The sequence below is a fragment of the Mastigocoleus testarum BC008 genome, assembly GCF_001456025.1.
GTDB lineage: Bacteria > Cyanobacteriota > Cyanobacteriia > Cyanobacteriales > Nostocaceae > Mastigocoleus > Mastigocoleus testarum.
The window spans coordinates 1-57,671 of the sequence record NZ_LMTZ01000116.1; the positions used below are offsets into that span (position 1 = coordinate 1).

General features: G+C 37.2%; 42 protein-coding genes and 1 pseudogene (1 of these 43 running past the window's edge). 23 read left to right on the forward strand and 20 right to left on the reverse strand.

Going from position 1 to position 57,671, the window contains the following annotated elements:
- A pseudogene (locus tag BC008_RS48720) lies at positions 1-160 on the reverse strand (photosystem II q(b) protein); the annotation flags it as partial.
- A 433-nt stretch (positions 161-593) separates the two neighbouring features.
- Positions 594-1,619: a hypothetical protein gene (locus BC008_RS29080; protein WP_027841029.1), complete on the reverse strand. Its 1,026-nt coding sequence runs from the start codon at positions 1,617-1,619 to the stop codon at positions 594-596.
- Positions 1,620-2,082: 463 nt separating this feature from the next.
- On the opposite strand from BC008_RS29080, the gene BC008_RS29085 reads away from it, so the two are divergent.
- Positions 2,083-2,274: a hypothetical protein gene (locus tag BC008_RS29085; protein WP_058183747.1), complete on the forward strand. Its 192-nt coding sequence runs from the start codon at positions 2,083-2,085 to the stop codon at positions 2,272-2,274.
- Here BC008_RS29085 and BC008_RS52210 read toward each other — a convergent pair.
- Positions 2,260-2,385: a hypothetical protein gene (locus BC008_RS52210; protein ID WP_268768228.1), complete on the reverse strand. Its 126-nt coding sequence runs from the start codon at positions 2,383-2,385 to the stop codon at positions 2,260-2,262. The genes BC008_RS29085 and BC008_RS52210 overlap by 15 nt on opposite strands.
- 23 nt (positions 2,386-2,408) lie before the next feature.
- On the opposite strand from BC008_RS52210, the gene cofG reads away from it, so the two are divergent.
- The 3 genes from cofG to BC008_RS29100 all read left to right on the forward strand — a co-directional run bounded on the left by cofG (position 2,409) and on the right by BC008_RS29100 (position 7,018).
- The gene (gene cofG / locus BC008_RS29090; protein WP_036264574.1) at positions 2,409-3,407 is read left to right on the forward strand and encodes a 7,8-didemethyl-8-hydroxy-5-deazariboflavin synthase subunit CofG; all 999 of its coding nucleotides are present in this window, start codon (positions 2,409-2,411) and stop codon (positions 3,405-3,407) included.
- Positions 3,408-3,500: 93 nt separating this feature from the next.
- Entirely contained in the window at positions 3,501-4,835 is a 1,335-nt protein-coding gene (locus BC008_RS29095; protein WP_027841030.1) for an AAA family ATPase, read from the forward strand.
- Entirely contained in the window at positions 4,832-7,018 is a 2,187-nt protein-coding gene (locus BC008_RS29100) for a tetratricopeptide repeat protein (RefSeq protein WP_027841031.1), read from the forward strand. Before BC008_RS29095 ends, BC008_RS29100 begins: the two co-directional genes overlap by 4 nt.
- A 59-nt stretch (positions 7,019-7,077) precedes the next feature.
- Here BC008_RS29100 and BC008_RS29105 read toward each other — a convergent pair whose 3' ends face one another.
- On the reverse strand, positions 7,078-7,545 hold the full coding sequence (locus BC008_RS29105) for a hypothetical protein (protein WP_027841032.1): 468 nt from the start codon (positions 7,543-7,545) through the stop codon (positions 7,078-7,080).
- A 588-nt stretch (positions 7,546-8,133) separates the two neighbouring features.
- Between BC008_RS29105 and hflX the strand changes: the two genes are divergently transcribed.
- The 3 genes from hflX to gshB all read left to right on the forward strand — a co-directional run bounded on the left by hflX (position 8,134) and on the right by gshB (position 11,666).
- Positions 8,134-9,885: a GTPase HflX gene (hflX, locus tag BC008_RS29110; RefSeq protein WP_058183746.1), complete on the forward strand. Its 1,752-nt coding sequence runs from the start codon at positions 8,134-8,136 to the stop codon at positions 9,883-9,885.
- A gap of 411 nt (positions 9,886-10,296) precedes the next feature.
- Positions 10,297-10,557, forward strand: coding sequence for a glutaredoxin 3 (gene grxC, locus BC008_RS29115; protein ID WP_027841034.1), 261 nt, complete (start codon positions 10,297-10,299; stop codon positions 10,555-10,557).
- A 137-nt stretch (positions 10,558-10,694) separates the two neighbouring features.
- Positions 10,695-11,666, forward strand: coding sequence for a glutathione synthase (gene gshB, locus BC008_RS29120; RefSeq protein WP_027841035.1), 972 nt, complete (start codon positions 10,695-10,697; stop codon positions 11,664-11,666).
- Between the two features lie 616 nt (positions 11,667-12,282).
- Here gshB and ftsZ read toward each other — a convergent pair.
- Positions 12,283-13,563 (reverse strand): cell division protein FtsZ, encoded by a 1,281-nt coding sequence (gene ftsZ / locus BC008_RS29125; RefSeq protein WP_027841036.1) that lies wholly within the window; start codon positions 13,561-13,563, stop codon positions 12,283-12,285.
- Positions 13,564-14,964: 1,401 nt separating this feature from the next.
- Positions 14,965-15,780, reverse strand: coding sequence for a cell division protein FtsQ/DivIB (locus BC008_RS29130; RefSeq protein ID WP_027841037.1), 816 nt, complete (start codon positions 15,778-15,780; stop codon positions 14,965-14,967).
- 1,417 nt (positions 15,781-17,197) lie between these two features.
- On the opposite strand from BC008_RS29130, the gene BC008_RS29135 reads away from it, so the two are divergent.
- A complete protein-coding gene (locus tag BC008_RS29135) occupies positions 17,198-18,547 on the forward strand; it encodes an ATP-binding protein (protein WP_027841038.1) in 1,350 nt (449 codons plus the stop codon).
- 214 nt (positions 18,548-18,761) lie between these two features.
- Complete coding sequence (locus tag BC008_RS29140; protein ID WP_027841039.1) at positions 18,762-23,906, forward strand: WD40 domain-containing protein; 5,145 nt, start codon at positions 18,762-18,764, stop codon at positions 23,904-23,906.
- A gap of 52 nt (positions 23,907-23,958) precedes the next feature.
- Here BC008_RS29140 and BC008_RS29145 read toward each other — a convergent pair whose 3' ends face one another.
- Positions 23,959-24,264 (reverse strand): hypothetical protein, encoded by a 306-nt coding sequence (locus BC008_RS29145; protein WP_027841040.1) that lies wholly within the window; start codon positions 24,262-24,264, stop codon positions 23,959-23,961.
- An 883-nt stretch (positions 24,265-25,147) separates the two neighbouring features.
- On the opposite strand from BC008_RS29145, the gene psbO reads away from it, so the two are divergent.
- Together psbO and pth are read left to right on the forward strand one after the other, a co-directional pair.
- Complete coding sequence (psbO, locus tag BC008_RS29150) at positions 25,148-25,981, forward strand: photosystem II manganese-stabilizing polypeptide (protein ID WP_027841041.1); 834 nt, start codon at positions 25,148-25,150, stop codon at positions 25,979-25,981.
- 449 nt (positions 25,982-26,430) lie between these two features.
- Positions 26,431-27,093, forward strand: coding sequence for an aminoacyl-tRNA hydrolase (gene pth, locus BC008_RS29155; RefSeq protein WP_063800779.1), 663 nt, complete (start codon positions 26,431-26,433; stop codon positions 27,091-27,093).
- Positions 27,094-27,244: 151 nt separating this feature from the next.
- On the opposite strand, the gene rpsU (BC008_RS29165) is transcribed toward pth, so the two are convergent.
- Together rpsU (BC008_RS29165) and rsmI are read right to left on the reverse strand one after the other, a co-directional pair.
- Positions 27,245-27,424, reverse strand: coding sequence for a 30S ribosomal protein S21 (gene rpsU, locus BC008_RS29165; protein WP_027841043.1), 180 nt, complete (start codon positions 27,422-27,424; stop codon positions 27,245-27,247).
- Positions 27,425-27,772: 348 nt separating this feature from the next.
- Positions 27,773-28,627, reverse strand: a complete 855-nt coding sequence (rsmI, locus tag BC008_RS29170) for a 16S rRNA (cytidine(1402)-2'-O)-methyltransferase (protein ID WP_027841044.1) — start codon at positions 28,625-28,627, stop codon at positions 27,773-27,775.
- Between the two features lie 119 nt (positions 28,628-28,746).
- Here rsmI and BC008_RS29175 point away from each other — a divergent pair, with 119 nt between their 5' ends.
- The 4 genes from BC008_RS29175 (at position 28,747) to rpsU (BC008_RS29185) (ending at position 31,843) form a co-directional block, all read left to right on the forward strand.
- Positions 28,747-29,637 carry a sugar kinase gene (locus BC008_RS29175; protein WP_027841045.1) on the forward strand — a complete coding sequence of 297 codons (891 nt, stop codon included), beginning with the start codon at positions 28,747-28,749 and terminating at the stop codon, positions 29,635-29,637.
- A 375-nt stretch (positions 29,638-30,012) separates the two neighbouring features.
- Complete coding sequence (locus BC008_RS29180) at positions 30,013-30,870, forward strand: 3'(2'),5'-bisphosphate nucleotidase CysQ family protein (RefSeq protein WP_027841046.1); 858 nt, start codon at positions 30,013-30,015, stop codon at positions 30,868-30,870.
- A gap of 326 nt (positions 30,871-31,196) precedes the next feature.
- On the forward strand, positions 31,197-31,343 hold the full coding sequence (locus BC008_RS49780; RefSeq protein WP_161938130.1) for an RNA recognition motif domain-containing protein: 147 nt from the start codon (positions 31,197-31,199) through the stop codon (positions 31,341-31,343).
- Between the two features lie 305 nt (positions 31,344-31,648).
- Positions 31,649-31,843 carry a 30S ribosomal protein S21 gene (gene rpsU, locus BC008_RS29185; protein ID WP_058183744.1) on the forward strand — a complete coding sequence of 65 codons (195 nt, stop codon included), beginning with the start codon at positions 31,649-31,651 and terminating at the stop codon, positions 31,841-31,843.
- A 287-nt stretch (positions 31,844-32,130) separates the two neighbouring features.
- On the opposite strand, the gene BC008_RS29190 is transcribed toward rpsU (BC008_RS29185), so the two are convergent.
- The 3 genes from BC008_RS29190 to hetZ form a co-directional block, all read right to left on the reverse strand.
- A complete protein-coding gene (locus BC008_RS29190; protein WP_027841047.1) occupies positions 32,131-34,479 on the reverse strand; it encodes a DUF3488 and transglutaminase-like domain-containing protein in 2,349 nt (782 codons plus the stop codon).
- A 258-nt stretch (positions 34,480-34,737) separates the two neighbouring features.
- Positions 34,738-35,718 carry a hypothetical protein gene (locus BC008_RS29195; RefSeq protein ID WP_027841048.1) on the reverse strand — a complete coding sequence of 327 codons (981 nt, stop codon included), beginning with the start codon at positions 35,716-35,718 and terminating at the stop codon, positions 34,738-34,740.
- Entirely contained in the window at positions 35,711-36,901 is a 1,191-nt protein-coding gene (gene hetZ, locus BC008_RS29200; protein ID WP_027841049.1) for a heterocyst differentiation protein HetZ, read from the reverse strand. The genes BC008_RS29195 and hetZ overlap by 8 nt, the downstream gene beginning before the upstream one ends.
- Before the next feature lie 210 nt (positions 36,902-37,111).
- Between hetZ and BC008_RS29205 the strand changes: the two genes are divergently transcribed.
- On the forward strand, positions 37,112-37,585 hold the full coding sequence (locus tag BC008_RS29205) for a hypothetical protein (RefSeq protein WP_027841050.1): 474 nt from the start codon (positions 37,112-37,114) through the stop codon (positions 37,583-37,585).
- Between the two features lie 649 nt (positions 37,586-38,234).
- On the opposite strand, the gene sds is transcribed toward BC008_RS29205, so the two are convergent.
- Positions 38,235-39,206 carry a solanesyl diphosphate synthase gene (gene sds, locus BC008_RS29210; RefSeq protein WP_027841051.1) on the reverse strand — a complete coding sequence of 324 codons (972 nt, stop codon included), beginning with the start codon at positions 39,204-39,206 and terminating at the stop codon, positions 38,235-38,237.
- A 1,234-nt stretch (positions 39,207-40,440) separates the two neighbouring features.
- Between sds and BC008_RS50780 the strand changes: the two genes are divergently transcribed.
- Entirely contained in the window at positions 40,441-40,602 is a 162-nt protein-coding gene (locus BC008_RS50780) for a hypothetical protein (protein WP_201026141.1), read from the forward strand.
- Positions 40,603-41,178: 576 nt separating this feature from the next.
- Here the strand turns inward: BC008_RS50780 and murI are convergent.
- From murI to BC008_RS29235, 5 genes are all read right to left on the reverse strand, one after another.
- Complete coding sequence (gene murI / locus BC008_RS29215) at positions 41,179-42,060, reverse strand: glutamate racemase (RefSeq protein WP_027841052.1); 882 nt, start codon at positions 42,058-42,060, stop codon at positions 41,179-41,181.
- A 139-nt stretch (positions 42,061-42,199) separates the two neighbouring features.
- Positions 42,200-44,095 (reverse strand): N-acetylmuramoyl-L-alanine amidase, encoded by a 1,896-nt coding sequence (locus BC008_RS29220; protein ID WP_027841053.1) that lies wholly within the window; start codon positions 44,093-44,095, stop codon positions 42,200-42,202.
- Positions 44,096-45,258: 1,163 nt separating this feature from the next.
- Positions 45,259-47,178, reverse strand: coding sequence for an N-acetylmuramoyl-L-alanine amidase (locus BC008_RS29225; protein WP_027841054.1), 1,920 nt, complete (start codon positions 47,176-47,178; stop codon positions 45,259-45,261).
- A 990-nt stretch (positions 47,179-48,168) separates the two neighbouring features.
- Positions 48,169-49,629 carry a cation:proton antiporter gene (locus BC008_RS29230; protein ID WP_027841055.1) on the reverse strand — a complete coding sequence of 487 codons (1,461 nt, stop codon included), beginning with the start codon at positions 49,627-49,629 and terminating at the stop codon, positions 48,169-48,171.
- Positions 49,630-49,755: 126 nt separating this feature from the next.
- Complete coding sequence (locus BC008_RS29235) at positions 49,756-50,169, reverse strand: EVE domain-containing protein (protein ID WP_027841056.1); 414 nt, start codon at positions 50,167-50,169, stop codon at positions 49,756-49,758.
- Between the two features lie 244 nt (positions 50,170-50,413).
- On the opposite strand from BC008_RS29235, the gene BC008_RS29240 reads away from it, so the two are divergent.
- On the forward strand, positions 50,414-51,196 hold the full coding sequence (locus tag BC008_RS29240) for an SIMPL domain-containing protein (RefSeq protein ID WP_027841057.1): 783 nt from the start codon (positions 50,414-50,416) through the stop codon (positions 51,194-51,196).
- A 302-nt stretch (positions 51,197-51,498) separates the two neighbouring features.
- Here the strand turns inward: BC008_RS29240 and BC008_RS29245 are convergent, their stop codons facing one another.
- Positions 51,499-51,861 carry a single-stranded DNA-binding protein gene (locus BC008_RS29245; RefSeq protein ID WP_027844293.1) on the reverse strand — a complete coding sequence of 121 codons (363 nt, stop codon included), beginning with the start codon at positions 51,859-51,861 and terminating at the stop codon, positions 51,499-51,501.
- A gap of 369 nt (positions 51,862-52,230) precedes the next feature.
- Here BC008_RS29245 and BC008_RS29250 point away from each other — a divergent pair, with 369 nt between their 5' ends.
- From BC008_RS29250 to ribD, 4 genes are all read left to right on the forward strand, one after another.
- Positions 52,231-53,238, forward strand: a complete 1,008-nt coding sequence (locus tag BC008_RS29250) for a rod shape-determining protein (protein ID WP_027844292.1) — start codon at positions 52,231-52,233, stop codon at positions 53,236-53,238.
- A 126-nt stretch (positions 53,239-53,364) separates the two neighbouring features.
- Positions 53,365-54,150, forward strand: coding sequence for a rod shape-determining protein MreC (mreC, locus tag BC008_RS29255; protein ID WP_027844291.1), 786 nt, complete (start codon positions 53,365-53,367; stop codon positions 54,148-54,150).
- A gap of 88 nt (positions 54,151-54,238) precedes the next feature.
- Complete coding sequence (gene mreD / locus BC008_RS29260) at positions 54,239-54,820, forward strand: rod shape-determining protein MreD (RefSeq protein ID WP_058183743.1); 582 nt, start codon at positions 54,239-54,241, stop codon at positions 54,818-54,820.
- Between the two features lie 532 nt (positions 54,821-55,352).
- Complete coding sequence (ribD, locus tag BC008_RS29265; RefSeq protein ID WP_235595889.1) at positions 55,353-56,420, forward strand: bifunctional diaminohydroxyphosphoribosylaminopyrimidine deaminase/5-amino-6-(5-phosphoribosylamino)uracil reductase RibD; 1,068 nt, start codon at positions 55,353-55,355, stop codon at positions 56,418-56,420.
- 104 nt (positions 56,421-56,524) lie between these two features.
- Here ribD and BC008_RS29270 read toward each other — a convergent pair whose 3' ends face one another.
- Positions 56,525-56,743: a hypothetical protein gene (locus BC008_RS29270; RefSeq protein ID WP_058183742.1), complete on the reverse strand. Its 219-nt coding sequence runs from the start codon at positions 56,741-56,743 to the stop codon at positions 56,525-56,527.
- A 337-nt stretch (positions 56,744-57,080) separates the two neighbouring features.
- Between BC008_RS29270 and BC008_RS29275 the strand changes: the two genes are divergently transcribed.
- On the forward strand, positions 57,081-57,671 hold the 5' portion of the coding sequence (locus tag BC008_RS29275; protein ID WP_027844288.1) for a pyridoxal phosphate-dependent aminotransferase. 576 nt of this gene lie beyond the right edge of the window; only the first 591 of its 1,167 coding nucleotides appear in the window; its start codon is at positions 57,081-57,083; its stop codon lies off the right edge, out of view.

Sequence of the window (57,671 nt, forward strand, 5' to 3'; positions counted from 1 at the left end):
CTACAAATGCGATGATGAAGCAGGTGGTTGCTGCCAATAATGTAGGAATCATCAATACGCCGAACCAGCCAATATAAAGGCGGTTATCGGTGCTGGTGATCCACTGACAGAACCGTTCCCACAAAGAAGCGCTCTCGCGTCTCTGTAATGTAGTTGTCATGGTTCAATAATTGCTTTGATTTGGTATGTATTAGGCTAGTAATTTATGCCTATGAATAATACATTAGAGTATATATTGCTATTTGTAAAGTTTTTTTCAGTTTTTTTAGTGTAATTTTTTCAGGTACTAATTTTAAACTGCGGTTTTTTTGGTCAGATATCTTTGATATATAAGGCTTACAGCTATTCTATAAAATATTTTATTGAATTTTATCGATATTCATACAAAAATATTCTCTCAGAATATATTTGCATTTTTATTACGGTTTATAAAATAGCTGAATCAAAATGAACAAATAATTAAAAAATAATCCCCCAAACCTAAAGTGACGGCTAAGTCGATATCTACCTTAAGGCTGGGGTAGATCAAAGTAAGTTAAGTTTTGTTAGAGTGCAAACGCACTATCCTGAGAATATTTGAGACCAATTAAAGATCAATTGAACTTTAGAACTGACAAAACTTTTGTTAATTCTAATTTCAGATAATTATCTACAGCGATGTACATCCAAGATACTGATGAATGGGGGTCAGATTCTATTTTGTGAAAACCTAATGCTGTTGCAAGCTGTTCATAGATTGGTTGTAAGGGAATTGTGTACATGTCACAAAGCTCAGGAAAATCAGCCTGCATCTTAGTCAAACTTTGCTTCCCGTCTTCTAAGAATTTACAGATATTATTAAAATTCAGGTAATCGGGTTCTATGTACCAACCGCGAATATGAATGCAGGTACAATTTGTATCTCCCGGTACAGCCATTTTAATTGGATCGGAGTCGGAATTAACGCTGAAATAAAGACTATGACGGGGTGAAGTAAAGTAATTCTCCTCAGATTCTTTTGCTACGGGATAGAGGACATAAAATCCTACTGGATAATTATTGTCGCAACGACGCAATACCCTCATAATCGCAGAGCTTTGCTTCGACCAATTACGTAGGATTCTAGCTATACGATGGGACGCTGCAGTATTATTTCCAAAGTTAAAATGATGTCTCAAATAACTACTGACAGGAATAGTGTCTATTCGTGGTTCAAAGACATCTGCAAAAACTTCTACTGATTTTTTTGGTTGAACTGTATCGTTTAGGTTGGTTAATGGTGATATGACTCGAACGCAAGTTGTATTACCATCAAATTCTTTTTCAATTAATCCTATAGTAGCAAGCTTATCCATCATCATACCTGCAGCTCTTTCACTTCCACGTTCTTGGGTAGAGTAAAAAAGCTCGTGTGCTTCTTTATGAGTACAAGGTATGAAACCTTTTGGTGCCAATAGTTTTGTCAAGGGTAACTCTAAGTTATTCCCTGATTCATCATATTGTTTAACCAGTAAGTAAGCCCACAACTTTACAAAACATTCAGCCCGACGACGGGTTAAATTGGTTTGTCCTCTCAATAAAGAAATATATTTGCGTTGCTGCTCTGTAGGGAACCATTCATCAATGCTTGCTGGGTTCATGTGATATTAAATTATTTACCTTCTGAAGTTCGCGAGCGGTTTGGCTGATTTATTAATCGAGAGTAAGGCTTGTTAAAAAGATTTGGACTTAATACAAACATGTAAATGAAACTAACAAATTTAGGGAACTAATAAATTTAGGAATAAAAATTTTTATTCCTCAAGAAGCTTCCTTAAAATCGGAACTTGTGCAGTTTCTGCTCTAGTTTGCAAACAGTCACAATTTTCAGCCCGGAAAAAATGTGTTTGATGGTGGGAAACTATTAACCTTTCCACGCCTAGGTTTTACTTGAACTTATTATTTCCTAATTAGTTGATTCTCCAGCTTTGTTTTATAAAAACTTCACCCTACTTCAGGTTAGTTCTATCCTCTTCTTATATATACGATAAAATTCCTGTGCATACATAGTTCTAATTATGAGAATTTCATTGAATATTTAGTTGATGCTTAATCGGAGCAACAATGAATGGAGGATTTTATCCGCAAACATACTCATCCAAAACATCCATCATAAGTAATAATTTGGAGCATGAAGACTTAAAAAATCAAAAATTAAATTCAATTTCAGAGGTTTACTTGCTGCAAACTGTAATTGAAAGTTTTGTTGGTGGGATATTAATTCTGACTGCTCAAGGTGAATTAGTTCACTCGTAACATCTGTTGTAGCTTGGAGCGAGGTGTAGCATTCAGTTTTTTTGGTGCATGAGTCGGAAGCATGTTTTGGGAAACTGCTGATAACCAATTGCGTGCGTTAACATAACTCATAACATTTCCGATTCAATGGTTTCATGTCAGTTTCCTCCCCAAAAACTGTTACTTACAGCCCTGCTTACACTATCGTTCCGACATATGAATGCTTTAACCGTTGCAGTTATTGCAATTTTCGCACCGACCCTGGTAAAAGTCCTTGGATGACTTTGAGTTCTGCACGGGAGATATTTACAAAACTGCAAAACCAGAAAGTCTGTGAAATTCTAATTCTCAGTGGTGAAGTACACCCAAACTCACCACGACGCCAAGAATGGTTCGAGCGGATTTATGATTTGTGTGAATTAGCTTTATCAATGGGTTTTCTTCCTCACACCAATGCTGGACCATTAAGTTTTAAGGAGATGGAACAACTAAAGAATGTCAATGTATCCATGGGATTAATGTTGGAACAATTAACCCCAAAGTTATTGGATACGGTACATCGCCATGCTCCAAGCAAGCTACCAGAGTTACGGTTACAACAGTTAGAATGGGCGGGAAAATTAAAAATACCTTTTACTACAGGTTTATTATTGGGGATTGGGGAAACCGAAGATGATTGCTGGGAAACTCTGGAAGCGATCGCAAAATTACATCGAAATTATCACCACATTCAAGAAGTGATTTTGCAACCCCATAGTCCTGGTACTCAACAAAGTTTTGATGCACCACCTTTCGACCCCCATAAATTACCAGAAGTAATTGCTACAGCACGTCAAATTCTTCCCGAGGATATAACTATTCAAATTCCACCAAATTTAATTCCAGATTCCCAATGGTTAATTACTTGTATTGAAGCGGGAGCAAGGGATTTGGGGGGAATTGGACCTAAAGATGAAGTTAATCCCGATTATCCCCATCATCAGGAAAAAGATTTGAGGGAAACTTTACAACCCTATGGGTGGGAATTAGTTGAGAGGTTACCAGTTTATCCTCAGTTTGATGGGTGGTTGTCGTTGAAGTTACGGGATGCAGTGAAGAGTTGGCGTAGTGGAGAAAGGGTAAAATTCGCAACGGATAAGATAAGTAAAGGATAAGGTAAATAACCGATGAGACGGGTAACGCATGGGCTTAATTTACAATAAAAATACACTCAGTTAAACAGCAAATGTCTGTTATATATAGTGTTTATGCCTGAACAAAATATTGAATTACTTACAAATATTTATAATGCTTTTGACCCATTTCGACCTTTACCTGCGGGCGATCCAACTTATGTAGATTGTCGAGAAGTTAGAGGTGATGGGGATATCCTGCTAGATCTGGGTAATCGAATTAAACTCTCTAAGGAAAATACTTGTCAGTTATATTCAGGTCATCGGGGTGCGGGAAAATCAACAGAATTACTGCGCTTGAAACAATTTTTGGAAGAAAAGAATTTCTACGTAGTTTATTTTGCAGCAGATGAGGAAGATATAGATTCTGAAGATGCTCGGTATACTGATATTCTTCTTGCTTGCACCCGTCACATTCTGGAAGGATTAAAAAATATTGGTAATGCTAACCCAGTATTGCAGTGGTTAGAAGGTCGCTGGGAAGATATCAAAGATTTAGCACAAACAGAAGTGTCTTTCCAGGGAATGAGTATGGAAGCACAAATATCCCAGTTTGCAAAACTAACAGCGAATTTGAGAGCAGAACCTTCTTTACGGGAAAAAATTAGAAAAAAAGTAGATCCTTACACCGTTACTTTAATTCAGGTTTTAAATCAGTTTCTCAAAGAAGCAAAAAAGAAACTTCCTGATGGTCGTAGCGAATTAGCAGTTATTGTCGATAACTTAGATCGAATCGCCCCAATTATTACTGATAGTGGGAAAATTAACCACGAAGAAATCTTTCTTGATCGCAGCGAACAACTAAAAGCTCTTGATTGTCATCTAATTTATACTGTTCCCATATCATTGGTTTACTCCAAAAGAAGTACTGACGTCAGAGAAAGCTACAGCGATACGGAAGTTTTACCTATGATTATGGTACGGACTCCCGACGGTGAAATATGCGAACCAGGACTCAGTAAAATCAAAGAAATTATTTCTAAGCGAATTAGTCAGTGTACAACTTACTTATCCTTAGATACAGAAATCTTTGACAGTCCAGAAACCTTCCAGCAGCTTTGTTTGATGAGTGGAGGTCACGTCCGAAATTTGCTACTCTTAACTCAAGATGCGATCGCACTTACAGAAGAGTTACCAATTTCTCAGAGAGCCGTACGACGTGCAATTACTAAAGCACGCAATACTTATCGTCAAACTGTAGAACACAACCAATGGGATTTATTAGCAAAAGTTTTTCATTCAAAACGGGTAATTAACGACAATGAGCATCGTAGTTTGTTATTCAACCGATGTTTTTTAGAATATCGTTATCTGGACAAAGAATATGAAATTCAACGTTGGTGCGATGTTCATCCTTTAATTAGAGGGATAGCGGAATTTAAGGAAGCTGTAGCGAAAATGCAGCCATGACTTCAGAATCAATTGACTGGGACGAAGATTTACCAGCCGAACCAGAAGAAGAATATCAAGCTTTTATCCGTACTTTAAAACGGACACATGGTTTTCGTTTATTATTTGTTCGGTCTTCTCCTGTTGAAAGTGAGGACTTAATCACCAGGGTGAAGGAAGACTTACCTGAAAAAAGGATCGAAGTTTTACGATTTGATAAGCCGATTGACAACTTATATGAGATAGTTAAAGACTTACCAAATCGAGAACAAATCAATATTTTATTTCTCCAAGGGTTGGAGTATTCCTTATATGAATATGAAAAACTTAAGTTTGGCGAGAACAGCGAGCGTTTCAGTTACAGTTGGAAAGGTGTTCCGCCAATATTAAATCATTTAAATTTACATAGAGAAAGATTTCGAGATACTTTTAGCATCTGCTTTGTGTTTCTCTTACGCTCCTTTTCTCTTAAATACTTTATCCACCGCGCTCCAGATTTTTTTGATTGGCGTTCTAGCATCTTTGAATTTCCCACCAAACCAGGAATTTTAGAGCAAGAATCATCCCGTATTCTTGAAGAAGGAGATTATGACGAATATTGTGCTTTAACCTCAGAAAAACAGATTCAAAAATTTCTAGAAATTCAAGAATTATTACAAGAAAAATATCAGACTCTTGATAATAAGGCTGAATTATTAAGAGAACAGGGAAGGCTACTTACTGCGACAAAAGAACATGAGGTAGCTTTGAGAGCATTTGAAAAAGCAATAGAATTAAAACCCGAATACCACCAAGCTTGGAATAACCGGGGTATTACGCTGTATCATTCGAAAAGATTAGAAGAAGCAATTGCATCCTACAACCAAGTCATAAAAATTAAACCTGACTACTACCAAGCTTGGTTTAATCGAGGTCTAGCACTTCGTCAGTTGGAAAGATTAAACGAAGCTATTACATCTTATGACAAAGCACTAGAAATAAGACCCGAATACCACCAAGCCTGGCACAACCGGGGTATTGCCCTGTATGGATTGGGAAGCTTAGAACAAGCCATTACATCCTATGATAAAGCAATTGAAATAAAATCTGATTACTACAAAGCTTGGTTTAACCGTGGTTTAGTACTGCTTCAGTTGGGAAGTTTAGATAAAGCAATTGCATCTTTTGACAAAGCATTAGAAATTAAACTTGACTACTACCAAGCTTGGTACAACCGGGGTAACGCACTATATCATTTGAAAAAGTTAGAAAAAGCGATTACATCCTATAACCAAGCATTAGAAATTAAACCTGAATACCATAAAGCTTATTACAACAGAGGTTACGCGCTGCATCAGTTGGGAAGGTTAAATGAAGCGATTGTATCCTATGACAAAGCACTAGAAATTAAGCCTAACAAGCTCCAATCTTGGAACAACAGGGGTCACGCACTATATCAGTTGGGAAGATTAGATGAAGCGATTGAATCCTACGATAAAGCACTGGAAATTAATCCTAATTACTACACAGCTTGGTATAATAAGGGCAATACACTGGATCAATTAAAGAAACTAGATAAAGCAATTGCATCCTACGACAAAGCATTAGAAATTAAACCTAATAATTACCAAGCTTGGTATAGTCGGGGAAATGTGCTTTACCAATTAGGAAATTTAGAGCAAGCTATTTTATCCTACGATAAAGCACTGATAATAAAACCTGATAAACATGAAGTTTGGAACAACCGAGGTTACGTGCTGCGTCAGTTGGGAAGGTTAGAAGAAGCAATCGCATCCTATAATAAAGCACTTCATATTAAATCTGAATCTCATCAAGCTTGGAACAACCGGGGTTATGCGCTGCGTAAGTTGGGAAGGTTAAAAGAAGCGATTGCATCCTACGACAAAGCATTAGAAATTAAACCTGACGACTACATACCTTGGAAAAACCGGGGTATAGCACTGCATGAGTTGGGAAAATTAGAAGAAGCGATCGCATCTTTTGACAAAGCATTAGAAATCAAACCTGATGATTACGACGCTTGGTACAACAAAGCTTGTTGTTACGCTTTACAAAAAAATATCGATTTAGCAATTGAAAATCTACAACAAGCCATCAATCTAAATCCTGAATACCAAGAAATAGCAAAAACAGATGATGATTTTGATCCAATTCGAGATAGTGAAGAGTTTCAGGCGTTGATTCAATCCCATAAGTTGAGTTAAACACACAACTATAATTGTTTGAGTTCACCTTTCCAAAAACGTCGCAACTTAAAATAATTCTAAGAATTGCTCTGAGCAAAATACTCAGCTAATCTCTCTGGAGCTAAAGCATTAGTGTATTGTTTTGCTAATTCCGGAGTTGCTAGTTCGAGTAATACCGCATTTTCAACCCAAAACTCAATCACATCAAACTCACCCCGACTACAACGTAAGCACCGCCATTCTTCGCGAGCAGCAATAGACTCAATTTGCGACTGACTTAGCGGTATAGAAATCGCAGCGTGACTAGCAATAAACTGGTTTGAGGTATTTTGGTGTTGAAATTGGATTGATTTATCACCCTCTCCGGGAATCATCTCAGTACCAAGAGGATAAACTTCAATTAAAGTACCATACTCGTCTCCTGCAAGTGCAACATGGCTACCTGGGTTGGATGGGAAAGGTGCAGAATAGCCATTGAAAAGTTCAGCTAACACCTCAGCAACATGTTTTGGATTACTTGCAGGTATAGAAATGTGATGAATCATTGGCTGGAGGATTCCTATGAATTGAGTTTTAATGCGATCGCGTAGGCTGCGTTAGGCGCATGGCTTATTAAATTTATTCTGGTCACCTTCTCAAAAGTGCCGTAACGCACCATCAAACATTTGTAGCCCGAAGTCCAAATATACGTAACACTATTCTTTGGCGGTGCGTTACACTAAACCGACATACTTAGTTAACATAAAGATAGAAATGTACCGCAACACACTACTTAATATGAAGTCTGTACTTTCTCAAAAACATTCAAAATACTAACTTCAAAATATTAATTAATTATAAATAAGTATATTCAAAAACAATTTTATAAAAATAAAATAAAGCATTAATTTATTAAATTCAACTCATTCAATCTCTTAAAAATATATAAATTTTTGTAAAAATAAATATTGAATCACAGGTATTTATAACCTGCAAGCTCAAAGCATATCAATTAAAGTAAAGTTTTTTATAAGCATTACAAAATACTAAGTATAAATGCATCTTCCTAAAGTAATAGTTAAGAAAAAAAGCAAATGATAAAATAAATAAGAAATCAAACAAAAATAAAGGGGGGGTCAGGAAACTGGCCTTTAATGCCTATAGAGACTATCTTCGGTAATCTCCAAGGTTTAAAGCCTAGCCAACTAAAACAACTCCGGCGGCTTTACCACCAGCGCATACCGGGCGATCGGATTACAACTCCAGAATTTGCCCAGCGACTGGCAGCAGTGAGTACAGAAATCAATAAACCAGTATGTGCCTATCTCAATCGTCGCGGACAAGTGATTCGGGTTGGGGTAGGCACACCGCGTCAGACCCAAATTCCACTAATGGAATTACCACGTTACGGCGCGGAACGACTTAGTGGTATTCGTTGTATTGCTACCCAGTTGAAACCAGAAGCAAGCTCTGATGCTGCCTTAACATCAATGGCTTTACAACGTCTTGATGCTTTAGTAGTAATGAATGTTACAGCTTCTGGATTTAAAAAGCGAGGTGGTGCAGCTTCTGGTTATGTTAAGGAAGCTTACTTAGCACATCTCACACCCCAGGATTCTCGTATCTTAACAGCGACTCAAGGGGGTGGAAATATCAGCACCAGCGATTATTCTCCTCCAAGTTGGAGTATATCCCCACCTATGAGCTTGGATATGCTCGGCAAACAAGACTTCATGGACTTGGTAGAAGGTCTAGAAGAAGAGTTTCGCCGAGAATATACAGCCCTAGATGTGGACTCTGACCATGAGCGAGTCCTGATTGTTGGTATCATGACAGGCGATCTGTCATCTCAAGAATTCCAAGATACTCTAGCAGAAATTGCCCGATTAGTCGATACTGCTGGTGGTGATGTTGTGCAAATGTTACAACAAAAGCGAAATCGCGTTCATCCCCAAACCGTTGTTGGTGAGGGTAAAGTACAAGAAATTGCCTTAGCTGCCCAAACATTAGGGGCTAATTTGGTAGTTTTTGATCGCGATCTTTCACCAGCACAAGTCCGTAATTTAGAAGCTCAAATTGGTGTTCGGGTTGTCGACCGCACCGAAGTAATTTTAGATATTTTTGCCCAACGGGCTCAGTCTGGTGCTGGTAAATTACAGGTAGAACTAGCACAGTTGGAATATATGCTTCCCAGGCTGACAGGTAGGGGTCAAGCAATGTCTCGGCTTGGGGGTGGTATCGGAACCAGAGGTCCTGGTGAAACTAAATTAGAAACAGAACGACGTGCCATCCAACGACGCATTACCCGACTGCAAAAAGAAGTTAATCAATTGCAGGCGCACCGGGAACGCTTACGTCAACGACGACAAAACCAAGGTGTTCCCACTGTGTCAATAGTCGGTTATACCAATGCCGGTAAATCTACTTTACTTAATGCCCTAACCAATGCTGAAGTTTATACTGCGGATCAGCTATTTGCGACCTTAGACCCGACTACACGTCGCTTAACTGTTCCCCATGCAGTAAGTGGAGACCGGCAAGAAATTCTGCTGACAGATACGGTAGGGTTTATCCACGAATTACCAGCATCATTGGTGGATGCTTTTCGTGCCACATTGGAAGAAGTTACTGAAGCTGACGCTTTAGTACACTTAGTAGATTTGTCCCATGCGGCTTGGTTAAATCAAGTTCGTTCGGTAAGAGAAATTCTCAAACAAATGCCGGTTACTCCCGGACCTGCAATTGTTGTATTTAACAAAATTGACCAAGCTAACAGCGAAACGTTAGCCCTTGCAAGAGAAGAGTTCCCTATGGCAGTGTTTATTTCAGCAGATAAGCGTTTGGGCTTAGAAAATCTACGCCAGCGTCTTGGTCAGTTGATTAACTACGCTGTTTCTTCTCAGTAATCTCAAAACCCTCATAAGCCGGACTTGCGCAAATTAACATAAGGTCGAGATTTAAAGACTACAGATTTCGATCTTGCAAAAATATCCTTTGCATAAGGAATCCTTGCGTGAGTCCGATTTAAAACTAAAAACAGTAAGTCTTATTTGTACAAATTTTTATCTGCTCTGTGGAGACGCAATTTTAGCTATTATTTTTCTTAGCATTTACTGCATTTCAGAAAATAATATGTTGCGTCTCCATTAATATATAAAAAATTTAATATATAAAAAATTTGCAGTTATTATGCTTTGAATAGACATAACAATTAGCGCGTACCGCCTGAAGCTGTAGTAATAACACGCTCTTTGCCTAGTGGAGAAATTAAGGCATAATTATTAAAATTAAGAATTATGAACTAAATAGAGGACATAATGAGTGCAAAAGTAGAAATTTACACTTGGAGTACTTGTCCATTTTGTATTCGTGCTAAAAATCTCTTAAAAAAGAAAGGGATTGATTACATCGAATATTGTATTGATGGTGATGAAATTGCTCGGGACAAGATGATAACTAGAGCAAATGGACGGAGTTCTTTACCACAAATATTTATTGATGAGGTTCACGTTGGCGGATGTGATGATATCTATGGATTGGAATCTCAAGGAAAATTAGATCCATTACTGGCATCTTAAAACAGCTTAACGGTTAACATTTCGGCGTTAACTGTTAACCGTTACAGTTGATAATTTAAATTAGATAGTTCAAATAATTTGGACAATTCCAATATTTAGACAGTTCAAAGAAACTCCCGGCAATTGAGGTTCCAAGCGTGAAACTTGCTTTTATTATCGATCCCATCAGTCAACTCGATCCATGTCATGATACCAGCGTTGCTTTAATGGAAGCAGCACACATCCTCGGACATGAGATCTGGGTAACTCAAGCTAATCAACTCAGCGTAATAAATAGTAAAGCTTGGGCAGTTTTAGAGCAAGTTGAACTTAAACCTATAAAATTATTAGATGGAAAGTATGTGGCGGAAAATCCTTGGTATATATCGAGAGAGCCTCAGCTTATTCCTTTAGAAAACATGGATGCTGTCTTTATGCGGACAGATCCACCAGTTGATGCGACTTATCTTTATGCGACCTATACTTTGGACTATATCGATCCACGCAAAACATTAGTCGTTAATAGTCCAAATGGAATCAGAGCAGCAAATGAAAAAATGTATGCTCTCCAATTTACACAAGCAATTCCAGAAACTATTGTTACTGCTGATAAAGAAATAATTCGCCAGTTTGTTGAAACTAAAGGAGCAGCAATTCTTAAACCTCTAGGAAATAAAGCTGGGGAAGGTATTTTATTTTTGCAAGCAGGCGATCGCAATTTTAATTCCATTATCGAACTCAGTACTTCCCAAGGGAAAGTACCGGTAATGGTACAGGTCTATCTATCCGAAGCAAAGGATGGAGATAAACGAATAATATTACTTGACGGTGAGCCAATTGGAGCCCTTAATCGCTTGAGTGGGCCAGGAGAATTTCGTAATAATATGTCAACGGGCGGTAGTGTTGCTGCAATTGAAATTACTCCCAGAGAACAAGAAATTTGCCATCAACTAGCAGATACTTTACGTCGTGATGGTTTAATTTTTGTTGGTATTGATGTCATCGGAGGCTATTTGACTGAAGTTAATGTTACTAGCCCGACAGGTATTCGTGAAATTGACAGATTAAATAATATCAGTCTTGGCAAACAGGTAATTCAATGGGTTGAGCAAAGAGCAGAGCAAAATTGAATGTTGAAGACTTTTTTACTTTTTTAGGTCACAATCTGAATTAAATCTCTGCTAAAAAGCACTCAAGCCCTAACTAACGCTAAACAGTGTAAATATATTTTGTAACAAGCATTTTGTAATAAATATTTTGTAATAAATACTTTGTAATAAATACATTTTTACAAACCAATGCGGGTTTCGACCAGAAGCAGGCTGAGCTGCTGGTCGATTGGATAGTGCATATCGAGTAAACATGTGAACGCTCGCCTTCAGAGCATAGCAGTTCAAATTCGACAAGTATTTACTTTATTTATAAGGAGAAGTGATAAATGCTAACTTTGCAGCAAGTATTAGAACTTAACAAAAATTCACACTCCTAGCTGATGTCAGACACATTCAGGATTCATTCTGAGGTGGCTGACCCCCAACCAAATAAATTGGATTTGTAGGTAGCATGGAATAATGCAAGCCATGCAAGATAATTTGTTTTTAAACCTCCCAATAATTTGAGCAACATATAAGTTTTTTCTACAGACTATCTGAGTACGTTCTGGCAGATCTCCAGCAATCGTAAACAGTCAACCACAAATCTTAAATTCTCTTATAGTTAGTCATATCGAAAACCTACAATCGTAATTTAATTGCGTGGGCTTCTGCGTCGCAAAAAGTCAGGAATATCAAGTACAGATTTTTCTTTGGGCTCCGGAGTTGGATTTGGAGAATTCAACGGTTGAGTAGAAGGTGACTGCCGCTTTTGTGGCTGTGGAGCCATACGTACATTTGTAACGTTTTGCGGTTGCTGTGGAGGTAGATCTCCTGTGAAGCCAGTTGCGATAACCGTAATTCTCACTTCTCCTTGGAGGCGATCGTCAATCACAGCACCAAAAATAATATTGGCATTAGGATCGACCACTTCATAAATAGCTTCTGCTGCTGCATTCACTTCATGTAAGGTGAGGTCGCTACCACCAGTAATATTTAATACAACACCCCTCGCACCTTCAATGGAAGACTCGAGTAATGGTGAAGAAATTGCTGCGATCGCAGCTTCTCTGGAGCGAGACTTACCAGAACCAATGCCAATTCCCATCAATGCAGAACCAGCATCTGCCATAACAGCCCGCACATCAGCAAAGTCAACATTAACTAAACCAGGGATGGTAATGATGTCGGATATCCCCTGAACACCTTGACGCAATACATCATCTGCATAACGAAAAGCTTCTTGCATGGAAGTTTGCTCGGGGATGACTTCCAGCAGTTTGTTATTGGGAATAATAATTAAGGTATCTACCCTACTTTTTAAACCTTCAATACCTTGTTCTGCTTGAGTACTGCGACGACGTCCTTCAAATATAAATGGACGCGTTACCACCCCAACAGTCAAAGCACCCATTTCTTTTGCAACTTCAGCTACTATCGGAGCAGCCCCAGTACCGGTACCACCTCCCATACCAGCAGTGATAAATACTAAGTCAGCACCTTCTAAAGCTGTAGCAATTTCATCCCGAGACTCTTCTGCGGCTTTTTGACCAATTGCAGGATTTCCACCAGCCCCCAAACCTCGGGTGAGCTTTTGCCCAATTTGTAATCGGCTCGGAGCTGATGCCATAGTTAAAGCTTGCGCATCAGTATTAATCGTCCAAAATTCAACCCCACTCACATCAGAGGCAATCATGCGATTAACAGCATTTCCGCCGCCACCACCGACACCAATTACCTTGATGTTAGCAACGCGACCCGGCACAATATCGCCAATCCGATTGTCCTCAAGAGGGGTTTTGCTATCGTTATTTTGTCCAAAAGTTAATCCGGAGTGACTAAAAGGATTAGTAGAGTTAACCGCTAAGGATAACTCTGGCTGTCCCGGAGATTGAGAGTTTCTGTAGGTAAGCCCTTGGTTGTTATCAAGTGTCATCAGATTTGTGTGCAAGTAGATAAACGACTTTTAAGGTGCTTTTCACCCGCATAGTCAACTATAGTTTGACGCGGTCAAGATATAATGTCCTGGTTTTTCTCTTGTTCTTTTCTCTTCCAACCCTAACAGGATTTGAGAAGTGAAACCTTGTCGTGGTTTTAAGCCACTACGATACGCGATTGGTTCTTGAAGCACCACATCAAAAACAACTGCATCGCCAATTCTAGAGAAGTATACCTATAATTACCGATAATTGAAATGTATAACTTAACTCTCAACTTGTTTACCTTTTCTTTCTTTCGCTTAGTCGGTGACATGTATTTTTTGTTTCTCCGTTGGCTGGTACAAAGTACTATTTTTCATCCCAAAAGTCATTATTTTTATAAGTATATGTGGTGAGTGTTCTTTTTTATCTCAATATAAATACCTTTTTAGCTCGAGTATAAATTGCCATCACTTGGAAAAATACTACTACAACATCAATTATCTTTTACCTCCTTTTTAGTTAATTTATACAGTATATAGTCTTATAAAATACATGCATTACTTGCGTATATGTTTGTAACAGCAAAAATGTCGGCCAATTCAGATTAATTCTAAAGAAACTACAATACTGCTATTATCTGTTTTTATGATTTGATTTGCGGAATTTGACATTTGGGGTAACTGCAATTTAAAACACGTTTATTTGTTTTCGATTAAATGTGATTTTAAGCTAAGATATTTGCTCATTTGCTTTTTAGGTGATTTGAAGACTTTCACACTAATGAAAGTTTTGTAGTAGCCATTTCTCTGGTTGGGTTATTTTCAGTGAAATCATCAGAGCGTGACATTATAACCTACCTGTGGGCTGATTAATTGTATTTTCTACATGTTATAAAGATAAACTCAATCTAAAGATAAAATCATAATAGAAGTTTGTCTGTAATGAATATTAGTCAACAATATAAATCATCCCTTATTGTAGTTAGCTAAACTCTTCTTTAAATTCATCTGTTGACGAACATAGATGATGTTTGTGCAAGAACTAACCATTGATAGCAAAACATGCTTCTATGGGTTAGTGCAATACCTTAAAATCAGCGTAAGCTGCATTCAAAACATATAAGATTTACAGCTTAGATTACATCATTAAATTGTCTAACATCTAGCACGCAATATATAAATGTCAAGTTCGCAACTAAGTAACAACTAAAAATAATTGTATTTGCAGAAAGTATCCTTGAGGGTAAATGGTGCTATCTTGACGATGGTTTAAAACAGAATGATTTGTAAATTATCTGTGAAAAGTTGAAAATTTACACATCACAAATATATGTTGTAAGAGAAAATCTCTGAACCTATTCAAATTTTCAATTGAATAAATACATCTTATAGTTTTATTTTTGAAAGAATTTACAATTAATTTTTGCGCTTTTTATGATTCATCTGTACTAAGGGCTTTTTAGGGTTTCTGAGGTCGATGTAATTTATTTGATCGAGGTTTAGTTGTGTTTTAATTTGGCGCATTTGTGCCAGGGTTCTAATTTGTTCTGGCAAAATATCACTAGGAGAGCCTAATAAAACCTTTCCTAATTCTGTATTCAAAACTAGGTTTGCAGGATTTTGAAATTCGATAGCTGTAACTTTGATAGAAGTCTGATGTAAAGTCTCATAAAGCAAAATCCACGAGGAACGATATTTTTCGCTATAGCCTACGACTGAGAGACTAGGTAAGCCAAAATCGGGGTTCAATGATGTACTTTTCCCCACCGGTATCCAATTTCCATTTGCATCAATCAGCCCAGAAATTGATTCTTTATCTCCTGAAGATAAGGATTTTTTTGCGATTGCAACAGGTACTCTTTCTTTTATTTGAACTACTATTCCTGGTGGAAATAAACGACGACTTACCACTGCTCGTGCAATCCCTGGTTGTTTGGTTAAGGATTTACTAATCTTTGAAGGTTGAATGCGCCATAAAGACTGGGGATAAGATAGTGTCATCGCAGAATGAATAACTTTCTCATCTAAAAGCCGGTTACCAGAAACAACTATTTGCTTTGGAGCTTTTAATACCCAAATAGGCTGAAAAACTACCCATATCAAGCCTGCAGTCATGCTACTTACAGCAAAAGTTTGCCATATTGTTTGCACAATTTTTACTTGTTTCTGACGGCGTAATTTATTACGGCGCTTTTGGAGGTCGCGATGGGAGACTGATGCGATTTGTGTCATTCAAACCCCTTTCTATTTGCAGTCAAATTAATCTTTAATCGCACTTGAATTATCTAAAAATTAAATTTGATACTTCGATGCTAATTCAAATTTCTAGCCGGAATTATTGTTCAATTCAGCAATAACCTAAAGCGATCGCGATAAGATTACCGCACTGATATAAAGATTTCCTTAATTCTTTGACTTCAAAATGCAATTAAATATAACTCCTTATAAGGAGAATGATGATTTTTGTCTGTCTGAAAGACTACAAAGGTAGTTATTGCTATTTAAATCTTTTAATATCTCTTCTTTTTGCTATTCGAGAGACTTTTTACAGGGAACTTGCTTGACTATGGAGGTGATTCTTAATAAGTAAATTGGATATTATTGTATCAATATTTAGTCTTCAAGGAAAGAAAGATTCGAATTAAATTTGTTGTCGGTTCCATCATTCATAAATTGATTTTTCTACTGAACTCTTTACACACAAAGCCTCCTAAAAATTTCTGTCCAACAAAAATTATATGAGATGTCAACCAAAAATCGTAGTTTAGAGAACTTATATAAAGTTAAATTTTGCACATCTCAAGTAATTTCCCATCAAGTTTAATGATTTTCAAATCTGTGGGTTACAAAAGTTTGATTACCGGGAAACAGATATGCCTAAATCATTAGAATGATGTTGGATAGCTATTATGTTGTGCTCATTTTGGTGTATCCCATCTCAATTATGCAAAGAAAATTTCTCTTCTGAAGTTCAATACTCCCAATTGTGCATCCCTGAAATAATTTATTTGTACTATAAAATTTATTTGTACTATAAAGCAGTTGGAGTAAAGCTTGAGTAATATTTAGTTTGCTAGGTTTGATGTGAAAATTATAAATACTCTACCGCATATAATGCCAAAACTTACGCGTAAATAATTTTTGTTTCGCACGCATCAAAGCACAAAGTTATTTAAGATACTTTTAATAGCTCGACAGTAATAGTATCAACATCAATTAGACTTATTTAAGACTGAGACTAAATTTACACAATTAGCTTACCAAATTAGCGCTTAGCGACAGCATCGCGTATGTGCAAAGTTTCTATCATGAATATATCCTGATATGAGCCTATAGCTAAGGCTAACGATAAAAAAAATGGGATTCGATCTATATTTATTTTCTCTCCAGTAAATATTTAAATTCAGTAATTTAACTGATGTTGACTCACGACTTGTATTTGTTAAAAACTCCTTAGGTGTTGGCAAAACAATAAATGCAGGTGTAAAAAGGACAAATGACTCAGTATATTCAGGGTTATATTAATCCTTTTTGTCTTAACTAAAATCGCTTTGGCACAGGGTTGAAGCTGTTAGGGGGTCGAACGCTCATAGTCGAACGCTTATAGTCGAACACTTATAAATTAGTTACAAGTGATGATTGCATCTACATGAGACATACACTTAATTTGCTACGTTTTTTTAAAGCCTGTAATCCTAGCAAAACGCTAGCTATGGGCGATGTTGCCGACCGACAATACTATATAGATTTTTCCGATGTTCGAGGTTGCAAAATAGTCGAGGAACTACAACGGACGATCGCACGTATATCTCCCGATGAGCCGACCTGTCAGTTATTTACGGGGCACATTGGTTGTGGTAAATCTACAGAGCTACAAAGGCTCAAAGCTGAATTAGAAAGTGCGGGTTTTCACGTAGTTTACTTTGAGTCTAGCCAAGATTTGGACATGGCAGATATTGATATCAGCGATATTTTGTTGAGTGTGGCACGTCAAGTCAGCCTTAGCTTAGAAGCTGTTGGGATCAAGATTACAGCAGGTTATTTCAGTAACTTGTTTAAGGAAATTGGAGATTTTTTTCATAATTCTATAGAGCTTTCGGAAGCTGAGCTTTCTATAGGAATTGCCAAGATTACTGCAAAAACCAAGGATAGTCCACATTTACGCACCCACTTGCGACAATATTTGGAGCCTCGTACCAACAGCATTTTGCAAGCCATTAACGAAGAAGTATTAGAGAAAGCCATTAAGCAACTTAAATTTAGGGGACAAAAAGGATTAGTTGTAATTGTTGATAACTTAGATCGGGTAGACATGCGCCCAATGCCGTCAGGGCGATCGCAACCAGAGTATTTATTTATTGATCGGGGCGAACAATTACGCAGGCTCAATTGTCATGTTGTTTATACTATCCCTTTAGGATTGATTTTTTCTAATGAGTATCAGACTTTAAAAAATCGCCTCGGAGGAGGAATAGCTCCAAAAGTATTACCAATGGTAAGGGTGCGTCAACGTTCTGGTGGTGACTACGAACCAGGAATGTCTCTTTTACGCCAGTTGGTATTAGCTAGGGCTTTTCCGGATATTACTTGGAATGCAAGATTTGCTCTGATTACCGAATTATTCGATAATTTGGAGACATTAGATCGTCTGTGTCGGGTAAGTGGCGGTCACATTCGTAATCTATTGGGTCTACTTTACAGCTGCTTACAAAGGCAAGATCCACCTTTCTCTCAAGCATGTTTGGAAGCTGTAATTAAAGATTATCGAGATGATTTGCTATTAGCAATTGACGATCAAGAGTGGGAATTATTATTTCAAGTTGTAGAACAACAAACAGTCCGAGGCGAAACTGAATATCAAAGATTACTCAGAAGTATGTTTGTATTTGAATATCGCGATCCCCAAGGGAGATGGTTTGGAATTAGTCCAGCCCTTGCAGAATCAGAAAAAGTACTTTCTTGGCAACAAGAACGTATGCTAAGTGTCCCCCAATCTTAAAATCTCTTCAACCTGATTTTAAACTTTTTGATTATTAATCGTTGATTGTTGATGAATAATTCTGCTTTCTGACTAAAGAATGCTATATTTTCATTTTTGTAAATTCAAATTTTTTAAATCTAAATTTTTTAAACATAAATTTTTTAAACATAAATTTTTGTAAGTTTTAATTGATAACTTCTAAGTTTATTTTATTAAAGCTCTATTTTAAATTATGAGAGAGTGGGAAATTACAGAAACAAGTGTGGCTCCAAATAAGCATTCCCTACAAAGGCTTATCCGAGCGATTGAACTTTCTCGAAGTCAATTCTCACTAATTTTAGTGCGCTGTAACTATCAACAATTACGCGAACAAGTTGTAGAGAATATTCGCAATTTAACTAAGGATATATATTTAAGAGAAATTCTCCTTCCATCCTCTGCCACAACTTTACATAAGGCAATAATTTCAGAATTGTTTTTAGATAATCCTGCTGTGGCTTCAGATTCTTTACCAACTTCAGTAATAGTCTTTGGTTTAGAATCTAATCTTGCATTGGAAGATTTATTAACTAGTATTAATCAAGCTAGAGATGTCTATGCTGACAAGTTTCCTTTCCCAGTTATATTGTGGTTACAAAATGATGTTGCAACTTTATTATCGCGATTAGCTCCTGATTTTAAAAGTTGGGCTGCAACTACAATAAAATTTGAAATGTCCCAAGAGGACTTAATCACTCTAATTCGACAAGAAACAGAATGTTTGTTAGACACTATATTAGCTGCAGGTACAGAACAATTTTTATCAAATGCAGCTTTAGATTTAGATCCTAGTTCTCCACATCGTCGAGAAATTGAGTCTGCTCGGAATGATTTACTGCGACTATATGGAGTTAACTTAGAACCAGAATTATCAGCAAATTTAGAGTTTGTTTTGGGGCGGGATAAATATGTTAATGATCAAATTGATGATGCTTTAACTCATTATCAACATAGCTTAGAGTTTTGGCAGTCAAAAGTTAATGAGGAAACAATCTTATTAACTGAAAAAAAAGAAGAATCATTGAGTTTAAATTCTTGTTTTTCTTCCGGTCGTCTAGCTGTTGTTCTATTTCATTTGGGATTATGCTATCGCCGAATGGCCGATCTGCGTCCCTCACTTAATAGAATTTATGGAGAAAAAGCACTTAATTGGTTTCGCCAATGTTTGGAAGTTTTAGAAAAAGCTGATAAACCACAATTAATTGCTAAGTTTATTATCCCTGTTTGTGAAACATTACAACGCTTAAAAGCCTGGGAAGAATTAAGAATTCTGGCTCAAAAAGCCTTAGAATTACACAAAAATTACGGCGATCAAGCACAATTAGCTCAAGATTATGGTTTCCTTGCTGCAACAGCAATTTCTGATTCTAACTGGATTCAAGCTTATGAATTAGTAAATACAGCAATTTCCCATGCAACATTTGCTCCTAAAGCATCGCGTCAACAAGAAAGCTGGTATCTATTGTTATTAGGACGCATTCAAAGAAATTTAGACCGATGGGACGAAGCAGTAAATAATCTAGAATGGGCAAAAGTAGTTTGCGAGTTACAATACCAACCAGCACTTTATTTAGAAATTATTGAAGAACTGCGATCGCTTTACTTTTGCCAATTTCATAATTATCTTCAAGCTTTTAAACTCAAACAAGAAAAAATTCAAATAGAACATCAGTATGGCTTTCGCGCCTTTATTGGTGCAAGTCAATTACAACCACAACGCTATCGGGTGAATCCAGTTTTACCATTTCAAAATATAGATTCCCCTTTAGAAGAAGTTGCACCGGAAATTACCGCATCCGGTAGGTCCCAGGACATTAATCGATTGATTGAGAGAATTAGCCGCGCTGACTGCAAGTTAAGTATTATCCACGGTCCCAGTGGAGTTGGGAAAAGTTCAATTTTGAAAGCTGGATTAGTACCTGCACTCAAGCAAAAAATTATTGGCGACCGTCAAGCTTTACCAATTGTTATATCAGTTTACACTGATTGGTTAGAAGCTATTTCCAAAAATTTAGATAGAGCTATAGCCCAGACAGATATTACAGTTGGTTTTAGTTTAAAAGTTTCCCCTAGCAATGTTATTCGGAAAATCCAGTTACTATCTGAGAAGAATTACATTATCATTCTGATTTTTGACCAGTTTGAAGAATTTTTCTTTGTTTGTAAAACTAGTCAGAAAAGATATGACTTTTATAAATTATTTGGGGAATGTTTAAATATCCCATTTGTGAAAATTTTACTTTCTCTAAGAGAAGATTATTTACATTACCTCTTGGAATTTGAGCGTTACAGTAATTACCAAGGTGAAAAAGTTTACGATCTAGGAGTAATTAATCGAAATATTCTCGATAAAGATATTCGCTATTACATTGGTAAATTTTCTCCTGGCGATGCAATCGAAATTATTCATAGCTTAACTCAACGCTCCCATTATGAAATTAGCGATGAATTGATTGCAGAATTAGTCGCAGAGCTAGCTGCTGATGACTCACAAGTCCACCCCATCGAACTACAAATAGTAGGGGCTCAAATTCAAGCCGACAATATTACAACAATTGAAGCATATAGACAGCGTGGTGGTTCGGCAAAACTAGTAGAATGCTGGTTGGAAGAAGTGATTAAGGATTGCGGTCAAGAATACGAACGGTTAAGTTGGCAATTACTTTTTGAATTAACCGATGAGAAAGGTACGCGACCTCTAAAAACAAAAACAGAATTGATCGGTGCTCTACTACAGGAATTTGCAAGCGAACTGGATCTTGGCGGAGAATGGGAAAGTGTAGATTCTTCTGGTGAAATAGAATTTAGCGACCAAAGCGATCAAGATTATGTTAATACAGAGATATTAATGGTATCTCCCACCAGTTTGGGATTAATTCTAGAAATACTGGTCGGCAGTGGATTAGTTCTACAAGTACCTACTGAATTAGGCGATAAGCGTAAGCCCTATGCATGCAATCGCTATCAATTAGTCCATGATTATTTAGTAGCTCCAATTCGGCGAAAAAATAATAGTGGGGTGAGTGCAGAACTAGAGAAAGTTAAGTTTGAGAAAACCAAAGCTGAATTAGCACATAAACGTTCTCAAGACCGATTAAATTTAATATTACGCACCAGACTGCGCGAAGCACGTGTAGTTGGAATGGTATTAGCAGCAATGGTGGGAAGTATTGGTGGGCTATGGTGGCAAGCTGATTTTCAAAAAAGAGCAGCATTTCGTCAAACTTTACGCGCCGAACGTAGCGAGACAAATCTCAAAATTACCAGCTTAACCATTGCAAGCGAAGTTTTATTTACCAATAATAAAGAATTTGATGCTCTTTTAGAAAGTTTGCGGGCTTGGCGAGAACTAAAACAATCTTCAGGGGTACAAGCAGATACTAGGATGCGGGTAGCGGTAGCTTTGCAACAAGCAATCTACGGCGTAAAAGAACTTAACCGTCTAGAAGCACACAAAGACGCTGTTTGGGATCTCAGCTTTAGTCCTAATGGAGAATTATTGGCGTCAGGAAGTCGGGATAAAAGTATTAAAATTTGGCATCCTAATGGTTTCCTCAGCCAAACTCTTCAAGGTCATACCGGTCGTGTTACTAGTGTTAGTTTTAGCTCGGACGGAAAAACTCTTGCTTCTGCTAGTTTTGATAGAACAGTTAGACTTTGGCGATTAAATCCAAACAGTAGGAAATTTGACTCCAAACCCCACAAAATCCTCAAGGGGCATAAAGATTGGATTTATGCTGTAGATTTTAGTCCAGATGGCAAAATGTTGGCTTCTGGAAGTAAAGATGGCACCATTAAACTTTGGCAAAGTAACGGCAAGCTAATTAAAACTCTTAAGGGACACCAAGGATGGGTTAACTGGGTGACTTTTAGCCCCGATGCTAAATTAATTGCTTCAGCAAGCCAAGATGGAACGGTAAAGATTTGGCAACGTAATGGTAATTTGCTCAAAACTTTACCGAAACGTCCAAAAGGAACAACATTTGTCACTTTTAGTCCTAACGGTAAATATTTGGCGGTTGCAGGTCGAGATCGAAAAGTTAGAATTTGGCGGACAGAGAATGAGCAGTTCAATAACAGCCAAATAAATAGTCGATTTATTCCCCATCGAACCTTAAACGAAGTTGATATAGTTTTTAGCCTGCAATTTAGCTCCGATAGCCAAACTTTAATTTCCGGTGGTGAGGAGAATGCAATTAAGTTTTGGAATATTGCCAATGGTAAATTAATCGAAACTTTTAAAGGTCATGGTGATACTGTGACTAGTTTATCTTTAAGTCCCAATGGTAAAGTACTGGCTTCTGCAAGTGTAGATAAAAGCTTAAAACTTTGGGATTTAACAAGTTTGACCTCATCAAAACTACCCATTCTTGAAGGACACAAACAAGGGGTTATAAATCTTTCCTGGAGCCCAAATGGCAAAATGCTAGCATCTGCAAGTGAAGATAGAACGGTCAAACTTTGGCAAATAGCACGGAAAGACTGGCATTTAAAAAGTAAGCTTTATCAGACTTTAAAAGGACATAAAGACCTAGTAAAAAGCGTTAGTTTCCATCCAAAGGAGAAAATAGTTGCATCTGGGAGCAATGACAATACAGTTAAACTGTGGCAATACGATGGTTCTTTGCTCAACACACTTGTAGGACATAGTGATAATGTTAATAGCGTCAGCTTTAGCCCGGACGGGGAGTTAATTGCATCAGCAAGTCAAGATAAAACTATCAAAATCTGGGATATAAAAGGTAAGCTAATTACAACTCTCAAAGGTCATAAAGATCGGGTAAATGAGGTAATTTTTAGCCCGGATGGAAAAGTTTTAGCTTCTGCTAGCGACGACCAAACAGTGAAGATTTGGCAGCGTAATGGTAAATTATTGAAAACTTTTCCCCATCAAAGTTGGGTATTGAGTGCAAGTTTTAGTCCTACCGATAATTTATTAGTTTCTGCCAGTTGGGACAATACTATCGCCCTGTGGCGAAGAGATGGAACCCTATTAAAAAAATTACTTAAAGGTTATAGCGAAAGCGTAAATGCTGTTAACTTTAGCCCTAATGGCAAGATTATAGCTGCTGCCAGCTTTGATAATACAGTTAAACTATGGAATCGCGATGGTAAGCTAATTAAAACTCTTAATGGTCACCAAAGTCGGGTTCTCAACGTAAAATTCAGCCCCGATGGAAACACGTTAGCATCCGCAAGCGATGATAATAAGATTATTCTCTGGAATTTGGATTTAGATAACCTATTAGTACGCGGTTGCGGATGGGTAAACAACTACCTGAACCACAACCACAATGTTCTCCCTAGCGATCGTTATCTTTGCCAAGGTATAAAATAATCTGCTTACTTCCTTACATGGCAAAGTATTTGATTTTGTTTTAGGAGGCTTTTCACTCGAAAGACTCTGCTTCTAAATTTGACAACAAATCTTTCAGCCTCATCCTCTCAATATAAGGCCATCCTCCCTCTGATTCAATTTCACGCAATAATGCATAAAGTCCATGACGATTATCGGGTAAACTCCGTTGAAATTCCTCATCGCAGATCTCACGATGTAACATTTCTAACTTTCTTAGCAAACTTAAAAGTGCAATAGTATCTCCTTGGCAAAATTCAACTGCATCACCAATGGCAGAAGTTATTTCTTGCAGTTTTTGAGATAAATTTTCACGTTCAAAACTTTTATCTACATACATACTTGTATCCCTGTCAATTCAATTAATAAAAATTTACTAATCTCGATTATTCTGTTAGGGCTTGCATGAGCTTTTCCAGCAATAGAAAACCAGAGAAATATATAAAATCCCAATTGCGCTATCAAATAAAAAATTAAATTTTAACCTTTGATTTAAAAACTCAGAATATTTTGTAATCCAAAATACTCAAATTTGCGAAGAACAAAGCATGATTATAAATCAAAAGAATACAGGTATTGCCAATATTTGACTTATATTTACCCTTTAAAGACTTTTAATAGCCCAAATTACTGATTATATAGATAAAAAAACTATTTTCTGCTTATAACTCTCATTATCTCTTAATAAAGACTTTTAACTCACTCTTTCTAGATAATTAAGAAAATTTTAGAGAGTGAAACGGAACTAATTTGTAACCAGCAGCTTTCTCTAAGAATCAATCTCACTAATCGCTTGGCTCTCATTTAGATGAAACAGACTCGGAGAACAAAGTAGCTTATGATACTTTATTGAGGCAGCAGGAGATTTAACGGATTTTATTGAACAATAGATTTTAGCCTTAAGTTTTAAAACTTAACAATTAACTGTGAAAAAATGCTGGTCCAAAATTTCCATAAAATCATAAATTCCTATTATTTCAGCACCCTTTGAGTATTAAGCTAAAAATTAGTACGTCTACGATCGTTCAACTAAAAACCATATTACTTTGTCCAAGTGGTGGCATGATGTTTTGATTTTGAGTTAAAAAAAATCGTATGATCTGGCTTAAATAGCCATAAAAATTGGGTATTACACCCTGCTAAGGACAAACATGATACGTTTAAGTATGTTTAGCAGAGTAATTTGACAACTTAGATATTAAATTTTGACATTGAGGTTGACCATGAGGTTTCGCACTTTACTTGTTGCTGTCTTAGCTTTATGTCTGGGGTTTCTCACCGCTTGTAGCGAGGGTCCAACAGCTGGAAGCAATGATGTACTAAGCTATGACCAAATTAGAAATACAGGCTTAGCAAACATATGTCCCAAATTATCAGAAACCAGTCGGGGTTCAATTCCTATTGACTCGAGCAAATCTTATAAAATTAAAGAACTTTGTTTACAGCCAACAAATTACTTTGTCAAAGAAGAACCCGCAAACAAACGCCAAGAGGCTGAATTTGTAGCCGGAAAATTATTGACTCGTAAGACTTCTAGTTTGGATCAGATTCAAGGCGATTTAATCATTAATTCTGATGGTAGTCTAACTTTTAAAGAAAGAGAAGGTTTTGACTTTCAAGCAACTACCGTAAAACTTCCTGGTGGTGAGAGTATACCTTTCCTCTTTACTGTTAAAGGTTTTACAGGTGAAACACAACCTGGATTAACCAGTATTAATACTTCAACTGATTTTAAAGGTGCTTTCCGAGTTCCTTCATATCGTGGTGCAACTTTCCTTGACCCCAAAGGTCGTGGTGTTGCTACTGGTTATGATAATGCAGTGGCTCTTCCTGCCCAAGCAGATGATGAAGAATTACTTCGTGCAAATGTTAAGCGCACTGAAGTTCTAGATGGAAAAATGTCTTTGTCTATCTCTAAAGTCAACAGCGACACTGGCGAAATTGCTGGTACCTTTATCAGCGAACAGCCTTCTGATACAGATTTAGGTGCTGGTGATCCTAAGGAAGTCAAAATTCAAGGTATATTTTACGGTCTTGTAGAATCTGCTGATGCTTAATTAATTTATGGGAACAGCGAATCCCTAGCATATTAACGAGTAGTGATTTACTCTTTGGATCTTCTTTTAAGAAAACTAGCCGAAATTCTCCAACTTCATTAGAACTTGGTTGTGTAATGGAGGGAACCTAAAAAATTTTGCCTAAAATTTTTGATTGTGTGGTTCCCTCTTACTCTGTTAAAAATAAGTATAAAATTTACGCTAGTTTGAATTTATAATCAATGCATTTGAAGTGTGCGAACCTCCCATACAAATAATTAATAATACTGATAATTAATATCAACTCGACTCATAATAATGATAAAGAAATTAAAGATTAATTTTCTTCCATTGTGTCCTCGTGAGAATTAATTCACGATTATTTAAAGAAAGCTTTATTTAAATATTTAAACCTTCTCCCCAAACAATTAACATTAATTAAATACAGTTATTGCGAAGAAAATCGATCTATGACCAATGAAAGCATAAAAGTGAGTGAAACAACTAAGAAAGAATTAGTAATTCCCAAAATAATCGTCGGATTAGGAAATCCAGAACCAAAATACGATAAAACACGCCATAACATTGGTTTTGCTGCGATTGATGCTTTATCGAAATACTGGCAAATTTCGTTGGCGCAAAATCGTAAATTTAAATCGGAATATGGGGAAGGTATTTGTTTCGGAAGTGAAAAAATCCGTTTACTTAAACCACTGACTTATATGAATCGTTCGGGAGAAGCAATTAGCGCAGCCACAAACTGGTTTAAAATTTCTCCAGAATCTGTTTTGGTGATTTACGATGAACTCGATTTACCCATAGGTAAAACTCGTTTGCGTTTATCTGGTTCTGCAGGGGGACACAATGGGATAAAAAGTACAATATCTCACCTTGGTACTCAGAATTTTCCCCGCTTGCGAATTGGTATTGGCAAACCAAATAAACCTAATGTTCCCAATAGCAACAAGCATACAGTTTCCCATGTTTTAGGGCGTTTTTCGGCAGTTGAGAACCAAATTCTGCCAGAAATATTAGAATTTGTTGTCGAATGTGTTGAATTGTCTCTCAAGCAAGGCGTGGAAAAAGCGATGAATCGTTGCAATGCAAAATTTATTCAAATCCCCCAAGATTAACTCCCCAAGAATCAATCATCTTAAAAAGCAAACACCCAGCACCCCTAACAGGGGTGAGGTGGATTTATCTTAATATCTATAATTATAAAAAAGAAACTGCTTGGACTTGGTTAAAAATTAGTCAGCATGTTCGAATTGGTCGAACTTAGGTTTACTTATAACGACGCTTACGTCTAGCAGCTACAGCTTTCCGTTTACGTTTCTCTTGGGGGGTTTCATAATGACGATGATACTTTACATCGGCAAGAATCCCCGCCTTGGAAACCTGACGCTTAAAGCGGCGCAATGCTGAATCTATTCCTTCGTTTTCTCCTAAAACCACTTGGGTCATTCTCGAACTTTCCTCTTTTTCTTGTTTTTGACAATTGTAATATTAACCGCTTCTAAATATCTCGACAAACATACCCAAAAATAGATAAATCTGTAGAAGCACAATTCAATGTATAAGTTTACTCAGTTTTTCTGAATTGTGCTTGCTTCCCTCGTGTTGGGAAAAGGTTTATTGAGCATAACATCCTAATTGCAAATCGCTGTTCTCAAAGTTAGGAAGGAGACAAAAGCAAGTTAGGTAAAAATATAATTAATACCCCAAAAATTCAAAAATTAGAAGGTTTGCTCCCCAACTTTACAAAATATTAGAACATGCCCCTCTTTATAGGTTATTCTTCCCTAAATACTTTTAGTTCTCTTCTGTTATTTTAATATCTAAAGCCAACTGATAAAGTTGACGTCGAGGTATAGAAGTCAGTTTTGCTAATTCGCGGCTAGCTTGCGACCGCGATACTCCCCGAGTAATTAGCGATCGTAATTCTATTTTAAGTTGCGCTTCGGAAAGTTGTGTTCGATCAGGTGAAGTTCCTTCAAGAATAAGAGTATATTCACCCTGAGGTTGTTTTTCTTGATAGAGAGAAATCGCTTCCTTCAAAGAACCTCGCCAAAAGTCTTCATACAGTTTAGTTAGTTCTCGTGCTAGCACACAATGACGAGTTTCTCCAAAAGCAGCAACTAAATCTTCTAGCGTTTCTCGCAAGCGGTGTGGCGATTCATAAAAAATTAAAGTCCGAGTTTCTGCTTGTAAAGATTCTAAGATTTGTTGTCGCTGTTTTCTTTTTGTTGGCAAAAAACCCTCAAACATAAATCTATTTGTAGGTAAGCCAGATGCACACAATGCAGTAATCGCTGCACAAGCACCAGGAAGAGGGACCACAGAAATTCCTTTAGTGATACAAGCCGAAATTAATTCATAGCCAGGATCGGAAATTCCTGGAATCCCGGCGTCGCTAACCAAAGCTAAGGATTTATCGTCATTTAAGTGTCGTAACAGTTCTGGAATGCGACTACTACGATTGTGTTCGTGGTAACTTATCTGGGGAGTTTTGATTTGAAAATGTTGCAGTAACTTTCCCGTATGACGGGTGTCTTCAGCTGCAATCAAATCTACATCTTGCAGAACCTGTACGCCCCGAAATGTCATATCCGCTAAATTGCCGATTGGGGTACCGACAACATAAAGCGTTCCTGGTTTAATTTCCATTAAAAAATCATCATTCAAAAATTTTTTCGCTGGGTAGTAATTCCAATTATTTATCACTAATTAATTAGCCACTACCAATTTTTATTTCATTACCGATTACTGATTACAAGTGAAGAAAGATGAAAAAGCATGGGTTATTTGTTGGTTTAGTTACCTTAGATTTGATTTATCTTGCCGAATCACCTCCCAAGCACAACCAAAAAATTGTTGCTGCTGACTGTACAGTTGCAGCTGGAGGTCCAGCAACCAATGCAGCAGTAACTTTTAATCATTTGGGGGAGCAAGGCAGAGTTTTAGGAGTTATTGGTTCTCATCCAATGACTCAAATAGTTCGTACCGATCTAGAAGATTACAAAGTTGCTGTTACCGATCTAGCTCCTCATAACAATAATTCACTACCAGTGTCTTCAATTATTGTTACTGAAGCCACCGGAGAACGTGCTGTCATATCGATTAATGCTGTTAAAACTCAAGTAAACGCACAAAATATTCCAGATAATATTTTAGACGATGTGGATATAGTCCTAATTGATGGGCACCAAATGATAGTAGGGCTTCATATTGCCGAGATGGCAAAAGCTAGAAGTATACCTGTAGTCATTGATGGTGGTAGTTGGAAAGCTGGTTTTGAGCAAATTTTACCTAAAGTGGATTACGCTATTTGCTCCGGGAATTTTTATCCACCCAATTGTCCCGATATACCCCAAGAGGATACAAAAAGTCGTTGTCAGGCTGTTTCTACTTATCTTCAAGAATTAAACGTACCTCACATTGCCATAACCCAAGGGGAAAAACCAATTTATTACTTTTACCAAGGCGAAGCTGGAATAATTGATGTACCAAAAATCAAAACTGTCGACACCCTAGGAGCAGGTGATATTTTCCATGGTGCATTTTGCCATTTCATCTTGAGAGAAAAATTTACAGACGCACTCATCTCAGCAGCAAATATTGCTTCCCATTCCTGTGAGTTCTTTGGTACCCGTCTTTGGATGAAATCTTCAAAATAATTTATCCCAACCTTTAACGACTTCCACTGATGTTAGCCCAATCAATTATATGTAACTTTATTTACAATTACCCGACATTACTTTTGAGTCATAAAGAAAAAAGCAGCATATAGCGGATTGCAAGTAAGTGAGGTATAGGCAAAAAGCTAGAAGTTATATGTAAAGTAGGTTTCACTCCTGACTACTGCCTCCTGTCTCCTGACTTCTGCTATAAGTTAAGTTTGTGCTTGTGATGATGAAAAAGCTGAGAATAAATCATCTGTAAGAATTTAGATTCCAAATATGTATTCGTAACCATTAATTATTCGCACCTACTGAACACTCGTGATAAAGTTACTAGCTAGGTTCTTAATCTTTTGCTCAAAAGGAAAATTAATGAAAACTTTAGAGGAAATTTTAACTGTTACCCGTAGTATTGCTTGGGGGGCAACAGATATACTCCGTAGCTATTATCGTGGGGATAATAAACAAAATCTAGAGGTTAACTATAAACAAAATGAACCCGTAACTGTTGCTGATACAGCAACAAATAACTATATTGTGGAGCAATTACAAACAGCTTTTGGCAGTGAAGATTTCGGTTATATAAGTGAAGAAACCTATCAAAAACAAGCTGCGAATAGTAAAGAATTGGTTTGGATTATAGATCCCTTGGATGGAACTCGAGATTTTATTAATAAAACTGGTGAATATGCGATTCATATCGCCTTAGTAAAAGATAAACGCCCAATATTAGCAGTAGTAGCTCAACCAGAAACCGAAAAGTTATTTTACGCCATCAAAGGTAAAGGTTCATTTGTCGAAGTACGTAGTGTGACAGGAGATAATTCTACTGAAGCTTTAAACGTCTCAACACGGGATAGTTTAGATGATTTAACTTTAGTAGTTAGCCGTAGCCACCGCAATGAAAAATTAAATCATCTCTTAAAAAACTTACCTTGTAAAAATCAGAAAGTAGTTGGTAGTATTGGTGGAAAAATTGCAGCAATAGTGGAACAAAAAGCTGATATTTATATTTCAATTTCTGGAAAATCAGCGCCCAAAGATTGGGACCTAGCAGCCCCTGAACTAATCTTGAGCGAAGCTGGTGGAAGTTTTACACACTTTGATGGTACTAACTTGTCTTATAACACTGGTGATATTAATCAGTGGGGTGGACTAATTGCTTCTAATGGTAAGTGCCATCAAATGCTGTGCGAAGAAGCAGAAAAAATCTTAGGACAGCTTAGCTGATTATCAACCTCTATATAGCAACGAAATTCAAGTCAAATAAAAGATTATCTTTTCTATGGGAATAATAAGATTTTCTATTAATTAAAGTTCTTGATTCTCAATGAATTTAGGGATTTATTGTAATTTTTCCCAATTAATTATAATTCTCTGAAATAAGGTATATTTTTTATCTTTTTTGTAATCATCTTGAATAAAAGTTTCAAAGTTTTTCCATAATTGCTATATACTGGAACGATAAGGATTAATTCGGTTGTGTAAATCGTATAAATCTTTGAAGCGTTTCTCCGAAGCTAAGTCTCTACAACACACCATATTGGAATCACTGAATGTCAATTTATTTTGTTAACTTATCTAAGCAGGTTACAGAAGATTATTTAGAAGAAGTATTTGTAAATCGTGCTAAGGTTAGTCAGGTTCAGTTTGTAACAGATATGGAAATGATTGGAAGACTGGGTCTTGCTCCTTTATCTTAAATAGATTTCAAGAGGAAGAGAATGCAGTAACTGAGGCATAAAATCGTGCTTTGTGGATCGATAGACAATTCAAAAGTAAATTAAGCAAGACCTCATTACAGATATGGGAGGTCTATCACGGGGTAAAATAAGCGATAATCATCGCTTTGAGAATATGAACTTCTCAAGCAATATTTATCTAGAAACTCCAGCAGCTTAAAGTTTAAGCTAGACACTGCTGGAAATATTTTTTCGCTCTGATTTTAGGTGTGATATTTTAAAAAGCTCAGGCTTTTGAACGGTAAAAAATATAAGGATTAACAAGAATGACGCAAGTAGTATTAGGTGAAAATGAAGGGATAGATTCAGCTTTGCGTAGATTTAAGCGCAAAGTATCACGTGCAGGAATTTTCCAAGACATGAGGAAAAATCGTCACTTCGAAACTCCACTAGAGAAACAGAAACGTAAAGCAGTTTCTCGACAAAGACAGCGTCGCCAACAACGTTCCCGACGTAAATAAACGTCAAAAATTAGTTATAACTTGATACTCTGGTTGTAAGATACTCTAGTTATAACTCTACATCGGCGAGGCTTTCGATTGGAATATACCTAGATGAAATGCTGAATTAGATTATGAGTTACGAAATACACTTTAATCTATCATGTAGCTTTTTCAAGTGTTTTTCCCAATTGAAACACCAGATAAAGATTCGAATGACAATCAGTGGGATCTTTATTTTTATGCAATCAATGTCACCACAGTTGATTGCATAGAAATTTTGCATTTTCGTATGATGTGATTTTTTTTTAATTTCTCTTCAAGTGCTGGGAAACATCTTTAAGATCTCTTTGCAACTGTTCGAGTTTTTGTTGTATTCGATTCAGATCGGGATTACAACAGCCATAACGCCATTTTACATAGCTCTGACATATATCCTCAATTAATGTTGTAATTGCTGGTGGATAATATGTGGAAATAATTTGAGCATACTCTAAAGAAGTTTGTGCAGAATGTTTTTTGAAACCTTTTTTTGCCATTAACTGCAACATTTCTTGATATAAGCGTTCCATCAATGGTAGTTTCTTCAGAGCAATTTGGTTGCACCAATATCTCCACAACAACCAACTAAACCAACTAAATAAACTAACTCCAGTCGCAAGGATTAAAAATGTTAAAACCCCAAGCCATCCTTGGAAAAATAAATTAATCAGCCAAGAGAAAAAATATGTTATGGCACCAAATATAATTCCAAATATGTAATTGAGCCAACCTGTTACTGGTGACGGTAACCAACCCGCAACCCAATTCCAAAACTGACGTAAAACAGTAAAAGTTTGAGTTTCTTCTATGGAAGGAGGAATTAAAGGGTGAGATGGAATTGGGTCAAATGGAAACCAGCCATATTTGGGAAAGTAAACTTCAGTCATTGCGTAGGCGTCAGTATTTCGAACAACATACATTCCAGTAAAAGGGTTAAAACTTCCAGAGCTAAAACCTGCAACTAAACGAGTTGGAATACCAATAGAACGCAACATGACAGTAAGCACTGTAGAGAAATGATCTGGATAACCACCTTTGTACTTAAACAAAAATGCTTCCACTAGATCTTCCTCTTCTCCTAAGTAAGGTAAGTTTAAAGGGTTTTCTGGAATTGTATAATTCTGTTTTAAATACTGGGCTAAGTAAAGAGCTTTTTCAGAGACTGAATTTAAAGTGTCATCTGATTTCCCAACTTGATCGCGGTTGTAGTTGGCTAAAATTTCTTCGGTACGAATTCTAACTTTTTCTGCAATTGACTCCGGTATTTGTAAATAGGATTTTTTGATCGGATCTGGATATTTTGTTGAAGCTTTTCTTAAAACAGTGCGATCGCGATAAGGGACTTCAGAAACAACAGTATAGGTCAAACCTTCAGATAACCCCACAGGAGAGCGTAAAGAACCCTCAGGGTCTACAGCTACAGTTGGTGTCGGGAAGTAAATTTCTTTAGGATAAGCCATTGCAGGAATCACATTAGGCAAATCTGACACAACCGTATAAGTCTGTACTACTTCTTTTGTTGGAGTAATGAAATTACCAAGAGAAAGAAGAGTTTTGTAAGACCAAGGAGAACGTTTTATTGTTTTTACCTGGTCATCACGAGTAATTTCCCACCCTTTCCCCGTATAGCGATCGAATGCAAGTACCCGCCAAAAACCTTCCACTTGCGATCTTACTCGCATTACTACTTTGGGGGTCATTTTACCCCGTAGATTTTGATTAATCGAAGAGTTAAAACCGTAATAAAAAGAATTATCAATTTTTCCTGGTTTTCCGATTTTTCCTTGACCGAATTTACCATTATTATCCAGGTCGTTATCTTTACCTTGGCGAACATAGCCAGGATTATAAATTCTTTTCCCAGTCAAATTTTCTTTGATTTGAATTGGGGAACTAACTGGAAAGTTACGCAATTGATAACCAGGAAATCTAGGTAAAATAGCAAAAATACCTAAACCCAATCCAACAATCAAAATAAAAAGTAAAAAATAAGAAGGTAGCGACCCAGGTTTCTGTTTAACTCTAAATTTTAGTTCTTGAGTTTTAGTTTTAAAATCTCCTAAGCCCAAACGGGAACGATAATCAAAAACTAAAGTCGGTAGTGCAATTGCTAAGAATATTAGCAATATTGGAGCAAAAGCCAATGTTTGACTCACTGAAGCTGCAACACCCAGCAAAATTAAGCCAATTGTAACTGAGTAACCCAAATCTTTACGACGGGGTAAATCAAAACTATGAAGTATTTGAAGTTGAATTAACAATTGGGCTAGTACTAGGCGAGTATCATTAAAATGACCTACCAAACGCCTAAAGAAGGTTCCTAATGCCACTAACATCCCAATGGCAATAAAAAACTTAATTGTTATATTGCGTTGATGGCGATGGTAATAACTCCAAATTGCACCAACTATTGATAAAGGCAAACCCCAAAAACTATATGTTGTTTTAGCGGCGGTATCAATCGCAATGATTGCCACAATTACCAACGCTAGGACAAGTACCCGCAAAGTCACAGAATCTTCAACTTGCTTTGGGGGTGACTTCTGACTATGCTGCTGCCAAAAATTATTCAATGGTAGACGCCAAAACCTGGTTATCCTGGAAAAATCGAACATCGTGATGAGAAGACAGCTTATGTGTATACAAGTAAAGCTGCAATTTATAGGTCTTTTGGCTCATCCGAGCGAAGGAATAAATTCGATTCCTTTGTCAAGCAAATCAATACATATTAAACTGGTATTTTGCTTAATTAATCGGTCCGAGCACCTGCCCTAATAACTGCTTTACTAAAAAATCAAAGGAAGTTTCAACATCAGGATAACCTTTTATACACAAAAATTATTTATTCAGTAGTCTAGCGTTGGTAATTTTATTTAAACAATCGGTAAAATTGCGATGAATAATGGCTTTTTGTCAAATTCTGGACAATCAAGCTCCAATGTATAAAAATCATCCAATTGCTGCTGTTTCAAATCTATACTCAAACATCCAGAAGTGGCCGAATGTATGATTTCTTCAAAATCACCGGAGAGCAACTTTAAAGTACTTGCTGCTGGTAGGTGGTACTCAATACAAAGCTTAGTGTATTCAGCTTGATACTTGTACTCAACTCTAATATTTACTAATCCTGCGGTGGTTTCCCATTCTCTTTCAACAGTAGGATGGGTAGTAGAAACTTTTAGAGTCATGTTCTCTAACAGTTCCTTAGCTGCTAGCAAAGATAAGGCCATTTTTTGAGATAGTTGCAAATCAGAGTAATTATTCTCCAAATTTGGTACAACATCTAGAGTATCTACGGAACGATATGGAGTTCTGAGTACTAATCCAGCCAAATCGTTAAGCGCCTGTGGTTCTTCTGGAAATAGATTTTCCACAGCTTGCACTAACTTAGTCCCTAGCGGTAAAGAAGAAGCCACTAATGTTTGACATCGTTCAGCCAGGATACTAAATATGTTTTCTGGTAAAGTAATTGGTAAATTGAGCTTGGACTGTTTTAACACCCAAGACCCACAGGGAACCAATGCATTTGCAGCATTGTCAATATATTCCGGGTAATCAGTTATACTACTTTCCCAAGGGAAAAGTGGCGGACGACTTTGGATTTGGTTTTTTAACCGACGTTTAAGTACGGCTTGGAAACGTTCTTGCACAGTAGGAATTTCTCCCAATTTAAAGTTTTGAGACTTAAGTTCCGACTCAAAAGCACCGCTTGTAAAAGCGGCGGCTTGTGAATAGGCATCATTAAGCCTGTTATTTCCCTTACATTCGACCGATGTGTTATCTCCAGTTAAATCGTCATTTGACAATAACCAGCAGAGTATTTGGTGTTGTAAGGATTCTGAGTCTCTATTCATGAGTAGATGCACGCGATCCGGACACTAAGGAGTTACGAATTTCCCAAGCTTGTTCAAGAATTTTAAACCAACGCTTCTGGAGTTGTGCCATAGATAACCCTAAAACTTTAGCTATTTTTTCATCTGTTTGTCCTTTCTGTTTAAGTTCGAGTAAAGATTTTTGTTTGGGGTCTAACTTTTGCAGGTACTTTTCCCACTGGTAAGGAGTTAATCCTAGATTGGTATGCAGATCGGCTTCTAGCCATTCATGTACTAATTCCCAGCGATGTAAAAGAGCAAAACGGATTAAGTGATATTTAAAACGTTGTTGTAAGTAATCTCTCTGTCGAGCCGTCAAGCCTAAAATTGTCTCAATTTCCTGAGCTGATAAGTCCTGAAGACGCAACGCGAAGTAATCTGCACAATCGGATTGTTGTCGCTCTTCCAAATAACTCATCAATTCTTCAGTCACAACCGAACGTAGAGTCTCTTCTTCGGGTTCAGGCTCGGGTTGAGTAGCCATTGTAGTTCTCAATTGCTGAACTGCTGGATCTTCCCAAAATCCATCAGAATCACTACCACCACCTTCTGCAGCTTGTTCCATATCCACACAAGTTTCCAAAGGTTGCTGCTGAGAAAATGTTTGAGCTCTAAGTATAATTAATTGCTGTTGTCTTCCTGGTAAAGGAATTCGGCGTTTACCATAACGTTCGCTAAACGCCATATATTCTGCCAATTCTAAAAGTGTTTGCGGACGATAGGTCGAACTGGTTTGAGTTTCTCGCCGAAAAGCATTTAGGGTTTCCAGATAAAAACTTTGGAGAAAGTCTTCTATTATCGTTAATCTTCCTTGATAACTTAATTGTCTTTGAGGAGGATTGATGTAGCGATAAACTATTGCACTTAAGGTACTGTGCAATTCAATTCGACCGCGATTCGAGCCCAATCTATAGTACCGCAAACACTGGTCTAATCTATGTTTAGATAAGGTTCTAGCTGATTCTTCTAGAGTCCCAGATGCTTGAATGCGTTTACTCTCATTACAAATCCTGTCGACTTCAACAGCAATTCGCATCGCCACATCGCGGCAATTTTTCTCTGAAGCTTTGGTCGAAGATTTAAGTTCTTGAAAGAGGGGTTCAAATATCGCCTCTGCGCCGATAAATTGCTCCCCCTGTATTGTTGTGGTTGCGCCTGAGTCCATAGTTTCGTTTATAAAAAGACCCTAACATACCTAAGTTTTACTGTATGAATGTGAATGCTAGATACGGAATTCATGTTTAATAAGTTAAGTGTAAGCCAGACAAATTAAAATTATCTATCTGGCTTCTATATATTTTTCCCATTTTTCGTTAAATGATTAGCATTTCCTCTCATGTTATAGCCAATACCCACAAGTAATTAACAAATTATTATGGATTTACAAGCACAAATTCAATCATTGATTAATAGTGCACCCCAAGATGGAGTTACGCCATTATTGGTCGAATCAATTGCTCCAGGGTTGCGCGCACTTGCAGAAAAACTTAGCCATTCCCAATACTATATTCTGCAAAATATGCATAAAGAATGGGTTTTAACTACGTTGAGTAACCGTACAAATCCCAAGCAAGAAAAACGAGTCGTTTACGCTTTCCCCACCTCAAAAGATGTTTCTATTGAATCCGAAATGGCATCGGATCCATCTATGATAGCTGCACCAACTCCAGTAGTTCACATTTTGTTCCAATTAATCGCATTGGAACCCGTAGATAGTATAGTGTTTTTTGAAACTCCTGGCACTACTCAAAATGCAATAGAAATTAAACGTTTAGAACTTCAAAAGCTGGTACAGCAAACTTTAGAACAGAAGAATTCCGTAAATCGGATACCACCTGACATTGCCTAAATTATCTTATATTAACTAACCGCAGCCTAATTGTGACTTGGGTAATAAATATCTCAAATTTTACGTGGCTAAAGATATTCAATATTCACCCTAAACCAACCGGTAAGTGTTAATGCCAAATTGTAGTTGCAATATTAAATTTCTGTAGTAAATCTGACTTTTACTACAGATTATTTCCTTATTTAATTACTGGAGTAAATCTTAAATTAACAGAAGTTTTATATAGGTAAAACTAAGAAGACAAAAATTGTCGCGTACAAAATTATTGTGAATTTTACAAAGTTTTAGGAAAATCACAGACACATCATTGAATATATGATGCCTACTCAAACTCTCTACTTCCATTAAAGAAGCAGAGAGATATGAGTGTACTTATTGAAAAATTAACTGGGATACCGAATATTTATCTAAAAATACGTTGCATTCTAAACATGGGTAGTATAAAACACTAGGAATCACTCAAGCGTACTTATTAATAAACTCAAGAAAAATCTACCTTCTGAAATGGCAAAAGGAAAAAGAATAATTAATATGGTTTTTCATGACTTAGAAGTGGTGTGTCACCCTTAGAGACAGACTTTTACTCTATAGGTTTAGGGTAAAGTACTGCTATGCGGTGTTGAATTTGCGGGAGTTAATTTTCTCTATTTTAATAAAGCCGACTCAATACATAGTCAGCCATATTTATTAACGCTTGACGAGATTCAGAGGGAGGAATATCTTGGAGATGTTCGACAGCTACACTAGCATGATAAGCTGCTAGTTCGCGCGCACGTTTTATACCTTGGCTATTTTTAATTAACTCAATTGCTCGATCTAAATCCTCAGATTGGGCAAACTCTCTTTCTACAAGCACCTCCAAATATGGTTGCTCTTCAAATGCAAATAATACTGGTGCTGTCAAATTACCACTTTTGAGATCTGAACCTACTGGCTTGCCAAGAGTATCACTTGAACTAGTGAAGTCTAAAATGTCATCAACAATTTGAAATGCTAACCCAAGATTACGGCCATAAGCGTACAAGTGCTCTGCTGTTTCTTGAGAAACTCCACTGAGTAAGCCTGCAGCTTTAGAACTGTTAGCTATTAATGAAGCAGTTTTATAGTAAGTTTTATTTAAATAGGTCTCCAGGGAAATACTGCTGTTGAAGCGATGTAATCCTTGCTGAATCTCCCCATCTGCCAAATCCATAATCACTTCTGATAGTAATTTGACAACCTCTAAATTATCTAGGTTAGCTAAATACCAAGAGGATTGAGCAAATAAGAAGTCTCCTGCGAGTATTGCAATACGGTTACTGAACAAGCTATGAACCGTAGATACGCCACGCCTGATATCTGACTCATCAACAACATCATCATGCACCAAGCTTGCTGTATGAATCATTTCGGTTATTTCAGCTAAACGTCGGTGACGAAGCGTAATATCTTTATCTTTCATGGTTGCCCTGGATATCAGTAGGACAATCGCTGGTCGGATACGCTTTCCACCTGCACTGAACAAATGTTCTGCTGCAGCTTTAAGAATCGGATGGCGATTTCCAACTAATTCTTTGAGATTATCTGCTAATATTTGCAGATCTGTTTCCACTGGGGAAAAGAGGGATGTGGCTGGGGTCATCGATGAGCGGGCTCTGGTTTAAGTTACGAAAGATTACATATTCTATATTCATTTTAAGATAACCTAGTAATCCAGCAAAGGATTAACTGGGTTATCTGACACAAGACTAACTGAAATTAACAACTATAATTCATAAAAAAAATCAAATATGACTAAAAATAAATGATTTTACCTTCTCTACGATTTTTTATACAGATAATTCAAAAAATAGAAATAACAAAATTCGACACCTCAAACTGTAAGTCATTTATGCTACTATACAAATATTAACGTCCAAAAAATTAACTTTTGTAAAAATATTGCTGTATTATATTTTGCTCAGTATCTTCAGTGAATACATTGATTAACGCTTGCTTATTTCAAGGGTCATGCGTCAGAGCAGAAGTAATAAAAAGCAAATCCTAAAGCTAATCGTAAGTGATTAATATTAACTTTCCCCGATTTGGCAAACGCGACTAAACTTATAAAAAGTCTGTATCATTTTTTCGTGTAAATATAATAAGATACTGTGAAGATATCAAAAGTATTAAATGAATCATAAGTAAAATGTATCTATTTTTAGGTAATAATAAAATATAGAAAGCAAAACATACGACTACTACGAAATAGGTTTTTAACCAGATGCTAACTGATTTAAGACTTTTGAAATTTTCTAAAGAAAATATGAAAATGGGCTAAGCAGTTAGCATAAAAATCAAACTCCTTATGTTAGGCTAATATGTAAGGGATTTAATTTTGTCACTTGAACGCGAGATAGTTAAGAGCTCCAGGCAGTGCTCAGTGCATCTGGTGCTAGAGAATATTTATATTCTGTTGTAATAATCAGAATAATTAAACAATTTAGTTCTAGTGGTGGTGTGTGAGTTTTGTTGGTTGCAGGGTTGTGCTGTCCTTGAATAGGAAAGCACCTTATTGGTGTCGTTTCTTGAGTTTAAGGTTGCCCCCGCCGATAGATAAAATTATATTCTATACAGTTTTAATAGTACATTAGTTTCAGTTTGCAGGTATTGTTCATTTGTGCCTAGCTATCTGAAGTACGCCTTCACTGTATTTATTATCTGTACTAGACTTTGATTTTTAATAATTTCGGGTAGAGAAGTTATTTCTTTTCTATCACAAACTTTTATGTGCCATATAATACGGCGGTAAATTGAGCAAATCTATCTATGTAAAGCAAATTTAATATTTTTCACACAAGAAGTGCTGGGAGAACAAGTGTAACGGGGAGGTGCTTATGATGATTTTTATATTGGCTTGTGGTTATCTTTTCACAGTTTATTTATTGCTAGCCTTGGCAAAAAGAAGCCAAAGGGAAGCTGCAGTGAGTGGATTTCCTACGACTAGTGAAGATGAAGCCGAACAAAACGTCTCTTTGACGTCGGAAGCATTAAAGTAGTACGTTTAAACCAATTAATAATTTGAAATATTCAAGCAGCATAGATAATTCATAGAAAAGTTATTCTAGGATTATTGAAAAAGTCATTAATCGCGTATTTAGAGGGCGACTAATGACTTTTTTGCTGTTCTAATATCAAACTTATTCTGCCAAAGCTGGACGTAGGATCAATAAGTAAGTCCAGTTTGAATAAAAGTATCCATTAACTAATTCAGGACTTACGCAAAGGAATTTTTTATTGCGAGTCTAACGTAAGTTTTATGAGATTACCTCCCTGTCGCTAGCCTGTAGCAAAGCTGATCCGCAGATAGTGCAGCTATAGTATGACCTTAATGCCATACCAGCTGCGCTACCTAGGGATTTGGTAGGCTTACCCTAGACCGCTAACCTCATAAGATTCAGCTAAGGTAGCACTGCACCACATAAGTTATGAGGGGTTAATAATAATAAAAAGTTCTTTTCTCCCCCCTCTGTAAAAAACCTACACCTGTAAGCCCCCCCTCTCCCCTTACCTGCCTTCAGTAGTTGGGCAAAATTAATCTATTTGCCTGATTCCTACAATTATTAGCTCTTATCTTAACTAGTAATATCTTGTCGTAAGTCGCAAACAGAAATATTGTTTAAATCTACTACTTCTACATTTGGTGTATAACCCAAAAGCTGTAAGCAAGATTGAGCAAATTGTTGTGGACAGCCACTTACAGCAAAGCGAGTTGGTTGTGCAGTAAGAGTATTTTTTATTTTGAGTAGATCTAATTCTTGACCGCAAGCTCTGACTAAATGAGCGGCAGGATCTACAAGTTTGACTTTATCAGGAAGAAGTGTTCGTAGTACTGGTGCTAAATGGGGATAATGAGTACAACCATATACCAAAGTATCAATTTGGTTATTTAGTAAAGGTTCTATGTAAGATCGTGTGATTTCAGTAGTATAAGGATCGTAAATTCGATTTTCTTCAATTAGCGGTACAAGTTCGGGACAACTGACTTGCCAAACTTGAATTTCGGGATCGATCTCCACAATTGCATTGCGGTAAGCATTACTTTTAGCGGTAGGAAGAGTTGCAATTACTCCTATGCGTCTACCTTTTTCTACAGCAGCTTTTGCCCCAGGTAAAATTATCCCAAGAATTGGAAAGGGAAATTCAGAACGTACTGTTTCCAATGCTAAAGCTGAGCTTGTGTTGCAAGCCATAATTGCCATTTTGACTTTTTGCTGTTGCATCCACGTCAAAATTTGACGAACAAACTGCAAAATTTCTCTCTGAGAACGCATACCATACGGTAAGTGAGCAGTATCACCAAAATAAATTACAGATTCTTGGGGAAGCTGGAAATATACTTCACGCAATACCGTCAGACCACCGACCCCACTATCGAAAATCCCAATGGGAGATGTTTGAGATTCCGAACCAGAAAAATTTCTAAAATTGTCTTCCAAAAATTGAGATGAAAACACTGGTAATTTTTTAGTTTATATTTTTGCAATAAGATATTGGGTGAAATACAGAATTAATTATGCTAAATTGCACGCTAAACTCTTGTCCAAGATCGATTTATAATACTGCACCTGTATTTAAAAATTGTAAATATACTTGTTATCGCCCCTTCAAATATTGAAGAATACCATTGGCAATAGCTTGTGCCATTTGTTCTCGATATTGAGCGCTACGCAATTTCGCAGCGTCTTCACGACCTGTAACGTAACCTGTTTCAATCAAAATTGCTGGCATGGAAGTTTTTCTCAAAACGTAAAATCCTGCCCGTCTTATTCTTCGATCTCTGACATTAACGCTCCTAAGAATACTTCGGCGGACAGTTTGAGCAAGCCTAAGTCCACTATCAAAATAGTAGACTTCCAAACCGCTGACATCAGGACGACCTAAGCCTAAGGAATTAGCATGAATACTCACAAATATATTGGCATTTGCTCGCTGAGCAACATCTACTCTACCCCGAAGGCTAACAAAATAATCAGAATTTCGAGTAAGAATAGCTCTAATACCGTTCTGCCGCAATATTTGGGAAACTTTAATACTAATTGGTAAGATAATATCTTTTTCTCGCAATCCTCCAATACCTATCGCACCTGGATCTTTACCACCATGTCCAGGGTCAATCATAACTACTAATCTTTCATTTTGGTATCGTCGATTGGGGGGAGACCAAGAGCGTCTTAATGGTGGAACCGATCTAGGAAAGCGTGAAGAATTTCTTCTGGGCAGTGGTGGTAATATTGTGCTTGGGCGTCTAGCAGCAGTTCTTTGTAAATCTAAAGTTAACAAGTCGGGACTGAGTTGGTTCAAGTTACCAATTTGAACCCCGGGGGCTGGTTGAACAAAAATAAGAACTGTTTGTGGGTCTTGCTTTTGCAAGCGTACCCGTAAGATTGGACTATAAGCGTTGAGTCGTGGACCTTGAATGTTCTCAGCTAGATTCGCATTAGTTATCTTAATACGGTAAAGCCCAGTTCTTCTATCCCAACCACCTTTTGCAGCTAAGGGTCGATCTGCTCTAATCATTAATTGTGACCCAATCGCACTCAATCCCAAAGATTTAATATTTGCTGGGGATTTATTACTACTAATCCAGGCGTCAGTTGTAGTCTTAGATGAATTACTAGAAGGATTAAGAAGGAAAGAAGAAGTTTGAGAACTATTATTTAATGATGATTTACTAATCGGACTTTTGGGTATCAGTATCAAAGCATTATTGCTACTGTAACTTGCTCGCCAATCTGGGCTTTCTTTGTCGACTTTTAAAGCTAAGCGAACTTTGGATTTTTTACCTTCTTCTTTGGTAATTTCAATATTACTAACGCCATGTCTGCCTACAGGAAAATTCTTTTCTCTGAGTGTAGGTGATAAATTTGCACCAAAAATTTCTAAATATACTGTTTTGCGATTGCGACTACGCTTGACTTTTATTTTTTTTGCTTTTTCGCCACTTGTTCTGATAAAAAATCCATCCCCAGTTACCCTAATACTTTCAATCTGTGCTGTATCTGATGGATTGCGAGAAATAATATCTCGACTACTACGACTGAGATAGTTAGGATTCAGGTTATTTTCGTAACTATTAGCAGTAGAATATTCTAACTGTTGACGTTGTAAATCTGGTAATTGAACTTTCCAGCGGTTGGGAGTGGTACTAACAAATTGGACTCGTTTCGGATCTAAGGTATAACCAGAAGCCAATTCAACAACAATCCTAGTTGTATCGCGGTTAAATTGAGCAACGCGGATATTACGAATCCGCCCACCAACTGGTTGTCTCAGTTGAGGACTAATAAAATCTGTATCAGGTAAATCAATTACTAACCTTGTTGGGTTAAATACTAGCTGTGCTTCTGGTTGAACAGCATCAGATGTATAAATTTCTAAGCTGTTTCTACTGGGATTGAAGTTCCAAGATTGTAGCTTACCCGCGCGGACTGGTGATGCTAGCATCAAGGTAGCCAAAATAGTACCAGATCCTAACCAGTGTAATTTCACCGTGCTTTCTCCTGAATCGCATTCATAAATGTTAATAGATTATATATTTATTTCCTGTAAAAAAAGACACCAGGATTTACAAGTATCAAGTGTATGATGAAGCCATACCTTATATACCTTGTACCTAAAAAATAGTTTCTAGGCTATACTTTGAGGCTACACAAATATGAATTGGTGTTTTTGAATCGGAAATTTTAAATAAATTATAGTATTATTATTTACTTAAGTTGAACTGTTTAAATTTCTGCAAGTTAACTTTCGCAAGTTAAATAAACTGATGTCTTTTAAGAACTAAAAGCCTCAACCATAAAAAAGGACAAAATTCACACGTTCTAAATCTGTAGAGTAATTTTGTAGCATTAGACCTCAATAGGTGTACCCTGAACTATACTTGTATTCGCTTGGGCTATTGTAATCGCATTATACTTACATAGACTCATTCTTTACCGATTTGAGTATATGCTCCATGTTTTTTTTATAAAGTTTTGAAAATTTACTGATAATTTTGCTAATAATGTTCACACATTTACTTATTACTCAAACACACCTAGCAAATAACTAGTTAATTAGACCTTTATCATATTTTACTATAGGAATCATACTTGATTCTTGAAAAGATTTTTACCAACAGCCCTTATAAAATAGACTTTTGAATCTCAGTATGTTTTTAAAATTCAAATCGGATTCCTATTATTATAAATAATGCATTGGATATACAAATTTTTCCAACTCAATAATTTAAGAAATCATTGGTTTTTAAGTTAGGAAAAACAAAATTTTATTAGTACAAAAACACTAACTAATTGAGGTGACTTCATGAAAGCCGCCTTAAAGGTTTAACTACTTTGAAATTAAAACTGTATAACCTTAAAAATTTTTGACTCAACTCATCTTAGATGAAGGCTTTTCCTTGAAGAGAAAAGCTTTAGTTGTGAGCATCTAAATGTTTATATTTGTAAGATTTAAGTGTGTATAAACTTACTTAAATCTGCAATACCTTTCCTCGCAAAGTAAAAGAGGAAAGGATTTCGATATTTTTATTTTTAAGATGAAATATTCCTCCCTGTTAATTGATTAAAAATAAACACTTGTGTTGAATAAAAATCAAATGTACTCAATTTGTTATCTTCACTTTTGGAATGATGACAAAATTTAACCATCTATCAACGCTTTAGGTAATCGAGTATACCACGGGCAATTCCTTCTGCCATTTTATTTCGATACCATTGCTGTCGTAGTTTTGCAGCATCTTCCCGACCTGTTACATAACCCGTTTCTACTAAAATAGCAGGCATTGAGGATTTCCTAAGCACGTAAAATCTAGCTTTTCTAACCCTGCGATCGCGTACATTGACCGTTTTTAAAATACGTTTACGAACGCTTTGAGCTAAGCCATAGCCACTATTGTAATAATAAACTTCCAAGCCACTGATATCGGGACGGCTCCGACCTAAAGAATTAGCGTGAATACTAACAAAAACATTTGCGTTCGCTCGTTCTGCTAGCTGTACTCTTCCTTTCAAACTAACAAAGTAGTCAGATTTACGAGTAAGAATGGCTTGGACACCATTTTTCTCCAAGATTTCTGCAACTTTTTGACTAATTGGTAGAATTACATCTTTCTCTCGCAATCCACCAATTCCAATTGCACCCGGATCTTTACCACCATGTCCTGGATCGACAATCACTACAACCCGTCCTCTAGGATTTGGACGTCTCGCAGGTGTAGTTCTTCCTGAAGGTGGAGAAATTTGTCTTCCTGGGGATGATATCGGGTTTGGTCTAGGAAGTGGTGGTAAAGCAATTGGAGGTGTAATACGCCGTGCTTTTCCTAGCTCTAAACTTAATTTTTTACCTCTGGTATTCAGACGACCAACCTGTGTCCGCGAAGCAGGTAAGACATAAACTCCCACAGTATTCGCATTTTCTTGCTTTAAACTTACCCGCAAGACTGAACTGTTGGGTTTGAAGCCAATCCCTCTTACTGAAGAATCTAAACGCGCGTTGGGTATGGTGATAAGAAACATAGCTGTTTTCCTATCCCAACTAGTAGTGCTAGCAAATAAATTGCGATCGCCTTTAATCTCCAGCTTTTCGCCATCATCAACCAATTCTACAGATTTAATCGTCGCTAGAGAACTATTAGGTGGAAGTATAGGTCTGACAGGTCTAACAGGTCTTCTTGGTGATGGGTTTCGGGTAACAATAGGTTTGGGAGTTTTTGAAGGTATGCGAGGGCTAGGAAGATTTCCCACTCTACGAGTTGGAAGAATGATTATTCCCCCAAAACTGCTCACTGTTGCTCGCCAGTCGGGACTGTTCTTGTTCACCTTCAATCTCATTTTTACCCGTGAGGGATCTGATTCCGATTGGGAAAATTCAACACTACTAACGCCGTAACGATTAATTTGTTGTTCGCGTTCTTTTAAATTTGGCGATAGCTGTGCGCCGCGAATCTCAAGATCGATAGTTTTTTTGTCCCTACTACGGCTTATTCTCACACTTGGTCTACCACCACTAGTGCGAAGGAATAACCCATCTCCTGTAACTCGCAAACTTTGAATTTGAGTTTTACCTTGAGTTGTACCTTGGGCAATTTGCGAACGATTGATTACAGTTCCTTTTACCGAGGAACGGCTATTTTTTCGAGCAGCAACGTTAATGTCATTTGTTGCAGAAGAATTTATCTTTTCCAGTTGTGGGGTTGGTAACTGCACCATCCACTTTTTAGGAGTTTTTCCTGTGAACTTCACTTTAGAAGGATCTAATGTGTAGCCAGGAGTAAGTTCTACAACAATTCGAGTTGTTTCTTTGTTAAATTGACCAATACGGACAGTACGAACTGCACCACCCACAGGTTTTCTTAATTGTGGACGCCCAAACTTAACTCCCGGTAAATCGATGACTAACCGCGTGGGATTGAAAATCAATTGTGCTTTAGGTTGAACAGCACCATCAGTATTGATTTCTAACTGATTTAAATTGGCATCAAAACGCCAAGACTGCAGTTTTGCTGCATCCGCAGGCGACGATAGTAGGGAAACAGTTAAAAGAGTACCAGGTATCAACCAGTGTAATTTCACAGTGCTTTCTCCTGATTTGCATTTATGAGAGCGATTACAATTTAGTGGCTTAAGATTATTACCGCTCAGACCTAATTCTTGGATAAAAATTCTCTTAATCGTAGTAAAAGACTACGAAGAAGTATTTTCAGTGCCACATGCATTGTTTCGCGCCCGCACCTAGACGCAGCCATTGGCGTCAAATTTTAGCATGACTTGGGATATTCATGTATTTTTTGCGAGAAAATGCGGTTTAACAAGCATCAGATTACACCAAAATTTGACGGATAGAGGTGACTGCTGCAGTACATCCCAATCAAAAAGCTTTATTTTGCATCTTGTTTTTGTCGGATGTACGGTTATGGCTATCGATGCACCGTGTCAAAAATATCCGCTATCAATCAATATGACAACGATGTGCGGATGCAAATCCTGAATTATCCCAAACAAATATCACCACAATTGACTTTGTGAAGAGCTAAAGGACAAAAATAAATAATAATAGTTATCTTGCCAGCTATCTTGCCAATAATTTAAAAAAACTCCTAAAATTTATATTTCTAGGGGACGAAAATGAAGCCGTATAAGTTTCTGCATTTTTGTGCTGGATTGTTGCTGGCTCATTTCTGCGATCGTTTTTATCATTCAAGGGGCTCTATTACTTCAATGAAGTTATGCAATTTCAATTTATAGAAGAAATTAATAGGAGTTATATTAAATTACGTGTTTTATCCAACTTCAATAAGAAATATATTATACATGCTTTTTCTGTTTTCCCCCAAATTTTACAGCTAATTTTTCTTCATAGTCAGTTATTCCAAATTTTAAATTTGCCTCGAGAGTAATTAATGCGGACGATGCTATAAAAGTTTAGTATCACTAAGTACGACCAAATACACAACACACGCGCAAAAAATATTTAACAATAAATTATTTGGTGCTTTTATCCCCACTACAAGGTGGGGATAAGGAAACTAATTCAAGCAATGAATCGGTTAATCTTTGAGAAAATTAACCATTACCAGAACTGGAGGAGGAATCCGATATTACGGTATCGCTTGACGCTGGAACCATTGAATTGGATGTTTCCATAACCATAGATTCTCCTAAATTTCCAGGAGTGGAAGTTGCCAATTTGTCTTCCTGGGGAAATACAAACCGTAGTAAGGGGGGGGCAAGAAAAGTCGTTAGAATAACCATCAAAATGATAGCTGCTTCTAAAGGTTCTGAAAGTACGCCAGTAGCGGAACCAATACCCAAAAATACCAAACCGACTTCACCACGAGGAATCATCCCCACACCAATTGCCAAACGGTTGACTTTTGCTTCGCCAAAAACACTGAAGCCTGTAATTACTTTACCGAGAATCGCAACTACAATCAGGAAAACCGCCATAATAAAACCTTCACGGTTACTAGGAATGGCTGGATTCAAAACTCGTAAATCAGTTTGCGCCCCTACTGTGACAAAGAAAATTGGCACTAAAATATCAGCAATAGGAATGATTTGTTTTTGCAGTTCTTTGCGCTTGTCTGTTTCTTCCAAAACCAAGCCAGCAGCAAAAGCTCCCAAGATGGCTTCTAATTGTACAGCAGCGGCAAGGTATGCCATAACAAAAGCGAAGATAAACGCTGGGATAACTAATTCACCTCTGGTTTTAAGTCTTTCAACAACCGCCACAAAGGAATTATTGAAAACGTTACCCAAAGCGATCGCTCCCAAAAGAAAAGTACTGGCGCTAATAATCAAGAAGACAACATTAGCTACATCTACTTCCCCGGTTTTAGCAAGGCTAGCAACTACAGCTAGGACAATAATTCCCAGAACATCATCGATAACTGCAGCTCCCAAAATAATTTGTCCTTCTTTGGTATTGAGCTGCCCGATTTCTGAGAGTACCTTGGAAGTTATACCAATACTGGTTGCGGTCAGCGCAGCGCCAGCAAAAATTGCCGGTACTGCCGAAATTCCGAACAACATCATTAGCCCTGCAGTACCTGCAGCAAAGGGAACAGTTACCCCGATTATTGCAACTACAGAAGCCTGCATACCTACAGCTAATAGTTCTTTAAGATTGGACTCCAAACCAATTTCAAACAAGAGAATAATCACACCCAATTCTGATAAAACAGAAATAACCTCGGACTGGGCTTGAAATAAATTCTCCGCACTTTCTGGAGTAAGTTTGGTTGTTGTCTCAAGAAAAGAAATAATCAAAGAGCTAGAACTATCAGCCCCAGATTCAGGAAATACTAACAAATGCAGTACAGAAATACCGACTACTACACCACCAACAAGTTCTCCTAATACTGCAGGTAAGCCTGCACGATTAGATAATTCACCACCAATTTTGCTAGCGAAATACACTATGACTAAACTTAGTAGTACTCCTGCTACTACCAGCGAGCTTTCTGGTGCCTCTGTTTCTGTTGCTAGTAAGGAAGACGAGAAAGTGATTAAATTCAACACCATTACTTTTGCGAAAATCCCTTTCTTTAATTTACAAGTTTATTGAAGATAATTATCGGAAATCCCTTTCTTTAATTTACTAGTTAATTGGAAATAATTACGAACAAAATTTACAACTCTCACCAGAAATCAATTATTAGTCTTTGCTAACTTCAATATAAGATCCCAATAAGACTCTGATACGGGGAGCACGGAAAGCCTTGGTAATCTTAATAAATCAAAGTCTTTAAAAAGATTACTTTCCTTGATTTTTTTCAAGGTTAATGGTTGAGAAATCCTTTTTATTACCCTGATGTCCACTACTACTCGCTTGCTATCATTCAGCGCGGGGTCTGGATAAGGTTGACTTACAACCTCTGCTAATCCAATTATCTGTCTTTGTTTGCCTGTATGATATATAAAAACTAAGTCACCGGATGACATATTACGTAAATGCTTCAGGGCTAAAGCGTTTTTAACTCCATTCCAAACTGTAGTTCCCTCTTGTTCCAAATCAGTATATGAATATTCATCGGGTTCGGTTTTCATTAGCCAGTAAGCCATAAAAAATCTCCTAAAAATTAAATGTAAATCTGGTATTCTCTATTGATTGTTTCAGGCATAAATATTTATTATTGAATGCATAATTTTTTTGAAGCATATTTTTTGAAGAAGATTTTTAAACATCGTTTTTTTAAAATGACTGACAAAATATCAGTAATTAATTACGATTGTTAATGTATTTATTAATTAATTAAATATAAAAAATTGAGCATTTCATTTTTATTTCTGAGGAGTGTTAGTTTTTATGAGTAAATGTACTTCGACAAAGTATTCATTGAAAACTAAAAATTTTTTCCAAGGCTTCAGTTTGCAAAGATTCAGTTTTCAAGGTTTTAGTCTAATTTTGCTATGGGGAGCTATTCTAGCCCAACCTGTAGTGGGACAAACTCCACCGAAAAGGCTACGAACCCTTACTGTTAGAGGACAGGGTGTTGAAGAAATTGCAGCAACACTATCCCAAATAAATTTGGGAGTTGAGGTTCAAGGAAAAGTAGCCCAAGAAGTCCAACGAGAAGCTGCCCGTCGTTCCCAAGCTGTAGTAAAACTTTTACAATCTCAGCAAGTTGAAAAACTTACAACTAGTGGGATAAGTCTCAATCCAGTTTACAGTTTCAAGGACAATATCAGACGACTCACTGGATATAGTGCAACCAACACAGTAAGCTTTCAAATCGCTACAGAAAAAGCTGGGCAAATTTTGGATCTAGCAGTAAAGTCTGGAGCGACAAGAATTGATGGTATTAGATTTATAGCTCCAGAGGCAATGATTAGTGAGGCAAAGAAACAAGCGCTCAAAGAAGCAACACAAGATGCTCGAGAGCAAGCAAATGCTGTCCTAGCATCCTTAGGCTTAAGTTCCAAAGAAATAGTTGGTATTGAGGTTGATAATGCTAAGGCTCAAGTTCCGCCCATATTTCGAGGTGAGTCAGCATTTGCACAGGCGACATCTGCTGATGCTTCCAGAACTCCTATAATCGGCGGCGAACAGAAGGTTGAAGCAACTGTAACATTGCAAATTAGTTATTAAATTATTGGGGTTAGCGTTAGCGTTAGCGTTAGCGTTAGCGAAGCGTGACGTTAGTCATAGCGTGACGTTAGTCATAGCGTGACGTTAGTCATAGCGTGACGTTAGTCATAGCGTGACGTTAGTCATAGCGTGACGCGACAGCGTCATATGGCGATTTGGGACTGGGGATTTGGAATTAGCATTAGCAGACCACGTTGTGGCAATAGCGTCATATCGAGATTATTAATTTGAGACTACTAATCAGAAAACACAAAATCAATTCCTCACCTAATCCCCAGTCCCTAATACCCAATACCCAATACCTAAAAATGATCTGGGCTACCGTCCATCATTGCTGCTTCCGCATCACGTTTGGAACCAAGTAGATCGAGTTGATCGACTAGGATAATTGGTGAAGAACGATCTGCACCTGTGTTTCTATCTTTCCATGTATCAAATTTTAAAGAACCTTTAATTCCAATTAAAGTACCCTTTTTCACATAATTACCAGCTACTTCTGCTGTTTTACCCCAAAGTTCCAAATTAAACCAATCTGGTTCTTCAGCGTTACGAGAACGCCTTCTAACTGCTAGTGTAAGCCGACACTTTACACTACCTGATTCAAAATATTTCATGTCGGGTTCGCCACCTACACGACCCACCAGGGTTACAACATTAATACTCATAACTCACGACTTGCAGTACAAAAATACTATAAGATTGATAAAACTAAATTGTAGCGAATAAAGAAACAATTACGATTGTGTAAGAAATTAAACGGCGAAGTACCTCCAAAAGATGATAAAAATGATTCTGCGCATAGCACAAAATTATACGGATATACTGAAACAATCTAAGAAGATCGACAAATAACCCCAAGTAAAGTTAAGGCACCCCAAAGTTATATAAAAATATGGTCTGCTTTACTAGACTCGGGATAGAAAACGTAATAGAATCCAGCCAAATTCTCTCTTACGGTCGTAGTTAAAAAGTATCGAAAATAGGGGGCGAAAAATCGCGTGGGTCTTTTCAGTAAATTTTCCTTATCGCGGGATATGGGTATCGATTTGGGTACCGCGAACACCCTCGTTTACGTATCTGGTAAAGGTATCGTGCTTCAAGAGCCTTCTGTTGTTGCCATTGATCGAGATGAAAAAGTGGCATTGGCAGTAGGTGAAGATGCAAAAAAAATGCTCGGTCGGACGCCTGGAAATGTGGTTGCCCTCCGCCCCTTGCGCGATGGTGTAATCGCTGACTTCGATACAGCCGAGTTAATGTTAAAAAACTTTATCCAGCGCGTAAATGAAGGTAAGTCTTTAGTTTTACCTCGCATCGTCATTGGCATTCCCAGTGGTGTAACAGGGGTCGAAAGACGAGCTGTAATGGATGCTGCTTCTCAAGCAGGTGCAAGAGAGGTTTATTTAATTGATGAACCTGTTGCAGCTGCGATCGGTGCTGGACTTCCAGTAGCCGAACCGACTGGCAATATGATTATTGATATTGGTGGCGGTACAACAGAAGTTGCTGTATTGAGTTTGCAAGGTACCGTACTAAGCGAGTCTGTACGTATAGCCGGTGATGAATTGACCGAAGCTATTGTCCAGTATATGAAAAAAGTCCATAATTTGGTAATTGGGGAAAGAACTGCTGAAGATATTAAAATTCGAATTGGTTCTGCATATCCCACCCAAGATGATGAAGAAGCAATCATGGACGTCAGGGGTTTGCATTTGTTATCTGGCTTACCACGGACTGTTACAATTAAGGGGCCGGAAATGCGCGAAAGTATGTCTGAGCCACTTTCAGTAATTATTGAAGCTGTGAAGCGGACTTTAGAGCGTACTCCTCCGGAGTTAGCTGCAGATATTATCGACCGGGGTATCATGCTTGCTGGTGGTGGTGCTTTGCTTAAGGGCTTAGATACTCTAATCAGCCATGAAACAGGAATTGTTACACATGTTGCAGCAGATCCTCTGAGTTGTGTAGTTTTAGGAACAGGTCGGGTTTTAGAAAACTTTAAACAGCTAGAACGGGTTTTCAGTGCTCGGTCCCGGAGCATGTAGTTTTAAATATGGTTTCAAGATATTGGGTCCCATGAAGGGATCCGATATCATAGACTTATTGCTACAAACTATCTAGCTTGAATTAACTGGCCGAAATTAATTAGATTTTATATAAAAAAGGTATATATGTTTACGTTACGTCGGTGGTGGGGACGCAGGGGTTTACAAGTAGGAATAATAACCTTGATTTTAGCAATTACCTGGATGGTAAGAGAAACTCAAGGTAGTTTTTTGTTGGAACTATATCAACTAATTAATCGCCCTTTGGAGATATTACAAAAACCAACATCCTTAGAAAAGAGTCAAAAAAATGACCGCAGAATTGAGGAATTGCAAAATCGAATAATTACACTTCAAACTCAAAATCAAAAGTTAAAAAGTTTATTGAAGTATGTAGAGAAAAGTTCTTTAACATCAAAACCAATTTTAGCTCGTGTGGTAGGACGTAGTGCGGATAATTGGTGGCAGCAAGTAATCTTGAATCGCGGTAGTGCTGATGGAATTCAAAAAGATTATATAGTTAAGGCGGAAGGTGGACTTGTCGGTATTATAGACAATGTTACTCCCAACACTAGTCGAGTATTACTAATCAGCGATTCCAGTTCTCGGGTGGGCGTTACTATTGATCGTACTGCTGCTAAAGGTGTTTTAAGAGGAAACTCTTCTACAGGAGAGGCTGAACTTGAATTTTATGAAAAAGTCCCTAACGTCAAAATTGGTGACTTTATCACAACATCGACTTATTCCCAGAAATTTCCTCCAGGTCTAGGTGTGGGAAAAATTAAGTCTCTAGATTTGAAAAGATTACCAGCATCAGTTGCTATTGTGGAATTATCTCCACCGATAAGTTCTCTTGATTGGGTGATGGTGTACTCCAAAGCAACTAAAAATAAATCAGACAAACCTCAATAAATATTGTTTGTGTACGCCTTAATCCAAAACAATGAACTTCAAAAATGTACTACGGCGACGGATAAGGCGAAAGCCACGAAAATCCTCAATGCCAAAATCGAAACGACGTAGATTTGAGCGTCAAAGAAAATCCCTATCTAGTTGGGACCCCCGTTTGCGTCAACTATTAGATTGGTCAGTCATTATTGGGTCGGTATTAATATGTTTAATGTTGTTACCCAGTCGCCTTCCAGGAATGCAATTATTGGGGATTGCACCTAATTGGTTATTAATTTGGGTGGTAGCTTGGAGTGTAAAGCGACCTGCATTACAAGGTGCATTTGCTGGAATTATATTGGGTTTACTTCAAGATGGGATGACATCACCTGAGCCAACCCATGCTTTAAGTTTAGGAATTGTAGGTTTACTTACCGGTTTATTTCAGAAACAAAGATTTATTCAAGAAGATTTTATTTCTATTGCTTTAATTGTATTTGGGATGTCAGTTCTAAGTGAAACTATTTTTGCGTCACAAATGATTTGGATGAGCAATCGTCACTTAGAAAGTATTTGGACTTACTATCAGAAGGTTGTTTTAGCTTCTGCAATTCTTAGTAGTTTGTGGGCTCCTGTTGTATATTTCCCACTTAATAATTGGTGGCAAAAAGTTAAATTAGCTGAGCAGCCTTAAAAATAATGAATGCATACTTGCTAGTAAGTATTCAATATTACAAATACAGATTTAAGTGGTGAGGTGCTACAAAGTGCTTTACTTTCTCTATTAATCAACCCTCACTCTTAGTTTTTTTTGATCGTCTTACTGCGCGCCCAACTATTTTTACGTCGTTAAATTTCTACGGATAAGCATTTAGCTGGTACAGCATAACGTAGGTATTGTATAACCATAGTTTGTATTTTGACTGCACGTAGCCCTGCCCTATCTTGCACGTAGCCCCATACTGGCTATTTGAGCATTGAGCAAAAGATTCATTTTTCCAATAATTAACAAATGATATCCAACGCGCAATCAATGGGATTCGATAATTGATCGCTAATATTTCTGTGCAAGTTCAAATTGCTATACATTCAAAGTGTTTACTAATTGAAAGACGGATCGTAACCCGATGGTTGAACAACCAAATATACCGATAGGTAAAGATAATGACGAAAAGCAGCAATTGATTAATAAATCTTTGAATGATTTTGACAATTTTGACCGAAAAATGATGCAACGATGCTTAGAACTTGCTCGTCATGCTTTGGGATGCACTTCACCAAATCCAATGGTAGGGGCAGTAATAGTTAAAAATGGAGAAATTATTGGCGAAGGATTTCATCCAAAAGCTGGAGAACCTCATGCTGAAGTTTTTGCTCTTAGAGATGCTGGCGAAAATGCCCGGGGGGCAACTGTTTACGTTAATCTTGAACCTTGCAATCATTATGGACGCACGCCACCTTGTTCTGAAGCGTTGATAGCTGCTGGGGTGTCAAAAGTTGTGGTAGGAATGGTCGATCCCAACCCCTTAGTTGCTGCAGGTGGAATTGCTCGTCTGCGTTCAGCAGGAATAGAAGTTGTCGTAGGGGTAGAAGAAGAAGCTTGTCAAAAACTAAATGAGGGTTTTATCCATCGCATTCGCTACAAAAAACCATTAGGAATTTTGAAATATGCCATGACTTTGGACGGGAAAATTGCCACATCTAAAGGTCATAGTAATTGGATTACTAATACTGCAGCAAGAAAGCGAGTACATAAATTACGGGTAGGCTGTGATGCAGTAATAGTTGGTGGTAATACAGTTAGACAAGATAATCCCTATTTAACCAGCCATCAAGCTCAAGTGCATAACCCTTTACGAGTGGTAATGAGTCGCAATCTTAATTTACCTTCCAGTGCAAATTTGTGGGATATTCGCGAAGCTCCTACTCTGGTATTGACGGAAGTAGGAGCTAATTCCGAGTTCAAAGAATTCTTACAAAATAAAGGGGTGGAGGTTGTGGAACTAACACCACTTACACCCAGTGTAGCAATGGCGTTTTTATACGAACGTGGTTTTTGCAGCGTACTATGGGAATGTGGAGGAATCTTGGCTGCTAATGCCATCACTCAAGGTGCTGTACAAAAAGTTCTAGCATTTATTGCACCAAAAATTATTGGTGGCTCTGATGCTCCTACTCCGGTAGGTGAATTGGGATTTGCTGCGATGACGGAAGCATTACAATTAGAACGTGTCACAGTCAAATTAGTAGATTCTGACTTATTAATTGAAGGTTATTTGCCTCAATTAACTTAGCTGTTATTTCAATCGATATCAACTGCTCTTGTTTGGATACTATTCTTCGACTGCTATTGTATTGTCACTTAAGTTTTATTGTTACTTAAGTTTAAGAACATACTTTAACAATACTGACGTTCGCGGGCTATATCGCGAATTAAAGGTAAGCGAGATTGGATATAGTCGCTCAAATAATCTGTTTCACGGCAATCTAAGAATGCTCGATCTGTAGTTTGTTTAAGCAGCCATTGTACCAAGCTAGCGTCATCTAATTGTAAAAGCGTCTTGGTCTGACTTGTTTCAATTACAGACCATAACAGACGCATCATTTTGGGGTTCATTATTCCTCCATTTCACTATTAGTTTCAAATCCATTCCAGGATACACAACTCTGACATAAAATTCAGGACTAAATATATAACATGCAGCAACTATTATGGAAAACTTAATATATTGATTTATTAGTTTATGAAGATTCAGAATTTAGTGTATTCTGCTTATCAAAATCATCCAGTTTCAAGTTTCCAATATCTATAATTATTGGCTTGTGGATAGAACTTATAAGTTGGTACTTGTGGGTTTTCATCTCAAAATATTAAGGAAAGAATTACACCTACAATTACCAATTTAATAGACAATTAAATCAAATGGCTGTTTTGATAAAAAATCTTAAATCATATGAAATCCTTGATTTCTCGGATGCAGATAGTACAATCTCCGATTATTCCGGTCGTTGGCGAACTTATTAAAAGTTCACCAGGAACTATTTCTCTAGGACAAGGAGTCGTAGGTTATTCACCACCTGTAGAAGCAATTGAGCTATTACCAAAATTCCTTGCTAATCCCAATAATAATTTTTATCAAGCAGTCGAAGGAATTCCATCATTAATAGATATATTGTCTGCAAAATTACAGGCTTTTAATAATATAAAAATTAGTGAAGAAAACTGCATTATTGTAACTGCAGGAAGCAATATGGCATTCATGAATGCTGTTTTAGCTATTACTTCTCCTGGAGATGAAATTATTCTTAATACACCTTATTATTTCAACCATGAAATGGCTATAAGAATGGCAGGTTGTCATCCGGTGTTAGTTCCAACAGATGAAAATTATCAGTTATTACCAAATGCGATCGCGTCTTCTATTAGCCCGAAAACAAAAGCAATAGTAACGATTTCCCCTAACAACCCAACAGGAGTAGTTTATTCAAAAAGCGATCTGCAAGCAGTGAATCAAATGTGCGGCTCCCATGATATTTATCACATC

Bases quoted from the DNA above. Each gene is read 5' to 3' on its own strand.
- BC008_RS29080 (WP_027841029.1), bottom strand. From the start codon at position 1,619: ATGAACCCAGCAAGCATTGATGAATGGTTCCCTACAGAGCAGCAACGC.
- BC008_RS29085 (WP_058183747.1), top strand. From the start codon at position 2,083: ATGAATGGAGGATTTTATCCGCAAACATACTCATCCAAAACATCCATC.
- BC008_RS52210 (WP_268768228.1), bottom strand. From the start codon at position 2,385: ATGAGTTATGTTAACGCACGCAATTGGTTATCAGCAGTTTCCCAAAAC.
- cofG (WP_036264574.1), top strand. From the start codon at position 2,409: ATGTCAGTTTCCTCCCCAAAAACTGTTACTTACAGCCCTGCTTACACT.
- BC008_RS29095 (WP_027841030.1), top strand. From the start codon at position 3,501: ATGCCTGAACAAAATATTGAATTACTTACAAATATTTATAATGCTTTT.
- BC008_RS29100 (WP_027841031.1), top strand. From the start codon at position 4,832: ATGACTTCAGAATCAATTGACTGGGACGAAGATTTACCAGCCGAACCA.
- BC008_RS29105 (WP_027841032.1), bottom strand. From the start codon at position 7,545: ATGATTCATCACATTTCTATACCTGCAAGTAATCCAAAACATGTTGCT.
- hflX (WP_058183746.1), top strand. From the start codon at position 8,134: ATGCCTATAGAGACTATCTTCGGTAATCTCCAAGGTTTAAAGCCTAGC.
- grxC (WP_027841034.1), top strand. From the start codon at position 10,297: ATGAGTGCAAAAGTAGAAATTTACACTTGGAGTACTTGTCCATTTTGT.
- ftsZ (WP_027841036.1), bottom strand. From the start codon at position 13,563: ATGACACTTGATAACAACCAAGGGCTTACCTACAGAAACTCTCAATCT.
- BC008_RS29130 (WP_027841037.1), bottom strand. From the start codon at position 15,780: ATGACACAAATCGCATCAGTCTCCCATCGCGACCTCCAAAAGCGCCGT.
- BC008_RS29135 (WP_027841038.1), top strand. From the start codon at position 17,198: ATGAGACATACACTTAATTTGCTACGTTTTTTTAAAGCCTGTAATCCT.
- BC008_RS29140 (WP_027841039.1), top strand. From the start codon at position 18,762: ATGAGAGAGTGGGAAATTACAGAAACAAGTGTGGCTCCAAATAAGCAT.
- BC008_RS29145 (WP_027841040.1), bottom strand. From the start codon at position 24,264: ATGTATGTAGATAAAAGTTTTGAACGTGAAAATTTATCTCAAAAACTG.
- psbO (WP_027841041.1), top strand. From the start codon at position 25,148: ATGAGGTTTCGCACTTTACTTGTTGCTGTCTTAGCTTTATGTCTGGGG.
- pth (WP_063800779.1), top strand. From the start codon at position 26,431: ATGACCAATGAAAGCATAAAAGTGAGTGAAACAACTAAGAAAGAATTA.
- rpsU (WP_027841043.1), bottom strand. From the start codon at position 27,424: ATGACCCAAGTGGTTTTAGGAGAAAACGAAGGAATAGATTCAGCATTG.
- rsmI (WP_027841044.1), bottom strand. From the start codon at position 28,627: ATGGAAATTAAACCAGGAACGCTTTATGTTGTCGGTACCCCAATCGGC.
- BC008_RS29175 (WP_027841045.1), top strand. From the start codon at position 28,747: ATGAAAAAGCATGGGTTATTTGTTGGTTTAGTTACCTTAGATTTGATT.
- BC008_RS29180 (WP_027841046.1), top strand. From the start codon at position 30,013: ATGAAAACTTTAGAGGAAATTTTAACTGTTACCCGTAGTATTGCTTGG.
- BC008_RS49780 (WP_161938130.1), top strand. From the start codon at position 31,197: ATGTCAATTTATTTTGTTAACTTATCTAAGCAGGTTACAGAAGATTAT.
- rpsU (WP_058183744.1), top strand. From the start codon at position 31,649: ATGACGCAAGTAGTATTAGGTGAAAATGAAGGGATAGATTCAGCTTTG.
- BC008_RS29190 (WP_027841047.1), bottom strand. From the start codon at position 34,479: ATGTTCGATTTTTCCAGGATAACCAGGTTTTGGCGTCTACCATTGAAT.
- BC008_RS29195 (WP_027841048.1), bottom strand. From the start codon at position 35,718: ATGAATAGAGACTCAGAATCCTTACAACACCAAATACTCTGCTGGTTA.
- hetZ (WP_027841049.1), bottom strand. From the start codon at position 36,901: ATGGACTCAGGCGCAACCACAACAATACAGGGGGAGCAATTTATCGGC.
- BC008_RS29205 (WP_027841050.1), top strand. From the start codon at position 37,112: ATGGATTTACAAGCACAAATTCAATCATTGATTAATAGTGCACCCCAA.
- sds (WP_027841051.1), bottom strand. From the start codon at position 39,206: ATGACCCCAGCCACATCCCTCTTTTCCCCAGTGGAAACAGATCTGCAA.
- BC008_RS50780 (WP_201026141.1), top strand. From the start codon at position 40,441: ATGATGATTTTTATATTGGCTTGTGGTTATCTTTTCACAGTTTATTTA.
- BC008_RS29230 (WP_027841055.1), bottom strand. From the start codon at position 49,629: ATGGTGTTGAATTTAATCACTTTCTCGTCTTCCTTACTAGCAACAGAA.
- BC008_RS29235 (WP_027841056.1), bottom strand. From the start codon at position 50,169: ATGGCTTACTGGCTAATGAAAACCGAACCCGATGAATATTCATATACT.
- BC008_RS29240 (WP_027841057.1), top strand. From the start codon at position 50,414: ATGAGTAAATGTACTTCGACAAAGTATTCATTGAAAACTAAAAATTTT.
- BC008_RS29245 (WP_027844293.1), bottom strand. From the start codon at position 51,861: ATGAGTATTAATGTTGTAACCCTGGTGGGTCGTGTAGGTGGCGAACCC.
- BC008_RS29250 (WP_027844292.1), top strand. From the start codon at position 52,231: ATGGGTATCGATTTGGGTACCGCGAACACCCTCGTTTACGTATCTGGT.
- mreC (WP_027844291.1), top strand. From the start codon at position 53,365: ATGTTTACGTTACGTCGGTGGTGGGGACGCAGGGGTTTACAAGTAGGA.
- mreD (WP_058183743.1), top strand. From the start codon at position 54,239: ATGCCAAAATCGAAACGACGTAGATTTGAGCGTCAAAGAAAATCCCTA.
- ribD (WP_235595889.1), top strand. From the start codon at position 55,353: ATGATGCAACGATGCTTAGAACTTGCTCGTCATGCTTTGGGATGCACT.
- BC008_RS29270 (WP_058183742.1), bottom strand. From the start codon at position 56,743: ATGAACCCCAAAATGATGCGTCTGTTATGGTCTGTAATTGAAACAAGT.